Annotated in this window: 53 protein-coding genes and 5 pseudogenes (1 of these 58 cut by a window edge); 22 read left to right on the top strand and 36 right to left on the bottom strand. The window is 59.6% G+C overall.

The window, feature by feature from the left end:
* The 4 genes and pseudogenes from imuA to HWX91_RS39725 form a co-directional block, all read left to right on the top strand.
* Window positions 1-204 carry the 3' portion of a translesion DNA synthesis-associated protein ImuA gene (gene imuA, locus HWX91_RS39740; RefSeq protein ID WP_028199945.1) on the top strand. 513 nt of this gene lie to the left of the window's left edge, so 204 of the gene's 717 nt are visible here — the last part of the coding sequence; its start codon lies off the left edge, out of view; its stop codon occupies window positions 202-204.
* Window positions 125-1,594: a Y-family DNA polymerase gene (locus tag HWX91_RS39735; protein ID WP_028199946.1), complete on the top strand. Its 1,470-nt coding sequence runs from the start codon at window positions 125-127 to the stop codon at window positions 1,592-1,594. Before imuA ends, HWX91_RS39735 begins: the two co-directional genes overlap by 80 nt.
* Before the next feature lie 6 nt (window positions 1,595-1,600).
* Window positions 1,601-4,744 carry an error-prone DNA polymerase gene (locus HWX91_RS39730; RefSeq protein ID WP_028199947.1) on the top strand — a complete coding sequence of 1,048 codons (3,144 nt, stop codon included), beginning with the start codon at window positions 1,601-1,603 and terminating at the stop codon, window positions 4,742-4,744.
* 44 nt (window positions 4,745-4,788) lie between these two features.
* A pseudogene (locus HWX91_RS39725) lies at window positions 4,789-5,340 on the top strand (SOS response-associated peptidase family protein); the annotation flags it as partial.
* Window positions 5,341-5,537: 197 nt separating this feature from the next.
* On the opposite strand, the gene HWX91_RS39720 reads toward HWX91_RS39725, so the two are convergent.
* From HWX91_RS39720 to HWX91_RS39695, 6 genes are read right to left on the bottom strand one after another with little or no spacing between them, the layout of a single operon-like run.
* Complete coding sequence (locus tag HWX91_RS39720; RefSeq protein ID WP_127837873.1) at window positions 5,538-6,335, bottom strand: hypothetical protein; 798 nt, start codon at window positions 6,333-6,335, stop codon at window positions 5,538-5,540.
* 22 nt (window positions 6,336-6,357) lie between these two features.
* A complete protein-coding gene (locus HWX91_RS39715) occupies window positions 6,358-6,762 on the bottom strand; it encodes a hypothetical protein (RefSeq protein WP_028199948.1) in 405 nt (134 codons plus the stop codon).
* Window positions 6,759-8,633 (bottom strand): site-specific integrase, encoded by a 1,875-nt coding sequence (locus tag HWX91_RS39710; RefSeq protein ID WP_028199949.1) that lies wholly within the window; start codon window positions 8,631-8,633, stop codon window positions 6,759-6,761. Before HWX91_RS39710 ends, HWX91_RS39715 begins: the two co-directional genes overlap by 4 nt.
* Complete coding sequence (locus HWX91_RS39705) at window positions 8,630-10,303, bottom strand: hypothetical protein (RefSeq protein ID WP_028199950.1); 1,674 nt, start codon at window positions 10,301-10,303, stop codon at window positions 8,630-8,632. Before HWX91_RS39705 ends, HWX91_RS39710 begins: the two co-directional genes overlap by 4 nt.
* Window positions 10,272-11,453: a tyrosine-type recombinase/integrase gene (locus HWX91_RS39700; RefSeq protein WP_028199951.1), complete on the bottom strand. Its 1,182-nt coding sequence runs from the start codon at window positions 11,451-11,453 to the stop codon at window positions 10,272-10,274. The genes HWX91_RS39705 and HWX91_RS39700 overlap by 32 nt, the downstream gene beginning before the upstream one ends.
* Entirely contained in the window at window positions 11,453-11,758 is a 306-nt protein-coding gene (locus HWX91_RS39695) for a hypothetical protein (protein ID WP_028199952.1), read from the bottom strand. Before HWX91_RS39695 ends, HWX91_RS39700 begins: the two co-directional genes overlap by 1 nt.
* Window positions 11,759-11,838: 80 nt before the next feature.
* Here HWX91_RS39695 and HWX91_RS39690 point away from each other — a divergent pair.
* The 3 genes and pseudogenes from HWX91_RS39690 to HWX91_RS39680 all read left to right on the top strand — a co-directional run.
* Window positions 11,839-12,267, top strand: a pseudogene (locus HWX91_RS39690) (SOS response-associated peptidase family protein); the annotation flags it as partial.
* Between the two features lie 132 nt (window positions 12,268-12,399).
* The gene (locus tag HWX91_RS39685) at window positions 12,400-13,407 is read left to right on the top strand and encodes a hypothetical protein (RefSeq protein WP_028199954.1); all 1,008 of its coding nucleotides are present in this window, start codon (window positions 12,400-12,402) and stop codon (window positions 13,405-13,407) included.
* 73 nt (window positions 13,408-13,480) lie between these two features.
* The gene (locus tag HWX91_RS39680) at window positions 13,481-14,542 is read left to right on the top strand and encodes a hypothetical protein (protein WP_028199955.1); all 1,062 of its coding nucleotides are present in this window, start codon (window positions 13,481-13,483) and stop codon (window positions 14,540-14,542) included.
* Between the two features lie 232 nt (window positions 14,543-14,774).
* Here HWX91_RS39680 and HWX91_RS39675 read toward each other — a convergent pair whose 3' ends face one another.
* Complete coding sequence (locus HWX91_RS39675) at window positions 14,775-15,242, bottom strand: hypothetical protein (protein ID WP_096335743.1); 468 nt, start codon at window positions 15,240-15,242, stop codon at window positions 14,775-14,777.
* Between the two features lie 317 nt (window positions 15,243-15,559).
* On the opposite strand from HWX91_RS39675, the gene qatA reads away from it, so the two are divergent.
* From qatA to qatD, 4 genes are read left to right on the top strand one after another with little or no spacing between them, the layout of a single operon-like run.
* Window positions 15,560-17,530, top strand: coding sequence for a Qat anti-phage system ATPase QatA (gene qatA, locus HWX91_RS39670; protein ID WP_028199956.1), 1,971 nt, complete (start codon window positions 15,560-15,562; stop codon window positions 17,528-17,530).
* A gap of 6 nt (window positions 17,531-17,536) precedes the next feature.
* Window positions 17,537-18,385, top strand: a complete 849-nt coding sequence (gene qatB / locus HWX91_RS41265; protein WP_096335742.1) for a Qat anti-phage system associated protein QatB — start codon at window positions 17,537-17,539, stop codon at window positions 18,383-18,385.
* Window positions 18,382-19,752 (top strand): Qat anti-phage system QueC-like protein QatC, encoded by a 1,371-nt coding sequence (gene qatC / locus HWX91_RS39660; RefSeq protein WP_028199958.1) that lies wholly within the window; start codon window positions 18,382-18,384, stop codon window positions 19,750-19,752. The genes qatB and qatC overlap by 4 nt, the downstream gene beginning before the upstream one ends.
* Complete coding sequence (qatD, locus tag HWX91_RS39655) at window positions 19,749-20,513, top strand: Qat anti-phage system TatD family nuclease QatD (RefSeq protein ID WP_028199959.1); 765 nt, start codon at window positions 19,749-19,751, stop codon at window positions 20,511-20,513. Before qatC ends, qatD begins: the two co-directional genes overlap by 4 nt.
* 407 nt (window positions 20,514-20,920) lie before the next feature.
* Here qatD and HWX91_RS39650 read toward each other — a convergent pair whose 3' ends face one another.
* The 11 genes from HWX91_RS39650 to HWX91_RS39600 form a co-directional block, all read right to left on the bottom strand.
* Complete coding sequence (locus HWX91_RS39650) at window positions 20,921-21,772, bottom strand: hypothetical protein (RefSeq protein WP_028199960.1); 852 nt, start codon at window positions 21,770-21,772, stop codon at window positions 20,921-20,923.
* Window positions 21,773-21,778: 6 nt separating this feature from the next.
* A complete protein-coding gene (locus HWX91_RS39645) occupies window positions 21,779-22,093 on the bottom strand; it encodes a hypothetical protein (RefSeq protein WP_028199961.1) in 315 nt (104 codons plus the stop codon).
* Complete coding sequence (locus HWX91_RS39640; protein ID WP_028199962.1) at window positions 22,090-22,782, bottom strand: hypothetical protein; 693 nt, start codon at window positions 22,780-22,782, stop codon at window positions 22,090-22,092. The genes HWX91_RS39645 and HWX91_RS39640 overlap by 4 nt, the downstream gene beginning before the upstream one ends.
* Window positions 22,779-23,177, bottom strand: coding sequence for a hypothetical protein (locus HWX91_RS39635; protein ID WP_042276946.1), 399 nt, complete (start codon window positions 23,175-23,177; stop codon window positions 22,779-22,781). The genes HWX91_RS39640 and HWX91_RS39635 overlap by 4 nt, the downstream gene beginning before the upstream one ends.
* A complete protein-coding gene (locus HWX91_RS39630) occupies window positions 23,164-23,472 on the bottom strand; it encodes a hypothetical protein (RefSeq protein WP_042276950.1) in 309 nt (102 codons plus the stop codon). Before HWX91_RS39630 ends, HWX91_RS39635 begins: the two co-directional genes overlap by 14 nt.
* Window positions 23,473-23,625 (bottom strand): hypothetical protein, encoded by a 153-nt coding sequence (locus tag HWX91_RS39625; RefSeq protein ID WP_162181312.1) that lies wholly within the window; start codon window positions 23,623-23,625, stop codon window positions 23,473-23,475.
* A gap of 132 nt (window positions 23,626-23,757) precedes the next feature.
* Complete coding sequence (locus HWX91_RS39620; protein ID WP_127837872.1) at window positions 23,758-24,120, bottom strand: hypothetical protein; 363 nt, start codon at window positions 24,118-24,120, stop codon at window positions 23,758-23,760.
* Window positions 24,098-24,361, bottom strand: coding sequence for a hypothetical protein (locus tag HWX91_RS39615; protein ID WP_028199963.1), 264 nt, complete (start codon window positions 24,359-24,361; stop codon window positions 24,098-24,100). Before HWX91_RS39615 ends, HWX91_RS39620 begins: the two co-directional genes overlap by 23 nt.
* 9 nt (window positions 24,362-24,370) lie before the next feature.
* Window positions 24,371-25,558, bottom strand: coding sequence for a PIN domain-containing protein (locus HWX91_RS39610; protein WP_028199964.1), 1,188 nt, complete (start codon window positions 25,556-25,558; stop codon window positions 24,371-24,373).
* The gene (locus HWX91_RS39605; protein WP_052660831.1) at window positions 25,555-26,454 is read right to left on the bottom strand and encodes a hypothetical protein; all 900 of its coding nucleotides are present in this window, start codon (window positions 26,452-26,454) and stop codon (window positions 25,555-25,557) included. Before HWX91_RS39605 ends, HWX91_RS39610 begins: the two co-directional genes overlap by 4 nt.
* A 177-nt stretch (window positions 26,455-26,631) precedes the next feature.
* Window positions 26,632-28,332, bottom strand: coding sequence for a site-specific integrase (locus tag HWX91_RS39600; RefSeq protein ID WP_028199965.1), 1,701 nt, complete (start codon window positions 28,330-28,332; stop codon window positions 26,632-26,634).
* A gap of 683 nt (window positions 28,333-29,015) precedes the next feature.
* On the opposite strand from HWX91_RS39600, the gene HWX91_RS39595 reads away from it, so the two are divergent.
* The 3 genes from HWX91_RS39595 (at window position 29,016) to HWX91_RS39585 (ending at window position 31,193) form a co-directional block, all read left to right on the top strand.
* Window positions 29,016-29,468, top strand: coding sequence for a hypothetical protein (locus tag HWX91_RS39595; RefSeq protein ID WP_028199966.1), 453 nt, complete (start codon window positions 29,016-29,018; stop codon window positions 29,466-29,468).
* A 32-nt stretch (window positions 29,469-29,500) separates the two neighbouring features.
* Window positions 29,501-30,088 (top strand): ubiquinol-cytochrome c reductase iron-sulfur subunit, encoded by a 588-nt coding sequence (gene petA / locus HWX91_RS39590; RefSeq protein WP_081833239.1) that lies wholly within the window; start codon window positions 29,501-29,503, stop codon window positions 30,086-30,088.
* A 421-nt stretch (window positions 30,089-30,509) separates the two neighbouring features.
* A complete protein-coding gene (locus HWX91_RS39585; RefSeq protein WP_235429556.1) occupies window positions 30,510-31,193 on the top strand; it encodes a YfdX family protein in 684 nt (227 codons plus the stop codon).
* Window positions 31,194-31,706: 513 nt separating this feature from the next.
* Here HWX91_RS39585 and HWX91_RS39580 read toward each other — a convergent pair.
* Window positions 31,707-31,979, bottom strand: a complete 273-nt coding sequence (locus HWX91_RS39580) for a hypothetical protein (RefSeq protein WP_127837871.1) — start codon at window positions 31,977-31,979, stop codon at window positions 31,707-31,709.
* Between the two features lie 293 nt (window positions 31,980-32,272).
* Here HWX91_RS39580 and HWX91_RS41445 point away from each other — a divergent pair, with 293 nt between their 5' ends.
* The gene (locus HWX91_RS41445; RefSeq protein WP_370689650.1) at window positions 32,273-32,548 is read left to right on the top strand and encodes an NAD(P)H-dependent oxidoreductase; all 276 of its coding nucleotides are present in this window, start codon (window positions 32,273-32,275) and stop codon (window positions 32,546-32,548) included.
* 410 nt (window positions 32,549-32,958) lie between these two features.
* Here HWX91_RS41445 and HWX91_RS41440 read toward each other — a convergent pair whose 3' ends face one another.
* The 4 genes from HWX91_RS41440 to HWX91_RS39560 form a co-directional block, all read right to left on the bottom strand.
* Window positions 32,959-34,029, bottom strand: a complete 1,071-nt coding sequence (locus HWX91_RS41440) for an LssY C-terminal domain-containing protein (protein WP_370689651.1) — start codon at window positions 34,027-34,029, stop codon at window positions 32,959-32,961.
* Between the two features lie 99 nt (window positions 34,030-34,128).
* On the bottom strand, window positions 34,129-34,953 hold the full coding sequence (locus HWX91_RS41435; RefSeq protein ID WP_370689652.1) for a DedA family protein: 825 nt from the start codon (window positions 34,951-34,953) through the stop codon (window positions 34,129-34,131).
* Window positions 34,954-35,107: 154 nt separating this feature from the next.
* On the bottom strand, window positions 35,108-36,445 hold the full coding sequence (locus tag HWX91_RS39565) for an ATP-binding protein (RefSeq protein WP_025647866.1): 1,338 nt from the start codon (window positions 36,443-36,445) through the stop codon (window positions 35,108-35,110).
* Window positions 36,409-37,083: a response regulator gene (locus tag HWX91_RS39560; protein ID WP_025647868.1), complete on the bottom strand. Its 675-nt coding sequence runs from the start codon at window positions 37,081-37,083 to the stop codon at window positions 36,409-36,411. Before HWX91_RS39560 ends, HWX91_RS39565 begins: the two co-directional genes overlap by 37 nt.
* Before the next feature lie 89 nt (window positions 37,084-37,172).
* Between HWX91_RS39560 and HWX91_RS39555 the strand changes: the two genes are divergently transcribed.
* From HWX91_RS39555 to HWX91_RS39540, 4 genes are all read left to right on the top strand, one after another.
* The gene (locus HWX91_RS39555; RefSeq protein ID WP_025647869.1) at window positions 37,173-38,537 is read left to right on the top strand and encodes a TolC family protein; all 1,365 of its coding nucleotides are present in this window, start codon (window positions 37,173-37,175) and stop codon (window positions 38,535-38,537) included.
* Window positions 38,538-38,544: 7 nt separating this feature from the next.
* On the top strand, window positions 38,545-39,582 hold the full coding sequence (locus HWX91_RS39550) for an efflux RND transporter periplasmic adaptor subunit (RefSeq protein ID WP_025647870.1): 1,038 nt from the start codon (window positions 38,545-38,547) through the stop codon (window positions 39,580-39,582).
* Window positions 39,582-42,638 carry an efflux RND transporter permease subunit gene (locus HWX91_RS39545; RefSeq protein WP_235429553.1) on the top strand — a complete coding sequence of 1,019 codons (3,057 nt, stop codon included), beginning with the start codon at window positions 39,582-39,584 and terminating at the stop codon, window positions 42,636-42,638. The genes HWX91_RS39550 and HWX91_RS39545 overlap by 1 nt, the downstream gene beginning before the upstream one ends.
* Before the next feature lie 162 nt (window positions 42,639-42,800).
* Entirely contained in the window at window positions 42,801-43,952 is a 1,152-nt protein-coding gene (locus HWX91_RS39540) for an MFS transporter (protein ID WP_025496622.1), read from the top strand.
* A 157-nt stretch (window positions 43,953-44,109) separates the two neighbouring features.
* On the opposite strand, the gene phoU is transcribed toward HWX91_RS39540, so the two are convergent.
* The 6 genes from phoU to HWX91_RS39510 all read right to left on the bottom strand — a co-directional run bounded on the left by phoU (window position 44,110) and on the right by HWX91_RS39510 (window position 49,360).
* Window positions 44,110-44,817, bottom strand: a complete 708-nt coding sequence (gene phoU, locus HWX91_RS39535) for a phosphate signaling complex protein PhoU (RefSeq protein WP_025496623.1) — start codon at window positions 44,815-44,817, stop codon at window positions 44,110-44,112.
* 584 nt (window positions 44,818-45,401) lie between these two features.
* The gene (locus HWX91_RS39530; RefSeq protein ID WP_049813613.1) at window positions 45,402-45,701 is read right to left on the bottom strand and encodes a hypothetical protein; all 300 of its coding nucleotides are present in this window, start codon (window positions 45,699-45,701) and stop codon (window positions 45,402-45,404) included.
* A gap of 381 nt (window positions 45,702-46,082) precedes the next feature.
* A complete protein-coding gene (locus HWX91_RS39525) occupies window positions 46,083-47,486 on the bottom strand; it encodes an ATP-binding protein (protein WP_025496708.1) in 1,404 nt (467 codons plus the stop codon).
* On the bottom strand, window positions 47,483-48,145 hold the full coding sequence (locus HWX91_RS39520) for a response regulator (protein WP_025496707.1): 663 nt from the start codon (window positions 48,143-48,145) through the stop codon (window positions 47,483-47,485). Before HWX91_RS39520 ends, HWX91_RS39525 begins: the two co-directional genes overlap by 4 nt.
* Window positions 48,146-48,355: 210 nt before the next feature.
* Window positions 48,356-48,658 (bottom strand): PepSY domain-containing protein, encoded by a 303-nt coding sequence (locus HWX91_RS39515; RefSeq protein ID WP_027693569.1) that lies wholly within the window; start codon window positions 48,656-48,658, stop codon window positions 48,356-48,358.
* Between the two features lie 153 nt (window positions 48,659-48,811).
* Entirely contained in the window at window positions 48,812-49,360 is a 549-nt protein-coding gene (locus HWX91_RS39510; RefSeq protein WP_025496705.1) for a cytochrome b, read from the bottom strand.
* A gap of 578 nt (window positions 49,361-49,938) precedes the next feature.
* Here HWX91_RS39510 and HWX91_RS39505 point away from each other — a divergent pair.
* Window positions 49,939-50,235: a DUF4148 domain-containing protein gene (locus HWX91_RS39505; RefSeq protein ID WP_025527793.1), complete on the top strand. Its 297-nt coding sequence runs from the start codon at window positions 49,939-49,941 to the stop codon at window positions 50,233-50,235.
* A 1,142-nt stretch (window positions 50,236-51,377) separates the two neighbouring features.
* On the opposite strand, the gene HWX91_RS39500 is transcribed toward HWX91_RS39505, so the two are convergent.
* The 3 genes from HWX91_RS39500 to HWX91_RS39490 are packed head-to-tail and all read right to left on the bottom strand — an operon-like array spanning window position 51,378 to window position 52,578.
* Window positions 51,378-51,809, bottom strand: a complete 432-nt coding sequence (locus HWX91_RS39500; protein ID WP_025496615.1) for a DUF6691 family protein — start codon at window positions 51,807-51,809, stop codon at window positions 51,378-51,380.
* A gap of 1 nt (window position 51,810) precedes the next feature.
* A complete protein-coding gene (locus HWX91_RS39495; protein ID WP_025496614.1) occupies window positions 51,811-52,245 on the bottom strand; it encodes a YeeE/YedE family protein in 435 nt (144 codons plus the stop codon).
* Window positions 52,246-52,260: 15 nt separating this feature from the next.
* A complete protein-coding gene (locus HWX91_RS39490) occupies window positions 52,261-52,578 on the bottom strand; it encodes an ArsR/SmtB family transcription factor (RefSeq protein ID WP_025496613.1) in 318 nt (105 codons plus the stop codon).
* Window positions 52,579-52,664: 86 nt separating this feature from the next.
* Here HWX91_RS39490 and HWX91_RS39485 point away from each other — a divergent pair.
* A pseudogene (locus HWX91_RS39485) lies at window positions 52,665-53,526 on the top strand (MBL fold metallo-hydrolase).
* 231 nt (window positions 53,527-53,757) lie between these two features.
* Window positions 53,758-54,081 (top strand): DUF4148 domain-containing protein, encoded by a 324-nt coding sequence (locus tag HWX91_RS39480; RefSeq protein WP_025496612.1) that lies wholly within the window; start codon window positions 53,758-53,760, stop codon window positions 54,079-54,081.
* Between the two features lie 146 nt (window positions 54,082-54,227).
* On the opposite strand, the pseudogene HWX91_RS39475 reads toward HWX91_RS39480, so the two are convergent.
* The 4 genes and pseudogenes from HWX91_RS39475 to HWX91_RS39460 form a co-directional block, all read right to left on the bottom strand.
* Window positions 54,228-54,485, bottom strand: a pseudogene (locus tag HWX91_RS39475) (TolC family protein); the annotation flags it as partial.
* A 40-nt stretch (window positions 54,486-54,525) separates the two neighbouring features.
* Complete coding sequence (locus HWX91_RS39470) at window positions 54,526-54,861, bottom strand: DUF4148 domain-containing protein (protein ID WP_025496610.1); 336 nt, start codon at window positions 54,859-54,861, stop codon at window positions 54,526-54,528.
* Between the two features lie 334 nt (window positions 54,862-55,195).
* A complete protein-coding gene (locus HWX91_RS39465; protein WP_025496609.1) occupies window positions 55,196-56,137 on the bottom strand; it encodes a copper resistance D family protein in 942 nt (313 codons plus the stop codon).
* A pseudogene (locus HWX91_RS39460) lies at window positions 56,137-56,421 on the bottom strand (copper resistance CopC family protein); the annotation flags it as partial. The pseudogene HWX91_RS39460 and the gene HWX91_RS39465, both read right to left, overlap by 1 nt.
* Between the last annotated feature and the right edge of the window lie 94 nt (window positions 56,422-56,515).

Genomic DNA, 56,515 nt, shown 5'->3' with positions numbered 1-56,515 from the left:
CTGCGGCTCGCACTGCGCGCGGCCAGGGGCGGCCTTGAAGTGACGTTCGTCAAACGCCGCGGACCGCAGCGCGACGAGCCAGTTTTCGTTTCTCTTGTGCCTTCACCTGTCCTGTTGAGCCGATATGCAACTCTGGATCGGCGTACATCTGCCGCACCTCGCCCTCGAGTCGTTTCTCCCGCGCTGGTCGACGCCACGCAATGAGGCGGGGTTCGTCGTGCTGGAAAAGGACCGCGTTGTTGCACTCGACCGCGTGGCGCGTTCGGCCGGCATCGTGGCCGGCATGCGCCGCGGTGGCGTGTTGACACTCGCCCCCGACGCTGTCATCCGGGAGCGTGATCCCAGCCGTGAAGCGGAGCTTGTTCGGGGCGTCGCGTTCGCCCTGCTGCAGTTCACCCCTCACGTGGTGCTGGCCGAAGAATCGGTCGTGCTCGCCGACGTTTCGGCGAGCCTGCGGCTCTTCGGCGGCATTCGACTGCTACGCCGGCACGCGCGCAAGACGGCGATCGCGTTTGGCGTAACGGTGACACTTGCTGTCGCACCAACAGGCCAGGCCGCGTGGCTCTTTGCCCGGTCATCGGGTGGCATCGCGCTTTCACTGCAATCCGTCGATCGCGCGCTGCGTCGCGTGCCGTTACCAGCCTTGCCGCCAGCGCGCCCCTACGTCGAATGGTTCGACGGCCTGGGATGCGAAACGGTGGACGATGTCCGGCGACTCCCCCGTGCCGGCCTCAAGAAACGCTGCGGCACGGCGCTGCTGGATGCGCTCGATCGCGCAACCGGCGCGGCACCGGAAGCGTACGAATGGCTGGAGATGCCGCCCGCCTTCAGCGCGCGGCTCGAACTGCCCGACCGGATCGAGCACGCGGAGGCCGTGCTGTTCGCGGCGCGGCGGCTGACCCTGCAGATGACCGGCTGGCTGTCGGCGCGGCAGCTGGCGATCGCGCGGTTTGTGCTTGAGCTCGAGCATGAGCGCGGCCGTGCGGCGGTGCCGCCGACTGCGATCGAGATTGCCCTCGCGGAACCGACCTCGCGCGAAGCGCATCTCGTGCGTCTTCTGAAAGAACGGCTTGGCCGTGTCGAACTGGCCGCGCCGGTCATCGCCGTTCGGCTTGACGCGAAGGACGTTCGCGAAGCCGACGCACCCAGCGAGACGCTGTTTCCGGAACCGGGTGGTTCGCCGCAGGATCACGCGCGTCTGATGGAGCTGCTCGTCGCCCGGCTCGGCACGCAGAATGTGACCATGGCGGCACCGGTCGCCGACCACCGCCCCGAAGTCGCCGCACGCTGGATTCCCATCGGCGAAACCGTCAAGCCCTTGTTGCCGCCGCCAGACCTTCCGCGACCCACCTGGCTTCTGGACAATCCAGTACAGCTCATCATGCGCGGCCACCGTCCGTTCTACGGTACGCCGCTGCGCATGGTCTCGCCGGGCGAGCGGATTGAGTGCGGCTGGCAGGACGGCCACTTGGTAACACGGGACTACTTTGTCGCCGAGTCCGAGGGCGCCATCCACTATTGGGTCTTCAGGGAACGCACGGGCACGCGTGAGGAGCGCGAGCCGCGCTGGTTCCTGCATGGCCTGTTCGGGTGATCGCACATGGCGCCGACCTACGGCGCACTGCCCGACTATGCGGAGCTTCAGTGCGCGTCCAACTTTTCCTTTCTGCACGGCGCATCGCACGCCGAGGATCTCGCCGCTCGCGCCGCACAGCTCGGGTATGCCGCGCTGGCTGTCACGGACGAATGCTCGCTTGCCGGCGTCGTGCGCGCGCACGTCGAGGCGAAGAAAGCCGGGCTGCCGTTCATCGTCGGGTCGCACTTCCAGTTGACAAACGCCGACGGGACCCGTGCCCTGTCATTCACCGCGCTGGCGATGACACGCGAAGGCTACGGAAACCTGTCCGAGCTGATCACGCTCGGCCGCATGCGGGCGCACAAGGGCAGCTACCGGCTCGCGCCGTTGGATCTCGCGCACCCCGAGAAGCCCCTTGGGCACCTGCGGGGGTTGCCCGACTGCGTCGCGATCCTGTCACCGGACTATCCTGCCGACGAAGAGAAGCTGGATACGCAGATCGAGTGGTTCGCCCAGACCTTCGGCGATCGCGCCTGGGTCGCCCTGACATTGCACGCGCGCGCGATGGACGACATCCATCGCGGCGCCGTCGAGCACGTCGCGGCGCGCCACGGCATTCCCGTTGTAGCGACCGGCGCACCTGTCATGCACGTGCGTTCGCGCAAACCGCTGCAGGACGTCCTCACCGCGATCCGGCTCTGCAAACCGGTAGCCGAATGCGGCTATGATCTCGCGCCCAACGCCGAGCAGCATCTGCGATCGCGCCTGCGGCTCGCCAACCTGTACCCACATCGCATGCTTGAGGAAACGCTACGGATTGCGCGACTGTGCACGTTTTCGCTCGACGAGCTGCGTTATGAATATCCTGACGAGCTCGTGCCCGCAGGCCATACGCCGACGAGTTACCTGCGGCAGGAAACCTACATTGGCGCGCATCGTCGCTGGCCGGAAGGCGTCCCGCATCCCGTGCAGCAGCAGATCGAGCACGAACTCGCGCTGATCGAGGAGTTGCGTTACGAGCCGTACTTCCTCACGGTCTACGACATCGTCCGGTTCGCGCGCAGTGAAGGCATCCTGTGTCAGGGGCGCGGGTCGGCGGCGAACTCGGCTGTGTGCTTTGCTCTCGGCGTAACCGAAGTGGATCCTGCACGCTCCTCGATGCTGTTCGAGCGGTTCATCAGCAGGGAGCGCGGTGAACCGCCTGATATTGACGTGGACTTCGAGCACCAGCGCCGCGAGGAGGTCGTGCAGTACATCTACCGCAAGTACGGGCGCGATCGCGCAGCATTGACGGCTGCAGTCACCACCTACCGTCCGCGCAGCGCGCTGCGTGAATCGGGCAAGGCGCTCGGTGTGGATCCGGCGATCGTTGATCGCGTGGCGAAGGCCCATCAGTGGTTCGATTCGGGCGGCGAACTGCTGAACCGTTTCGCCGAGGCCGGGCTCGATCCCGGATCGCCGCTGATCGCGCAGTGGGCGACGTTCGCCGCACTACTGGTGGGCTTTCCACGGCATCTGTCGCAGCATAGCGGTGGCTTCGTGATCAGCCGCGGCAAGCTGTCGAGGCTGGTGCCGATCGAGAACGCCGCGATGGCCGACCGCTCCATCATCCAGTGGGACAAGGACGACATTGAGGCGCTTGGCCTGCTGAAAATCGATGTGCTCGCGCTCGGCATGCTGTCGGCCATCCGCCGCGCGCTCGACATCATTGCGGACAAGCGCGGCGAGCCGTTCGAGCTGCAGGACATCCCTGCCGAAGATCCCAAAACGTACGAGATGATCTGTCGTGCCGACACGGTCGGCGTATTCCAGATCGAATCACGTGCACAGATGAGCATGCTGCCCCGCCTGCAGCCGCGCTGCTTTTACGATCTCGTGATCGAAGTGGCGATCGTGCGTCCGGGCCCGGTGCAGGGCGGCATGGTGCACCCATACCTGCGCCGGCGGCAGCGGCTGGAACCCGTTACTTATCCGAGCCCGCAGATGGAGCAGGCGCTCTCGCGCACGCTCGGTGTCCCGATCTTCCAGGAGCAGGTGATGCAGGTCGCGATGCTCGCGGCCGGCTTCACTGCCGGCGAGGCCGACCAGTTGCGGCGCGCGATGGCTGCATGGCGCCGCAAGGGCGGGCTTGAACCCTACTACGACCGCATCGTGAACGGGATGCTCGAGCGCGGCTACGAGCGCGAGTTCGCCGAAGCCATCTTCGCGCAGATCCAGGGCTTCGGTGAGTACGGTTTTCCGGAGAGCCACGCCGCGAGTTTCGCGCTGCTGGTCTACGCAAGTGCATGGCTGAAGTGCCACGAGCCGGTCGCGTTTCTCGTGGCAATGCTCAACAGTCAGCCGATGGGTTTCTATTCGCCGTCGCAGCTCGTGCAGGATGCGAAGCGCCACGGCGTGAAGGTACTGCCAGTCGACGTGACGCTGAGCACCTGGGATTCGGCGGTTGAAGGCCAGACAACCTCTTCCCCTGTGCGCCTCGGCATGTCGCTGGTACGCGGGCTGAAGGAGGAAGCCGCCGCGCGGATCGAGCTCGCGCGCGCCGTGCGGCCCTTTACCGATGTCTCCGATCTTGCACGGCGCGCGCAGCTCGATCGCAAGGACCTGCAGGCGCTCGCGGCAGCCGACGTATTGCACTCACTTGCCGGCGACCGGCGTGCAGCTCTGTGGCATGCCGTTGCTGCGGTACCCGACCGGGATCTGCTGCGCGGCGCGACCGATGACGACGCGACGCCGGTCCTCGCGCCGATGACGGAAGGTCAGGAGATCGCCAGCGATTACCGGACGCTCGGTCTGACGCTGGGTCGGCACCCGCTGGAACTGCTGCGCCCTCGCCTGCTTGCCCAGCGACTGCTGCCGGCGTCGACGCTGGCGGGCTTCCGGAATGGGCAGCTCGCGCGCGCCTGCGGCATCGTGACGGTCCGGCAGCGGCCCGGCACTGCGAAGGGGGTGATGTTCGTCACGCTGGAGGATGAGACGGGGCAGGTCAACGTCATCATCTGGCCGTCCCTGCTGGAAAAGCAGCGACGCGAAGCGCTCGGCTCATCACTGCTTGCAGTGTATGGTGTCTGGCAGCGGGAGGGTGAGGTTCGTCATCTCGTCGCACACCGGCTGGTCGACGCGTCCCACCTGCTTGGCTCGCTCGTCACGTCGACGCGGAACTTCCATTAGGTACTGGCGTACCATATCGGCGTACCTTCCTCCAGGGAGCGACCATGTGTTATTCGGCTCAGATCGTGGCGGACTATCGCAAGTACGTCAGGATGTTTGGCGCGCATATGAGTATTCGGGAATTCGCGCAGCTGTACTGGGAACGCGCCGAGGGAAGCAACATCAAGATTCCGAAGGCGATGGACGCCGCGTTCCTGGTTCCCGCGACGGACGACGAACGCCGGATCAAGGAAGCGATCGACAGGTTCAACGGTGAGCAGGCAACCAGGTTGGAGCAGGAACTGTTCAAACAGCGCGCGCGGCTCGCCGACGCAGAACGCACCCTGCAGAGCAAGACGACGAAGGCGGCCTCCGAGAGCAAACGGATCTCAACCAACAAGATCGAGTCGGCGCTGCGCGGGCTCGACGATCTCCGGCGCACCGAACCGAAAGACCGCGATTCGCGAATTTTCCCCGGCACCTACGCACCGGTGATGGTCATGGAGGACGGCCAGCGGGTGATCAAGCCGATGCGGTATCAGTGCCGGCCGGCGGGCAAGCCAAAGATCTATGACACAAAGTATCCCGGAACGTACAACGGTTTGAGAACGTTACTAACAGTTAGGGCCGTAAATTTCCCTTCATATCAGGCACATAAGCCAGCTAAGTCTTTTTTGGCATTTCATCGTTGACTTGTCATCTTTCAGCATTGAAAGCATCCGTGATGCAACGGGCCGCCAGGTGTCGCAGTACGGCCAGGTGCAGCAAGGGACGTTCAACAGTGCCACCTAGATCGTTGACGATCTTCAATCGTTCAGCCACGTCGAACCCAATATCGCACAGCAAGTAACACTATCAGCGGCGTAACAAAGCAAGCCGTCAGCGTGATTTTGCGAATGAGTAGCGGACCATACCCTTCTCGACGACGATCTATCACCATAGGCTTGTTGCCAATGGCGTTTAACCTTTCGGCGATCAGCGCCAGATTCGATAGAAAGCGCTGGCCGCCGGTCGCGTCAGCATCTACGACGCCGGAGCTGACGCGCACCGATACTGCGTTTCCCGACCACTCGACGCTACAGCGGAAACTCGACAGCAATAGACTCAGCGCAACGCGTAGGCTGTCATCGGCACTTATGAACTCACTTGCTGATGTCGCACCCGGTCCGTAGGCGAACACTCCTTGAGCGATCTCAAAACGAGGTGCGGAACGGAACAGCAGCGCCAGCAATGATTGACGACGCGATGTGAAACCAATATCCACGGCTCGATCTACTTTGCAAGCCATCGAAATTGTCGATAGACCCCGGAACCGAACAATCTCGGCTCCGTAGTTTCTGGCAAGAACATCAAACGGTGGAATCGCAGTCATTTTATTCGTTAGATGAACGCTGACCGCACGACTATACGCCGGAGAGCCCACCGGCGAAAAATTTGCGCCCAACTCCACAGGAACGTCTGTGTCAGCGAGCGAGGCCGTGTCGGTACGTCCGCTTTTTGCGAGCACGACCGGCTCCAGTGGGTCGAAGAACAAACCTAAACGAAATGTGCCTGCCGAACGATCCAGCTTAGCGTGCCCATCTTTTGCAACGCGGCAGAGAACGTCCGACATCAATCAGAAAATGCTGAACCCTTCAGTTTCGTTCGTGTATCGGCACCACCTGAGGGTCGCCTAACCTAGCTCGCAGCACGGCGTTCTCAGCCAGCAAAACCTCATTGATCGACGCGAGTCGACTCACATCGGAGCGGAGGCTCGCGGTCTCCTGGCGAAGGTCGCGGGTCTTATCGCGCTCTGTCTTGAGTTCCAGTCGCTTTGCGTCACGCTGTGCGCGGCTGCCGCGCCCCTGGGCGAGGCGGATTGCCTCGGCGATGTCTGGATAATGGTTGTGGATCAAGGAAGCAGAGACCCCAGCCTCCCTGGCAACGGAGGAGATACTAAGCTTCTCCACGTCGGTGTGCGCCCGGCCTCGCTGGATTCGGAACATCGCCAGACGCAGGTCCTTCTCTCGTTTGTCGGCTGGTTTCCGTTGTTTGCTCATACTGTCGTGGGCTCGTCCGAAGCATTGTGGCCCAGCGTCACCAGGACATCGCGGCAACGCTGCATGTCTCGACGAACCAGGTTTCGCCCGCCTTCACCAATGTCATCGCAGGCTAACACCTCGTGCAGATGGTCATGAAGCCCCCGATAGAGTGGCGCGTGCTGCGGCCCGATGACTGCGTTGTCGCAGCCGCTGCAACGCGTGCGCTCAAGGTCGTTACCGATACAATTGTTGTCCTCGGCCGTGCACCACGCATGACCATTGCTACGAATGGATGTGCTCTCTGCCAGGGATCGCACCATCTGTCGATGATCCTTGAAGATCGTCACGGCATGGCTGCCGCGCCACTTCGCAATATTTTCGCCATAGCCGCCGGCTAAGGCGGCTCCGGGTTGTAGCCAGCCGTCTACCACCTCTTCTTTGATATCGTCGAGTTCTATCTGGATATCGGCGTAAAGCGCTACCTCCTGCGAGGCGTTCAGAGCGTAACCCAAGGTCATGTCCATCGACCAGTGTTTGAAGTGAGAGCGCAAGTACCGAAGATCTCCGAAGTGACTACGAGCGGCATAGTTCGCAAACTTCCGGCGAAAGTGATGGCTGGCAAGGTCCCACTGCAATCCGCAGTTCCGCGTAAATGTCTTCAACGCCTTGTTCCACATTTGACCCGACATCGTGCGCACTTGGTTGCCCTTGTTCGGCGTCATCGCCAGGAAAACCGCGTTTAGGTGAAGTTGCGCCTCGGTGATCTCCGGATCCGACGGGTTCTCGGCGACACGGGTTTCGATCTCGGCCTCGATCAGGGCTCGATAGGGGGACGACCACCGCTCCATGACCTTCAGCGCAACCGCCGCTGCTTCAGGGACCATCCACTCTGTATTCCCTTCGCCTGTCTTCGTAGACTGCGAACGCATCCACCAGTAGGTATTTGTCTGGTCATCGTTATCCACGGCTTCTTCCGTGCAATAGCAAGCCCCCCTTTGTACGAAACCAAGCTCATGGTTGCGGCACCCAGAAAGGGCCGCCGCGACGATGTAGCAAGCCGTTCGCAACTCAAGCACTGCCTTGTTGAACTCGAACATGTTTGCCCATCCTCGACTCCGTACGTAGACGGCTTCGGCAGAAGTCTTTCCACCGGCGGCACGGCGGAGTATGAGGATCTCCTCACGAACATCAAGGACATCATCTGCTGCTTCAACCAACGACCACGCGCGCTGAAAGAGAGTGGTGAGCACCTCGTCAGGCATAAGCGGAGTTTTGCCTCCCCGAAATCCAGTTCCGTGGCCCGTCAAGCCGGCCAAGTGAGTAGCTGACGTACCGGGCCAGGGAAGCACGAGCATTGGATCGTCCGTGTACTGACTGAGCTCGTGGAGCGCCTCGACAGCGCCGAACAGGTGTCCGAGCGACGCTGCTTGCAGCGGCTTGCCCGCTCTGGCGGAGCCCCGCTGCCGGTGTTGTCTGCAGAAGTCGACGAACAACGCACACACGAAGGGCGTGACATCGGCCAGTCTGGTGATGTTCAATCGTCCCAGGTGCTGCAGGAATGGTTTGGCGTCGCCAAGTAGCTTTACCACCGCGCGAGACGACGGCCGCTTCTTTCCCTCGCGTCCGCGGAGTATGTAGTGCCACAAGACGGCCTTCATCGTTGCCTGCCAGCAGGTCGGTATCGGATTGAAGTCCACGTAATGTTCGGATGCCCCTTTGTTCGTGGGCTGCCCGACGAGACGCCACTTCGGGTCGCCGTATCGACTAAGGATGACGATCTGACCATTGATCTTGCGCGTCGAGATGATGGTGGTCGCGAGATTCTTGTGGGCGAGGACAGGATGGTCATCAGGCTGCTGCGCTGGTGCACGCAAGGGTACGGACTTCATGCCAGTGAGTTCAGTTCGTCAATGATGGTGGAACTTGCCCAAAAGGGATGAGGATCGAGCCGCGCACGTTCCCTGGCTGCGTTCACCTGCTCAGGCTTGAAGAGCTTTCGGCGAAGGCCAGCCTGCACGACATCCCGCTCGATCAGGCGAGGAATGTGGGCGAGATGGCGATCCCACCGGCGCTTGTCCACGCGCGGCCGCTCGCGCAAGATGCGGAAGTAAAACGAGAACAGTCGCCACAGGTCGTCACCGGTCACCGCGTAACTTCGGCAGCGAAGACAGTTCAAAAAACTCTGGCAAATATCGCCATTTCGCTTGGGAGCATACTCGCCGGCTGTGGTGTCCGAGCATCGGCCAACCGGTGTTCGCTCAGAGGCCCCGAGCGTGTTCGTCAGCAACTCCTCTACGAACAAGATACCCATAAAACGCCAGTTTTTGCGGGTCTCCTCGCTGGATCGCAAGTAATTGCGCATAGTTACGACAGCGGAATTCCCGGCTGCCGTCGCAGTGGCGACAACGTCGCCGTCCAGGATCTCGTACACTCGGTTGACGAAGGTCTTGCGCAGCCGGCTAACGTTGACCCGCATCGGATCGCCGTTATCGCCGCGCAGATCGTAAGTTTTAACCAGCTTCTTAATCGCCTCCTCGAGGGTGCCATATGTCAGTGCACTGACCCGGCGCTCACTGTCTCTGCTTCGCCGATACAGCCATACCCGATCACGAATGTCGGCCGGCGCCTCACGGCGCAAGTCAGCCGTCAGATCGACAACACGACGTATCAGTTGTGCCACTGTGGCGCGCAGTGTTGGCATGGATTCCACGATACGATTCACGGAGCTGGAAGTGCGAAGAGCCACTTTGCTTGAGGTAAAGCCTCTGCGCTTGAACACCACAAGGAATTCGATTCCCTCCTTTGGATGAGCGCGAAGGCAGTCCGTACGCATCTCCAACAGCGGGGTGGTGTTCCGGCCAGTATGCAAGGCCACGACCAGTAGGGCGTATGCCGCTAGCGTCGCTGAGGGTTCCTCGTCCGTTCCAAACAGTGGTCGCACCGCCGCTCTCACGGCAAATGTGAAGGCCCTCTTCTCAGTGACAGAGAGTGGTCGCACCCCCTTGTCATGGCGGGGCGATCCTGGAAAGGGGTTCCGGGGGAAAGTGGCTTCACTGCCGCGCTCGATCACGTGAAGTAGACCCCTTCGTCCCAACGCTTGCAGGACAGACTTCGTGTAGCTGTAAGCCGTTCGCTGCGAGTCTGTGGCGATCCCTTGGTCGCGCAGGAAAAGCAGATAGCTGTCTATCGTTTCGCGAGTGACGTCGTTGAGATGCATCGGTCGGCCGATTGCAGCACTGAGCATGGTCATGTGCGTCAAGAATTTCGCGAGACCTAGCGTGCAGTACCCCACCACGGTCGTCGGCTGGACATCGGCGTCTTGCTTGTCGAGAAAGCGTTCAATCTGCCGCTGGCATGCGTATGTGAGCGGATCAATACCGAACCCATACCAAGGTGCGAAGTCGAAGGTTCGGTGTTTGGTGGTGTTCCGACCGAACTTTACTTCGGTGCAGACCGGCGGCATCACCGCAGCGATGACGATCTCTCCCTTGGCGTCGCGCTCGTAGTCCACCTGAGGCGTTGTCAGGTCAGTCTTGGTGAAGATCTTCCGTTTGCCCATTCAATTTGTCTGCCAGATCATTAAGCTCGTCGTCATATGTCAGCACGGCGTCATCCGCCAACTCGTTGACCAAGTGCAGGTACACCATTGTGGTCTGCACCGATGCATGCCCGAGTTGTCGCTGTAGGAACACCAGAGGTTCGATTCGGTAGCGATCTCGCGATCGCTGAAGCGCGACTAAGGTATGAGTCGCGTAGGTATGGCGCAACAGATGAGTCCACGCACGAACGCGAGCACTCTCGCCAGCCTCTCTAACGATACGGTCAACACTCTTCCCATCGGCCGCGAATCGGTCGCCGAACTGGTTAAGAAATAGTGCTTTCTCGGGAAACCGGCTAAGAGACGAACGCAGGCCGCGCTCATGGATCGCATACTGGTTCAGGTCCTTCATCAGCCGACGGCCGATGTAGATCGTGCGCGGTTTGTTGCCCTTGGTCCGGATACCGTGACCATCTTCCGGGTCGAGGTGGACGCGGATGTTGCGTTCGGTTCGTCCAGCCAGGTCCGGGTCAAAGACGTAAGCGCGTGGGAAGGTCGCGAGCTCCTCTCTGCGCAGGCCCGAACCCAGGGCAAGCCGAATCAGCATGCGGTGGTGCGGGTTTGTAGCTGAAGCCAGGAGAGCCTGCACCTCCGACGAGGTGAGGTAACCGGGCAAATCTTTGTGAGCCTTCGGCATCACATCACGCACTGCCTTCGCTCCGCCGGTTCCATCAACGTGGGCGAGGAAGCCTGCGCTACGAAACACTCTCCGAGTCTCGTAGCCGAAAGGGAGGTTTTTAAGCCAACCTTTCGCGTGTGCGAACGAGTAGAATTCGCACACGTACAAGAGACGGTTGCGGACGGTGCTGCGCTTGTGACCGGCCGTTTCAAAGCAGTAGTCGCGATAGGCCGCGAGCAGCGTCTTTTGCTCCCCGCGATCGACGTCGTCCCACTCCAAATCGTGCGCCTGAAGGAAGCTGAAGTAGTCGTATAGTGCCCGTCCTACGGGTTCCCAGGATTTGCGGGAGCCGATAGAGCCACGAAGCAAGTAGTGTCGAAGGAATTCGTTGGCCTCCGTGCAACTCTCCATGCTGTCCCAAAGCAGGATCGGGAAACCGGCGTATGCCTTCCCACCGATGACGAGGTCCTTAGTAGACACGAGAAGACGCATCAGAGTTGCTTTGCCTTCAGGACCGCCGCGGAGCTTCTGAAATCAAGCTGCATCAAATGCATAACCATGTCGACTGCACCTCCACCGCCCTGATTGGTGCGCGTATCGAGGAAGCGCGGCCCTGTGCATAGGATCTCATAGTCGCGACCACTGACATTGGCATGCCAACGGGTCGAGCCGTGGCCCTGTCTAGGCTGGAATTCCGTATCCTGCTTCAGATACTCGGACACCGCACGCAAGACGACCACCGCATCCAACTCGCGCCAACGCGCGAGCGTCGAGTTATCCACAGCCCTTCGACCCATTCGTCCCTCCCCCCGGCCCCCTCCGCTACTCGTGTTGAAAACACTAACAGATATTTCTAACGGAACATAGGTTCCAGAACAACGCCAGGCTCGACAACCTCGAAGGCTTCTGGAAGGGAGTTTTTGGGTATTCACACGGACTGATCGTCGCGAATGCGTTCTATGAGAACGTGAAACGACATCGTCTCGAAGGGCGCGAGCTCACTGAAGGCGAACTGGAGGAAAACGTGGTCCTGGAGTTCAGGCCGCAGCCCGCTCAGGACATGCTCATCGCCTGCCTGTGGTCGCACTGGCAAAGCCCTGGCGAGCCTGATCTGCTCTCCTTCGCGGCCATCACTGATGAGCCGCCCCCTGAAGTTGCCGCAGCCGGCCACGATCGCTGCATCATTCCCATCAAGCCGGAGAACATCGACGCGTGGCTCAATCCCGATCAACGCAATCTTGCGGCGCAGTACTCGATTCTCGATGATCGGGAGCGACCGTACTATGAGCATCGCATGGCGGCCTGAGCCGCCAATTCCAGACGCTCGAATGTCGACGATCGGCCGACGCGATTACGTGACCGTCCAAAGAAGGCTAACTTCGTGATAGCGTGACGGGCACTGCCGGTAGCCGTTGCCGGCCCGATGCGGAGGGCGCGCGTGATTCAATTCCTTGCCGATCAACTCGACCAGCTTGACCTGGCGCTCGACCAGCTCGCACTGAAGGACCGGAATTTCGACCGCTTCGCGCTGATGCTGATCGATAACGTGGTCGAACTCACGCTGCACCAGCATGCGCAGGACACCCGCCGCGACGCCGAACTGTACCCGCCGGACAACGGACCTCGGTATGACCCGAAGCTCGTGGCCGCTGCGCTCGGCTGGTACTTCGACGCGAAGGTGAAGCTCGCCCGGAGTACGCTCGTCACCGACGAGCTGGCAGATACGCTCCAGTACCTGCATGGGTTTCGCAATACCGCCTATCATCGCGGCGCGCGCCATGAGGGCATCCTGCACGCACTTGCGCTGTTCTACGCCCGCAATGCCTGCCGGCTGCTCAGCCAGTACCAGCCGCTGTTCTGGTCGAGTTCTAGTAAGGATCGCATCCCGCATCGCGCCGTGAAATACCTCGGCTCGGTGAATCCCGTTTCGCCAATGGAAGCCTTCAAACAGGCGTGGCAGCGACTGGGAGACGTCGCCGCGCATCACGGCGACACCCTGATCGGCGATCTGTATTCGGACATGGCAAGAACGATTGAGCTTGCCGACGAACAAGTGACCTTCCTCTCTCAACATCCCGAACCGGGGGGGACATCCCGCGATCAGGTGATTGTCGACTGCCAAGTGTGGCCAGTAGCGTTCTCGGAGCAAGGCGAGAAGTATGCCGCAGCAAACGGCGGCCCGGCCCCACTTACGCCCAATTACCTCACGTGGATCGAGCAGCACTTCCCATGGCCTCAGCGGGCGGACCCGATCCCGTCGTGGCGCAAGCGGGCCGCGTCGCTGGTTGCCGAAAAGAACCCGCACGCTGCGCTGAAGAAATACTGCGAATTCATGAAGCAGACGGACGCACTGCGCGCTGCGATCGACACTTTGGCCGGTCAGCTCGATGCCCACATCCAACACATGGTCGACTCCTACCTGGAGGAGCGGCATCGCGGTATGTGAACGCAAGCGGGCGACCGCGCGGTGGTAAACGGCCGATCTGCTTCATCCGGCCCACTCGGATAATTCTTGTTAAATGACTATGAAAAGTAGCGCGAACGCAGAAGATTTTGAAAATCTGGTGAGGAATGGACTCGACTTCCTCGAAAAGGCGATCTCCCAGTTGGCAGCGGAGCCGAAGCATTCGGTCATCAATTTTTACACCGCTGTCGAGATTTTCCTTAAAGCACCTCTCGTGCTCGATCATTGGTCACTTGTGATCGCGAACGGCGACCGGAATCGGGAAAAGTACGAAAGCGGAGACTTCGTATCTGTATCGTTCGAGGAGTCGTGCAGACTGCTTGCCAGCGCCCTTCAGAAGGGCCTGAAGCAGGAAGCGAAAGACGCATTCGACAAGGTTCGAAAACACCGGAATCGAATGGTTCATTTCTTTCACAACGCGAGCACGCCGAAAGAAAAAGAAGCGATTCGCCTGGAACAGGCAGAGGCATGGTTTGAGCTGAACAAGTTCGTTACTCAGGATTTTGCCAAGGCATTCGCGCCTTTTGTTGACCAGTTCCATCGAATGGAGCGTCGCTTGTCTGTGACAGAGCACTACGCGGGCGTCAAATTCGCGAGCCTGAAGCACAAGCTTAACGGTATGACAAAGGGCGGAACTATCTTCGAGGAGTGTTCTCGGTGTCATCAGCGATCATCGGAACTCCGCACGCTTGATCCGGACATGCCAGAGTTGACACATCGCTACTGCCACGTATGTTTGCAAGAAGGTACCCAACTAGCAATCGAATGCCCCCATTGCGGTGATTCAGACCAGATCCTGGAGCCGGCGAGCACATTTCAATGTGATGAGTGCGGTCACCGGGTGCCCGAAGGCGAAAAGATCTACGAATTGCTGGATCAGTCACAATACGGCCCCGACGATTACTTTGAAGCCGATACGCCTGCAAACTGCGATGAATGCCAAGGCTACCACACCATTTGCGAATATAAAGGCAAGTATCTGTGCACCAGTTGCTTCTCTCCCTTCGAGCAGCTTTACCGGTGTGGATACTGCAACGATCCATGCACGGACGAGCGCGAAGAGAGCTATTTTTCAGGTTGCGAACACTGTGATGGATACGTTCCTGCGGACGATTAGAAGGCCGTCGCTACACTCCGCACACACGTCATTTTGAAGACTGCCGCGACTCGGCGCGTTTGCTTTAATTGAAATGACGTCAACAGCGAGGGATCTACGTAGAGGTGCAGTCGGTGTCGCGCCCGCCGCCCGATGTGTTGCCACAGAATATGGAAGCCGCCTTCGCCTCGCCGGACTCTTTGCGAAAAACGCTACAAAGTGCGACCGACGTTTTCCTTGTCGGAACGTGGCGTCATGCTGGGCGTTCTTTGAGGACAAAATCCTCTTTGTAGATCCGCACGAGGGATGTGATGAAATCATTTGTCTTTGCGATGACATCTATGGCTTCCTGCTCATTACAAAATTCGCCTTGATGGGCAATGGCATTGCGCTTCTTGTTGATGATCGCTGCGATCGTACACAGCTGCTTCATCTGTGCATGCTTGTGCTTGTCGCCTGCGCTAAGCGGCATGAGCAAGCGATCCAATTTGCCGGCGAGTCCGTTGGCCCAACGTAGGAGGCTATCGACGAATGCAGCATCGAACTCGCTCCGGGCGCGAAACTCGATGCGAATCGCATAGTTGGCAGCGATTTCGGCCGCGGTAGCCGCACGAACGATTGCCGCTGACCATTCTTCTCTGGTGTGCAAACCCGAGAGCTTGTGCCATTGCGACTGAATTTTTTCGAGGTCGGTTCGTTCCTCATAGGGCTTTTTTGCCAAGGCAATTCCCCGGTTTGGCGTCGATACCGGATCATACCTTGGAGTCCGAAGAGGCTCGATGGGACTATCTCCTTCAAATCGTACCGGTTGGAAAAGCCTCAAGCGGGGCTGTGCCTTTCCTTGGCGGTATGGGAACCGATGTCAAACCATTGTTATTGGCCGGTGACGTCTAGTGTCGCGGAGGTCCACATGTTCAAGAAACGATTGTTTTTTGGGGTCCGTCTGGAATCGTTTCGTCCGTCGATCGCTGTGATTGTTCGGCTAGGTATTTCCGAGCCGCTTTATACTTGAAGGCCAGAGCATATATACACGCCGCCATGTTCCTAAACGATCAAGAGACTTCGACCGATCTTCTCTACTACGAGACCATTGCGCGAACAGTAGTCCGTTTTATCCGCGAAACGCCCAGCGCTCCAGTAACCATCGGCGTCCATGGGGATTGGGGTGCTGGCAAGTCAAGCGTGCTCAAGATGACGGAAGCAGCGTTCCAGGGCGAAGAACGTGTACTGTGCTTGTGGTTCAACGGTTGGACCTTCGAGGGCTTTGAGGACGCGAAGACCGTCGTAATCGAAACGCTGATTGATGAACTGCGGCGCGCGCGTCCGACGTCTGCGAAGGTAGCCGAAGCAGCGAAGAAGCTGCTCAAACGAGTTGACTGGCTAAAGGTTGCACGGAAGTCAGCCGGCTTCGCATTCACTGCAATAACTGGCGTTCCATCGTTCGACCAATTGCGCGATGTCGCGGACATAGTGACCGCGTTCGTGAAAAGGCCGCAAGACCAGATTTCGGTCGACGACCTGAAGTCCATGGCCGGGCACGCGCAGGACTACCTTAAAGCGGCCACTGAAGATGCCGAGCGTCTCCCCGAGCACATTCACGCTTTCCGGTCCGAATTCGAAGAACTTATTGATGCAGCAGAACTCGACCGGCTGGTAGTAATTGTCGACGACCTTGATCGCTGCCTGCCAAAGACGGCGATCGCTACGCTCGAGGCGATTCGGCTGTTCCTGATGGTGCCTCGCACCGCGTTTGTAATTGGTGCGGACGAGCTCATGATTGAGTATGCAGTCAAGGAGCACTTCCCGGATTTGCCGCCGAGCTCGGGGCCGGTAGGTTACGCCCGGAACTATCTCGAAAAGCTCATTCAGGTGCCTTTCCGGGTACCGGCTTTAGGCCTGGCGGAAACAAGGGTCTACATCACGCTCCTGCTCGCGGAACTGGCGTTGCCGGCGGGGGACCAGCGGTTTCAGAAACTGCTGGACGCCGCGCGAGAGGATATGAAGCGCCCATGGGAAAGCCGAGGTTTGGACGCGAAGACTGTGCAGCACGCCCTGGGCACCAACGCGATCCCCGAGGAGATCCGTGAGGCGCAGGTAATCAGTTCGGTCCTGACCAGGTTGTTGACCGAGGGGACACATGGCAACCCGCGTCAGATCAAACGTTTTCTGAATACCATGATGCTGCGCCGGGCCATTGCCGAGGAACGCGGGTTTGGGAGTGACATCAAGCTTCCCGTTCTGGGGAAGATCATGCTAGCCGAGCGGTTCTATCCGGATTTCTACAAACAGATTTCGCAGCTCGCGACGGCCGAAAAGGGAACGCCGGCGGCTCTGGCCCAGTTCGAACGCATGTTGAAACGAGAGGCCGGCGCGAGTGCCGAGGTCGGCAAAGCTAGCGTCGCCCAAGATGGAACGTCTTTGAAGGCCTCCGGAAAAGACGACGTCGCCGAAGCCATATCGCAGGAGGTCGCTGAATGGCTCAAGAACGAATGGGTTAAGGGCTGGGCCATCATCGACCCGCCTCTCACAGATGTCGATCTTCGACCCTATGTGTTCGTGACCCGAGATAAGCGCGGTTCACTTGGTGGTTTCACAGCTTCGGCACACCTGGAGGCACTGGTCGAACGGCTGACGGCTGGGAAGCTCGTAGCGCGCGGAGCAGTGCCTGAGGTCGCGAGACTGTCGCCGCAAGAGCTCGATGAAGTTTTCACGGCGGTCAGTGATCACGTGATGCAGGCGAAAGACATGAATTCAGAGCCGCCGGGCGTTCAGGGATTGATCGTGCTGTCCGAGCGGTCGTCTGAGATGGGTCGTCGCCTGCTTGAGTTCGCGAAAACACTAGATGTCAGCAAGGTGGGCGTGTGGCCGGCAGGAATGATCGCGAACATCAAGGCTCCAGAAGTTGTTGAAGAGGCGGCCGCGCTCCTCAAAGCATGGTCCGAGCAGACCGGAAACGCAAAACTGAAGAGCGCGGTAAAGCTCATGGGTTCTATCGGGAAGAAAAACTGAGGAAATATGGGGACATCGAAGGGTTACGGGGGGCCACCGAACAGCTTGATCCCATCCTGGCTAGCGTCGTCAGAGGACGGCGAGGCTGGAGAAAACGGTGGTGAGGGCGGCGACGATAGCGATTCGGCCGACGGTACGCCTGACGTAGCAGCTGGTGACGGCGGCGGATTCGCTGGCGCGAGAACGGCATTCACACGATTCTTCAAGACTGACAGTAGCAGCGCCTTGGGTTCCGCGCTGGCCAGCTACGTTAGTGGTGGCGGAAGAGCGGCCGGCGGTGGTAGTGGCGCACGCCGGGCTGCACGACGGATGGGCTCGTCCAGAGGCACCGGCGCCCGTCTTCTGGGTGTCGTCAGGGATTTCCAGCAGGTCGGGGCCGTAGAAACGCTACGTCGGCTTGACCTTGCCGGCATGGTCGATCGACCGGCAGCGGAAGTATTTCTGGCCATGCTGGAGTTTCTGTGCCCGCCAGGGGGCGCCATCGATGAAGCGATATCTCGCCAAGCGATGCTCGAGGCCATCGGTAACCTGGACGAGACTGAAACAGGGGAATTCAATGAACTCTCGGGCCATCAGCTGCAGGAATTTTTTCTCGATTTTGTAGTGTTGTCAATTGAAGGTAGGGTCATTGCTGACATTGGGGCCCGTGGCATCGCGATGTCGCCCGATATCGAAGCGGTGGAGAGCGCCCAGGCGCAGCTTCATGATTTTATCGAGGGGTGCTGTCGCGTGCACCTGTCGGGCCTTTTGAGCGGGCTGGAATCCCTCAACAATAGAGACGTCGACCAGCGCATGAACGAGATCTACGAGGTGGCGTTTTCGCTTATTGCTGAGGCAGGAGAGGACGCAAAATGACGGCACATACCGTGGTGAGCCGACTTGGGACGACCGACAAAGAATCCGTAGTACCTGCGATCCCGGGTAGCCAGATCACCGAGGTCAACTTCGTTGACGGGTACGACCGTCTTGACTTCGGGCTTGGGCAAGCTCTCGACCAGTTCAACGGACTAGGACTTACACCGTGTGAGCGTGCAATCGACCTCGCTCTCCTTGCTGCAACCGTCACGGCGGCTGATACGCGGATTTCGCGGGAGCTTGCCTCCCAGGACGCGTGGACGCGCGAGATCGAAGTCTGTGTGCCTGTTTCGGAGCCGCAACTCTGGAGCGACGCGGTCCCGCTATTGCGCACAACCTTGGAGTTCCTCACCGGAGACAAGTGGAGGCTGCAGTTTCGCGCGCGCCCTGTGGACAAGGCGCAGTTGTCGCCTGCGAAGGGAAACCTTCGAATTGCCAATCCAGATTGTGTATGCCTGTTCTCCGGTGGACTGGACAGCTTTATAGGCGCGATCGACCTGTTCGCGGCAGGATCTACCCCCCTTCTGGTAAGCCACTATTGGGACGGGATAACGAGTCAACATCAACGGATGTGTGCGGACGCACTGAAAGGGCGCTTTCCGACGACCGCCTTCCACCACGTCCGCGCGCATGTCGGTTTCCCGAAGGATACTGTCGATGATTCTGTCGAGGACACGCTTCGAGGCAGATCCTTCATGTTCTTTGCGCTTGCTGCGCTCGCCGCTGACGCAATCGGCGGGGATGTCACGATTCATGTGCCGGAGAATGGCCTGATTTCACTCAACGTTCCACTTGATCCGCTCCGGGTCGGAGCGTTGAGCACGCGGACAACGCATCCATTCTATATGGCGCGAGTAAACGAACTGTTTGCCACATTGGGACTTCGTTCGAGCCTGTTGAATCCATACAGATTCCAGACCAAGGGGGCGATGGCTAAAAGATGTGCTGACACGTCGTTCCTTGCGGTCCACGCGAAGAATACGATGTCCTGTTCGTCGCCGGGGAAGACTCGATTTGCAAAGGACGAATCGCAGCGACAGCCCAAACACTGCGGGTACTGCGTGCCATGTCTTATCAGGCGTGCTGCTCTGCTTGAAGGATGCGGCGAAGATTCGACGCCATATCAGCTGGCCGACCTGCACGCGCAGACGATCCGGACCGACAGGGCCGAAGGCAGCCATATCCGGTCGTTCCAGCTCGCGATATCGAGACTGCGCAGCCATCCGGCTCGAGCCCGTCTGGATATCCACCGACCCGGACCACTTAACGACTATCCCGGTGACCTCGATGCTTATCACGACGTGTACGTCGAAGGACTCGAGGAAGTGGCAAAGCTGCTCGAGGGCGTGCAGGCGGAGCCATCGTGACCGTCCCGACACGCGGCGCAGACAAGTGGGTGGACATGCACTGCCATCTGGACCTCTACCCCGACCACGCACAACTGATTGCGGAATGCGATCGCGAGCGCATTGCAACGCTGGCTGTAACGACGACCCCGAAGGCGTGGAGCCGCAATGCTGAAATGGCCCGTGAGTCAACGCACGTGCGGGTCGCTCTTGGACTCCATCCCCAACTCATCGCAACGCGGGAAGCGGAGATCGGACTCTTCGAACGGCTGTTGGCGGAGAGCCGTTATGTAGGGGAAGTAGGACTTGACGCGAGTCCTCGCTTCTATGGAAGCTTCGACGCGCAAGAAAGAGTGTTTGACAGAATTCTCCGAGCCTGCGCGGAGCAGGGGGGGAAAGTTCTGACAGTCCATAGCGTTCGTGCGGTGACGAGGGTGCTCAACCACGTGGAAAAGAAACTTCCGCCCGACCGGGGGCGTGTGGTTATGCACTGGTTCACCGGGTCGGCGTCTGAAGCGAGCAGGGCCGCGGATCTGGGATGCTTCTTTTCGGTGAATTCGGAGATGCTCAAATCACCAAGGCATCGCGCGCTCGTCGAACGGTTCCCGATCGACAGGATCGTCACAGAGACGGACGGACCCTTCGTTCAGGTGGGCGGAGAACCGGTTCGACCGCGCTCAGTAGTTACTACGACAGCGCAACTCGCAGCCACACTGGGTAGGAGTCAGATTGAGATGGCTGAGCAAATTATCCATAACCTGTCGAGTCTCGAAGGTTTGTGAACCGCTTGGGAAATTTCTAACGGGGGATCAACTGTCGCATGGCGAGGTAAGGTCGACCGCTCAATATGATTGAAACGGCTGTTCACGTAATTCCGATCTGGGTGTGCACGAGCACCTGAAATATGCGTATGTGGGCCGAGATTCTAGTCCGCACGCTCCTCAGCCCTTCTTGGGGTACAAAAGACTGCGGACTGCGGACTGCGGACTGCGGACTGCGGACTGCGGACTGCGGTTTTTCTGGCAACCTGGGCTGTTGTTGCGCGCATGGCCCTGTCCGGTGAACCTGAGGTTGGCGGAACATAATTACGCAACTAACAGTCTACGGTTTTAACTCACCTACTTCACACGCCATCGCATATCCGCCGCCCACAGCTGCCAGGAAAGGCCCCCTCCCTCAGACTGTCCGCTCATTCGGACGTGCCCTTGGAGCCCGAACGCGAAGTCAGCGCCCGACGGTATTGATCGTTATCCAGGATCAGGTGATCAATGTGCTCGCGCAACTGGCGATTCTGGACACGCAGCACGTCCGCCTCAGCGGCGGCCTGCTGTCTGACCGCGTCGTTCTGCGATTTGAGAAACCGCTCGGTTCCCTCCAGTCGCTTCGCGGTGGCTGCGAGTGCGTCCGCACCGCTCCCCGCTTCCGTAATCGCACGCTGGACACCCTCAAGCATGCCGGCCACGTGCCCCTCCGCGATCTCGGCGCGCGCTTCGGCCTTTCCCAGCTCGCGGCGAAGACGGCCGATCTCCGTCTCAAGCTGACGAAGGCGGGCATGGGCATCGGCCAGCGAAGTCTCTGCCAGTTGCAACCGCATCGGCTGTCCGGCCGTCTCTGGCGCCGCGTCGCCGAGCGCGCCTGACTCAGCCGAATGGAGTTGCGTGGCCAGCAGCGCGTGCAACGGGGCGATCGCGTCCCGCACCACGGGCTCCAGTGCGCGGCGTAACGCATGCACGTCGACCGGCGCTGCGTCCTGTACATCTTGCGTCACGGACGTCGGGGCCAATGCCTGCGCACGCCCGATGGCCTTCTGGATAGTTACCGAGCTGGGGCGGCGGTTCACGCCCACTTGTGGCGCAACGTCGCGCAGCAGACGTGAATACGCGGTTGCGCCATACAGGCGCCCCGTGACGGTACGGACTTCGTCAATCACACCGTCGAGGAAACAGCCGTTGTCCACCGGGAAATCGCGGTCGAGCTTTTCCATTGCGCTCATGATGAGGCGAATCTGTGCGTCCGACCATTCGATGCGGGGGCGTGCCACTTCGTGCTACTCCTGCGACTCGACGCCGGCCGCGTCGAAAAACGATGTGGCGTTGCCGAGATTGAGTACCTCGTCGGCCTGCAGCTTCGCCAGCATCGCCTGCGGTATTTCAATACCGAACGATCTCGCCTTCTTCACGAAATACGTCAGTTGCCCTGCAAGGCCCGCGTTGTCGTCCGACAGGTTGCTGTACAACGGCTCGTCGTCGTCGCTGTCGACGTAGTCGATCACCATGTACTGATACTGTAGACGGGCATCCCATCCCATCTGGACGGTTGCGGGGCGATCGCGGATCGTGGTTTTCAGGGTGCGGGACGTCATTGCGGCTGGTCCGGTTGCGCAGGGGTCACTTGCCCCGCGTGTGTCGATTCGTGATCGCCCATCAGCGCGCGCAGGTCGCGCTCGAGGGTCAGGATCGCGAGGGGCGCATCTCCTTCGATCTGCTGGGTAATCTGCATCCACATGTTGACGTCGCTGCCACTCGGCATGTCGTGCGCAATGTCGACGGTGTGAAGGAAAAGACGCGCGGCCTTCTCGCAAAGCCGTCGTATTGCGTCGACCTGAGCGGCAGTCTCGGCGCTTAGAAACACAGACTGCGCGTCGAGGACCTCGAGCAGTTGTGCCTGAGCCGTCTGCACTGCCTGACGATCAGCGTCCCTTGCGGTCCCACCCACCTCGCCGGTCACGTTCACGTAGACCTGCACAGCCCGATACAGGCGTCGCAACGGTGCAACAGTCGCGGCGATCGCATCAAAGCGGCGCTGGGTGAGTCCATTGGTCAACGCCTGCCGTCGGGCAGCCGTCTCGTCGAGTGCCGCCCGCAACCGCGCGAGTTCGACATCGGCATTTTTCTTCAGGTCCGCCCGCCATGCTTCCAGCCGTTTCGCGTGTGTCTGCTCAATGCGCCATTTGACGTACCACGCGATGAACGGGGTGACGACGGCACTCACACCCAGCGAAGGCCACACCTGCTGAAGCAGGTGCCACACACCTGTTGCCGTGTCCGTCATCGCGGCCCCCCTGCCCGATCGATCGCCTCCCGGGCACGCTGCGCAGCGAGCTCCGCCTGCAGTTCCGCCCACTTGCTCACCAGCGTTGGATCAGCTGTGAGGAAAAGTGGGCGCTCCGCCCAGTTGACTACGGCATTGCCCTTCCAGCCGGTTTCGAACACACGCATGTCCTCATCTTCGCTCACGCCCTTGTCGGTCAGGTCGCGGTACGAGTCGATGTTGTAGAGCGCGAGCTCGTCGGCCGGCTCACGCGCGATCGGCGCGAGCAGCTCGTGAAACAGCTTGCTTGCGCCCTCGCGCGTAAATGCCAGCGTGTAGGCAATGACGCTGAACCCTTCGCGGGTCTCCCAGACGACGCGATAGAGGTGCTGACGGCAATCGTCACTGAGCACCATCTTCAGCCTCCCCGGCAAAGCGTGAACTGGCGAGCAACCGCACGCGTACAGCGAGCTCCGCAGCGCGCATCCGGCCGGCTCCGTCCAGCTCCCACGCACCCTGCGTCGCCAGCCGTTCGAGGCCGAGCGCGGCGTCCTGCAGATCACGTTCCAGCGCGCCGCGACGAAACAGTGTGTCAAGCGTGATAGCGCCGGCAAGCAGCCGGGCGCGTTCCGGCTGGCGGCCACCCGCCTGCTCGTCGAGTGCGTACGCGGCATCGAGCAGGCCTTCATAAAGCGAAGTAGATCCAGACATTCAGATGACTCCCTTAGTGTTGCTGGCATCGCTGAAGAAGCGACACCGTCGCGGCGTCGCGCATGCCTCATCTTCGATACCGATTTCCGTTTGCTTTTCCCGACACAGGTGCACCTCGCCCACATCACTGTTGCCGAACGGCAGCGTGAGCACGAGCCGCTGCGTGCAGACCTAACACTGCCCCAGATGCGCCTTCATGAAACCGGCGTATCCGTCGGGCAGGACCGGACTCATCAGCTGGCGGACCGCGGCGTGGTAGCCGTTGCGCATGACAGGTTCCCCATCTCAAAAAAGGGTCTGCTGCCGCTCGTCGCGCTCCGGGGGCCCCGACGGCTTGACGACGCCGGCGACACGGCGCATTCGCGCCATCAGCGGCACCACGCAGCCGTCTATCACCAGCGAGTAGCCATACACCTCGATCCCGTCTTCGGCGACGACGTGCGCCAGCCGTTCCCAACTCGGACGCCAGCCGCGCTTGCGCGCGCGGGTGAGCAGCTGCCCCTTGGTCATCCCCGCCCAACAGGCCGCAATAAACTGCGCGCCGGGCTCAGGCACAGCCTCAGGCGGAAAGAGCGGAGGCAAACCAAAGGACACAAGCTCAAACACGTTAGCCATCGCGTTACCCTCACTCGTCAAATCCGTTGGCATTGGCCCATTCCCTGCCGGCCATGAAGTCCGGATGCGGATAGAGCGGAAAGAGCTTGCGGGCCTGTTCTGCCAGCGAGTGATGCGCCTCGCGGTACGCCTCTGCCATCTCGTCGTAATTGAGGGCGTCGAACAGCAGCCCCTGGGCGTGGCACTGGTCCGACAGGCTGTCCAGCACCTTCGCGCGCAGGTATGCTGCGCGCGCGAGAGCCGCCGACGGCGTTTTCGTGGTGACAGTGCTCACGTGGTGCTCCTACTCAAGAGATTCCAGATTGATCATCCAGTCCGGCTCGGCATCCAGTTCGAGATCAACAGTCTGCGGCAGGATCTCGACCCGTTTGATCATCATGTTGTCGGGAATCTGTCCGCCCAGCGTCACCAGCGCCTGAATCTCGACCTCTTCGTCCACGGCGATTTTCGCACTGCCCATGCTCATGGTTTCGCGGGTGATGCTGTCCCGTTTGGCGAAGCGCAGATAACAGGTCACCTCGGCGGACGCGTTGGCGGTGATCCGCACCACGGCCTCATCGTCCGACAGGCCGACGGGTTCAAACTCGCCCGCCCCCGCGTCAGGATCGGGAAACTCAACCTCCTTGAACTTAGGAAGCGCTTCACTGTTCGTGACCGCGGACTGGGAAGAGACCTCGATGTCGAAGTCGATCGCGTCCTGTGTGTTGAGTGCGTCGAGCAGCTTGTCCTCGAGGCCGAGCGGGTCGCCGTCGGACAGCGACTTGAACAACGCCCGGCTGGCGCTCGCGGCAGTTGGCGTCTGGAATGCGCTGAGCGCGGCCGCGAGGTCTGCCGTCACGACCACGTTATCCGTATCGGCACCATAGCGCTGCCAGTCGCCGTCGCTCGAGACAGCGAGCACTTTCGTGCAGTGCTCGTCCGCCCATCCGGAGAGCGACAGGAGTGCAATTGCGTCGGGGAATTCCTGCTTCTTGGGACCGCTCGAAGCAAACGGTGCCTCACCGTTGAAATAGCGTTCAGTCAGTTCACCTATCTGTACGTGGTCTTCAGCGTCCACCACTTCCACGCCCGCGTGCTTCAGCCAGTCCTGCAGGCGCCGGCTCGCTTGGTCGGCCGCTTTTGCGACCGCTCCTTCCGTGAGGTGCTCAATCTGCGTGAGTGTGGTGGTGGGCAGGAGCCGCCGACGGCGCGCCTCACGGATGGCGCCCTCAAGCCTGGCTGCCGTGTCGCGCGCGTTTCGTTGCAAATGCGCCTTCACCTCGTTGACGATCACGTCGGACAGCACGACGGTGACGCCGCACGACCTGATCCTGGCAACCTGCTCGAGCAGCCCGCTTTCCAGCACGAGGCCGTTTTCGTCGAAGATACAGGTATCGAGCGAGAGGGCATGGATCTCGCCATTGTCGATCTGCTGCCGGATGGCGTGATCCAACTCATGACGCGCCGTGCTGGAAGTTGCAGCGTCCGTCATGCGACCGCTCCTTTTCCCGTCGCGCGCGCCAGCGCCTCAAGCACCGCACCAACCACGTTCTGCGAAATCAGGGCGAGGCGCCCATCCGGGGTGCTGCGCTCGCGGATCTGCTTGTGCGGATGGATCAGGTTGCGCGACTCGCGCAAAGCCTGCGCATGCCGCGCGTGGCTCGCGTCGATAAAGTCGAGTTCCGTCGCAACGGTGATGAGCTCCGCGAGCGTCCACCGGTCAAGCGGCTTCACCTGCCCTGCCCGGTCGCGCGGCGTGCTGTTGGCTTGCGTGGCGCGCGCCGGGTCGCGCTGCAACCACCCCAGCAGGATGACTTCAAGGATCGAGCCATACAGCGCGCTCGCCGCGAGCCATGCACGCGCACCCACGCAACGTTCCGCCTCTTCCCAGCGAAACCGCAGGTTGTCGGCCAACGTCACCTCCAGCCCCAGGTCATCGAACGGCAAGCGTTCGGCCTCGACCTGGGCAAGGATCGTGGCCGGGGGACGCAGCCCGAGCCGGCCGACCACCTGCTGTGCATAGTGGCGGCGTCCGTCCGCCGTCAGAATCAGAGTGGGCACCAGGTCAAACATGTCCTGGTGGGCGCGGCGCACCAGTTCGCGCAGGATCAGTGTGCCGACTACCGACGCGCAACGTGCCTCGCCAAAGCGGAACAGGTAGACGCCCAGGGTCGACTCCTTCAGGCCACGGCCGGCCAGCGCGTCGTGCTCCTCCCCGCCGCTCGCGATCACCGCGAGCGCGAGGTCCTCGAGGTCCGCCGCCGGTGCGGACAGCGCCGGATGTCGGCGCCCGCGCTCTTGCCAACGCGCTTCGCGCGCGCGGCGACCGGCAGGCGTCGCGCTCCAGGTTTCGCCGTAGGTCCGCGCGACGAGTTCCTCTGCGGCCATGTCGGCGAGCGCCGCTTCGATCTCGGCCGGACGGAACGGCCAGGTGGCCTCGACCTCGCGAACGCTCTCGAGCGCGTACAGGGGGTATGAACAAGGTAAGCGCGAATTCCTATCATAAGCGTCCCGGTTATATAAACCGGGACGCTTATGCGGTTTCAGAGCGGTTTAGCTGGAACCCTATCTTTCCGCGAAGGCGTTCCGGATCTGCTGGGCACGCTTGACTTCGTCGCTGTGCAGGTAGATGGACGTCGTCGCGATCGAGGCATGGCGCAGGTTATCCCGTACCGTGGTCAGTTCGGCGCCGCGAGCCAGGGCGTGGGTTGCATGCGTGTGCCTGGTCCAGTGCGGGCTCGCGCGACGCAACTTTTCTGCGAGCACCGGGTTGTCCGCCTCGATGACTTCAGCCGCTTTCGCAAAAAACCGCCGTGTGACCTCCCATAGCCGTACACCGCTGATACCTGCCGCACTGTCCTGCTCGAGGCTTCCAATGAGTGGCGTATCGGGATGCCAGCGGGTCGGCGTGAACGGCAACCTTCGCTCCACCAGGTAGCGGTCCAGCGCAGTACGAGCCAGTGGTGGCAGCGCGACCTTGCCCGCCCTGCGCCCTTTCCCGATGATGTTCAGCCAATGATCGCCCCGGGCGTCGGTTTCGACGTTGCCGAGACAGGCGCCGACCAGTTCGCTGACGCGCAAGCCGGTCGCATACGCGAAATCCAGCACGAAACGCAGGCGTTGCCCAGCCGGTGCTTCCCAGCCATACGACCACTCGAGTCCGTCAGCAATGGTGCGCATGAGCATCCACTCGCCGTCGGTGAAGGCGTGGGACGTGTCGAGCACGGTTGAGCGGCTGGTGCCGCGCACCTTGACGCCGGCGAACGGGTTGGCCAGCAGATAGCGCTGCCCGATCAGCCAGCGGAACATCGCCCCGAGCACCGACAGCGCGTAAGCGGTTGAGCGCGCCGACAGCCCACCGGAAAATGGTCGCCACTCCAGCGAGGTGCGCGGGCGCGGGGGGCCCACCCAGCGCTCACGCGGCGTTGGCCCACGCAGAAAACTTCTGTACGCGATCGCATCCTCTGTCGTGAGCGACGACAGGGCTCGGTCACGGTCGACGATCGCCCACAGGATCAAGCGTTCGGCTTCCTTCCGGTAGGCCCGCTGCGTTGCGGGGGATTCGTGCAGCGACAGCCATGCCTGCACTGCTGCGTAATCGTTGTTGGCGTCGAGCGAGCAAGTGTGCCGCGGCGCGCGAAAGGCGCCTGACGAGCCATCGACCTCGTGCGGAAGCCGGAGCGACTCCCACGGAACGACTGCGCGAGGACCGCAGACTGCGATCAGGGCGCGCGCCCGCTCCGTCAGTGCAGGATGCGCGGCGAAGAACGCTTCGATCCGCCGCGCACTCGTCGGGCCGAGCCCGGAGACCGCTTTCCACCACTGACGTCGGCGCGGAATCCGCACGGTGAGGTCCGCCAGCGTCGCAATGTCGTGTGCGCGCAGCACAGAAACGGCGCGAGCCGGCAACCACAGTCCGATGTCGTCACTGATCTGCGGCGTCGGTGGGCATGCATGCCGCAGAACTTCGATCGCATCTGCGACCGCCTTCGCTTCCCGCAAACGCTCACCGTCAGCGTGCTCGAAAACAGCAGCGAGATCCGCCCGGCAGACCTGCCGCGCGAACTTCGCCAGCCTCCGGCGAAGCTTGCCGAGCAGGCCGCGCGCCGATTGCCCTGCGCCGATCCGATCAGGCAAATAACGCTCAACGGCTTTGCGAACCGGCATACCGGCGTACCAGGCGCGAAGCATCGCGAGCTCGTCGGCATCGGGAAAATCGACGCTGCGAGGTTCAGGCGAAGGTATCGAGGTGAGACGCGTTTTCATGACATCGAGTTTATTCCAAAAACCTTGCCACAGAGATAAGGATAGTTATCTTAATGATGACATCAGCTAACCTACTTGCAGAGGAGTCTCATCGCGAAATCTGATCGCCAGACTGGCGAGCGGTTACTGTGGGCTATGCGGAGCGTCCATCTCTCGCCTGAATCACCAGCCGGTCGATCCTGGCCGTGAAGCTGAACCATGATGCAGAGGGATCAATTATCGGGGTCGAAGTTGTGCCGCTGGGCAGAGCCGCGACCCACCCTTGCAAACGGCCTGCCTTGAGCGATTTTCCCAAACGGACCGGTGTTTTAAGAGTCGTTTAATCATCGCCGCCTAGATTGAAGGTGTGAAGAGAACAGGAGCAAGTTGCCTCCCGGCGATGGCGCTTTGCTATCGACAGGCCCTCTTCGGAAGGTCGAATCATGAGATCACTGAAGTCGAAACTCGGACGGTATCGCGCGGCACTCGCAGCTATACATTTCCCGGATGGCTCTCAAAATGTCCAGACTCGTGGCAACGCTCCGAGGCGACGTCGGCGGCACCATGCACATCCACGCCCAGCGCCTTTGAGCCCACGGGATCAAAAATATTCCCTGATGAGACGACGCCGAATACGCCCAATAAACGGCGTTCGTCGGAAACCACGGCATAGAATCGCGCACCCAACTTAAAGGAGCATAATCATGCTTTCTTTCAGGAAGGCGGCGTTGATCGCCGCTATCCTAGCCGCGGCACAGGCTTCGAACACGGTGCTCGCAGCGCCAGTGATGCTGCCCGCAGTCCATCAACGGGGTAGCGTCAAATACGTCTCCGGCGGCATCGGCAGTGACCAGTCTGCGGCACTCCAGAGCGCGATGCGTGACTACCCTCTCGCGCTCGAGTTCGCGGGCAAAACCGCCTATGGAAACGAGTATCTCTCCGACGTCCGTGTCAGAATTGTCGACATCCACGGTGCACGGAGACTGAAGGCGACTGCGCATGGCCCCTTCCTGCTGGCGTCACTGCCTGACGGGCGCTACAAGATTACCGCCATTTATCGCGGAAAAACCCTGCAACGCGTCGTGAAGGTTTCGTCCGGAGCCCATCTTCACCTGCTGTTCGTATGGCGCTCGCATGCTGACTGGAGTGTGACGTGAGCAGCCGCATCCTCACGCCTCCAACTGACGTGATGCGGCGGCGCTGGCTCATTGCAACCTCGGTCACCAGTGGCGTTGCCGGGATTGCGACCGCCATCCCCTTTGCGGAATCGCTCTGGCCGTCCGCGGCCGCACGGGCGGCGGGGGGGCCGGTTAATGTCGACACCAGCGGGCTCAGTGCCGGCACCATGATGACAGTCGCGTGGCACGGCAAACCTGTTTTTATCGTTAATCGCACTGATCCGATGCTTGCTGCCGTGCGAGCCGCAGATCCAATCGTCGCAGATCCTCGCACAGCGCATCCTTTTTCCATGCCGTTGCCTGAATATTGCAATAACGAATATCGATCACGCGCAGAGCATCGAAATCTGCTTGTCGTGGTGGGTGTCTGTACGCACCTCGGTTGTACACCACGACCGAGATTTCAGCCGGGTGCGCATCCGGGTCTCCCCGAGGACTGGCCGGGTGGCTTTCTATGTCCGTGCCACGGTTCGACTTATGATCTTGCCGGACGTGTCTTTAAGGACAAACCTGCTCCACAAAACCTCGACGTTCCGCCTTACCGTTTTGATTCGTCGTTCAGCGTCATTATTGGCGCGGATGAGCGTGGAGAAGCGTAGGAATTGCCTCGTCCATCGAACTCAGCCCTTCAAACCTTGCGCACCTGTTGATGCCACGAAAATGACGTCCGTCAGTTTTCACATCCCAGTCTCCCCGGACTGCCAGGTTTTCTCCCGGCCAACGCTGCGTCAAACTTCCAATTCATTCTTTCAGTCAGGTAGCTGTTGTTGCACCGCGCGCGTCTCTAATCTGACCGCAGACTATCTAAAAAACCCCGGTTGACGCAATGACTTTAAGTTATGCTTAAGAGTTAGGACCTAACGTTATTGCACAGGCGCCTGTTAATAAATTGAGCCATCAACGACGGTGGATTGCACGGCAAAATTCTTTATTGAACCGTGTGCGTCGACGCCTCTCGCCGTCATTTTTAGGAGAGACGAAATGCGCAACTCAAGTATCAAGGGAGCTGCAGTGTTTGCCATGGCAGCAGCGTCCTGTGTGCTCAGCCTGGAAAACGTGAACGCAGCGCAACCACCGGCAAATGCGGTAACCGACATGGGGAAACTTTCATCGAAAGGCACTCAGGCATTTGACGATGTCCGCCTCGCGAGGCTGGCAATTTTTAGCGGTCGTCCGGCGCAGGCCACGAAGCTTGTCAAGGAAGCGCAACAATCGATGAAAGTCGCCGAGAAAGACAACACAGCCTTCCTTAAGGCCGAGTCCGACCTGAAGCCGCCGCCTTCAATGAACGCGCAACCCGGCGCGGCAAAAAATACGACGCCGGTTTCGTGGCTGCCAGTAGGGGCCGACGTGACCGTAACCGATGACTTTTCCGCAAAGCCGGCACAGAGCAAAGCAGTTGCATCTGCAAACGAGCAGTTGAAGAAAGGAAAGCCACAGGCCGCAGTCAAGGTGCTCAGTCTGGCGGACGTCAATGTAGCCTACACGATGGCGGTCGTGCCGCTTAAGCAGACCGTGACGGATATCGACAAGGCTGCCGGCCTGCTCGCTGCGGACAAATACTACGAGGCGGATCAGGTCATGAAGAAGGTGCAGGACAGCGTCCGGTATGACTGGGTCGACGTGAAGGCGTTACCTGGCCAGAGTGCCGTTCCCGCGAAGAGCGCCAGTAGCGCTGCGGCTTCGAAGACCGTGGCGAAATGAAATTTCGAGGAAACGGCAGGTATTCCGGCGTCGACTTCGGCGCCGGTATCTGTCGAGCAGAGATCGAAGAATGTTTCGTCGCGTTCACCGGAATTTATCATGCTGCAAACCGTCCGCTTAAACTTTCTCGGCTAGCCCGCATTAGCGAAACCTCGATAAGATGTTATTCCGCCGTCAGCGGCTGGCATCACGCAAATTGCGCACTCAGTCGCATCTGATGCGAACCCGACAATAAAAGACGCAATATGATCTGGCTTTACCATGTGTTTATATGGGTCGAGACATAAAATGATCACAAAGATTCCTCTGTAATTAAACGCGTGGTTAAGACATCATCTCGTCCGGGAGAAAAGTGCTCAGGATGCCTTTAAAATTACTATGGTTGTCCGTGCGCTTCCGGGCAGTATCTCGCGCGCCATTTCAGAAGATTAAAGGCCGTTTCGACGAGTGCCGTATGTGGGAACGCCTGCGGAAATTTCTAACCAGAGGACGCGTTCTGGTGTCGTATTTTACTTATAGCAGTCCCAGGTCGTTGCGGATAGCGCGGAGGTTTTCGAACATGACGTCGGCTTCGTCAAGACGTCCCTGCAGGCTGATATTTTGGACAAGCCGAAATCTGCGCGCGAGACAACCTCCTTCAGCAGACTGCAATTTTTCATGCATAGTTTCGGTTCTGTAGCGGCCTACGAATCCCGTCCAGTCCAACTCCGCTGCAACCGAGCCTTCGATTCGTTCGTCCTCCGGCGGCAGAAATCCTACAATCGCTATCAGCAGAATGGCTGCCATCGAGGGCGCTACCGCAGTACTCCTGAAAGAAAGCATTGCGCTCTGCATTGAAGTCCCGCGCACCGACATCCAATGGTCTCCAGCTCGATGCGCCCGACCAGTAAAAAGCTCACGCCACGCGCAGTTTCGCTGCCCCCCGCGGATTCTTCTGTTCTACGGGTCACTGCGTGCCACCTCGTATAGCCGACAGCTGACGTTCGAAGCTGAACGAATCCTGCGCCGGTTCGGCGCACGTGGGTATTCGCTCCGCACGGCTGCCGGTTGTGGAGAGCGTATCTGCTGACTATCCCGAAATGGTAGATCTGCGTAAACTCTCGGAATGGTCGGAAGGGCAGGTCTGGTGCAGCCCGGAACGTCACGGCACACTCACTGTTGTCTTCAAGAATCAGATCGATTGGCTGCCGCAGGAAAGCGGTGTAGTCCGTCCTACCCATGGACGCACGCTGGCAGTCATGCAGGTGTGTGGCGGATCGCAATCGTTTAACGCGGTGTACGCACTATGCCTGCTTGGTCGATGGATGTGGATGGTGACAATCCCGAACCAGTCGTCAGTGACCGAGGCGTGGTAGGAGTTCGACGCTGCAGGGCGAATGAAGCCGTCTTCGTACCATGACCGCGTGGTCGACGTTGCGGAGGAACTGTACAAGTCCACGTTGATAGTGCGCGACCGATCGGGCATATCGCACTGACCGGTTCAGTGAGCGCAAGGAAGCCCATTCCGAAATTGCCGACCAGCTGGCCAGAGCCATTAACCATGAAGCCACGGCCGCCAATTCCGAAACCGACGAGAACCAAACCGAATAGGCTTGCGCTCTGAATCGTGGTCAATCTTTACGTTCCGAGTGATCGCTCCTGATTTGCGATCGACCCGCTGGCTGGATAGGCTGTGTCGGCAAGACAGAGCTAGCGCCCGGTTCAGTCCCGCAAGAAGCGGCTGCCTTGCTCGACACGCAGGACGTCTGGCGGCTCGCCGCCAGTCCTATTCGGTCGGAGCTGACGTCAGTAGGGTCAGTGAAAAGCCGTGACAATCTTTTGTCGCCAGCAAGGCTACCCTTGGAAGTGCGGGTAGCTCGTCATGAACGGCCAGAGGCGCTGTGGCCGGGTCAACGGCACGTAGCACATTGATTGGCCAGGACGCACGATACAGCCGCTCACGCACTAGCGAACCCAACCAAACGGGCGTAGCTGACGTGGCGCCCTGCTCCTCAATCGCATAGTCCGTGGGCCAGAAACGCAGCACATCGCGTTCGTCTCTCGTGCTGCCGGGATGCGTGAAGACCAGCAGTGACGGTACACCGTTATTCAGCTCCGGCAGCACCGGCAGTGCCATCGCTGAAACCTTGGGCGATGCGAGGGAAAGCAGGCTGCGCGCAGAAAGCCCGGCTCCGTCGATCCAACCTTGAGCTCGAAGGCGATTTCCTATCTCCTCAGCATTCGCCGACCACTGGATTGCCAGGGGCTCCTTGCGGTCACCTTCCATGTCTGACCGATAACAAGGCAAACTGCGCCACAGAGAATCGGTCCACTGCGACGTTGTTGCGATGACTGGTGCGTTACCCAGCGCGCTGTCAGCTTTCGGCGCGGGCGACCCGACGTGGAGTTGCGCCGCCACGCTGACGCACACAACCGTCAGCATGAGAACTGGGATGAACCCGCGCGATGGTTGCACTACCGGCCTCCGCCACACGGCGGTAAAGGCGACAACAGAGACCCAGACCGAAGCAAGCGCTGCGCCTCCAATAGCATCGGAAAACCAGAATCGACCGAAGTAAAGCCCAGACAGGCTGACGCCGACAACGACGACGGTAGTCGCTGTCACGACGAACACGCCAACCAACGTACCAACCCTTCGAGCGAGCAGAAACGCAAGAAAGCCATACACAACGACCACGGCGGCGACGTGATTGCTCGGGAACACATATGCACCGGACACAAGCGCATCCGGCGGAGCACGATGGATTACAGACTGGAGGGTAAATATCAGTAGCTGTGAAAAGACAACGGCAGCGAGCCAGTAACCAAGCGTGCGCCAATGACGTTCCCACACCATCCACAGCGCCGCTGTGGCGACCACCGCGGCCAGCGTGGCGACACTGCCGGGCGTGGCGAGGCCCGACAGGACGATGTCGCCCCAAGGGCTGCGCACAGATTAAAGGAAGTGGTAAACGGACACGTCAACCCGTACGAGTGGGTCACCACTGATGACGTCCTGCAGGACGCCGAAAAACAGCCAGCAGGAAAGAAGCACAATGACCGACGCCGCCCCTATTGCGCCGGAAGCGGGTCGGTCGGGATTCAGTAGCTGCAAGGCAAGACGACCCACCCGCCCTTCGTGGTGACTGGCCCAGGTCGTCAGAGTGCGACCCGCGGCACTTGCCCAGGCACCTGAGCGTGAGAGAACGAAGCGCGCGCCCCGAAAGCTGAGCCATACGATTGCGACCAGCAGCGCGATGATGATGACGAGGCGAAACGAAACAGCGCCGGCCACCTGGACGGAAGCCCCGAAAATAACGCCCGGCAGGATATGCGCGGGCGCCCAGAGTAGCGCGGACAGGATGTTCATGGTGTAAAACCGCACCGGCGTCATACCCGACGTTCCCGCAACCACTGGCACAATCGCCCGCAACGGCCCGATGAACCGGGCGAACACGACGCTCTTCGGACCGTGTTTTGCGAAAAAATTGTGGGCAGCCTCAAAGACTTGTGGGTGCGTCCGAAACGGCCACAACTGGCCAATCTGGGACTTATAGCGCCTGCCGAGCCAATAGCTCATACCGTCCCCGGCTACCGCGCCAGCAATCGCGCATGCGAACAGCGCCCCCAGGTTTAACGACCCGGTTCCGGCAAGCGCGCCGGCGAGGAACATCGCGGTGCTGCCCGGGATGAATGTTCCAATCACTGCGACGGCTTCGAGAAACGCAGCCAGGAACGCGACCGCGAGCGTCCATGCCGGGTGTCCGGCGAGCAGATGCAACAGGTGGTCGTATGCGTGTTCCATCGACATCTCCATGGTCCGCGCGTCAGTTGCCGCTTAGCGCCATCAGATTGCCGCAGGCCGTGTGTCGCATGGTACAGATACCGGCCGGCTGAACGGCAACCGGACATCTAAGGTCAGGCAGATGCCGAAGTCATGGGTTCGGAAATAACGGTTGAAAATACCGCGCGCGAAATCCGCCTTCGATGTTTTCGAGTACCAACCGGCCGCCCGTCCGTCGTGCAATCTCAGAGACGATGGAAAGACCTAGTCCACTTCCCGACGCAACGGAATGGTCCAGCCGATAGAACGGCTCCAGCACACGGTCGAGTTCGCCGTCCGGAATACCGGGACCCGAGTCGGTAACCTCAAACATCACTTCGCCCCTTGCATGAACAACTGACACATCCACCCTGCCGCCAGTTGGCGTATATCGCACCGCGTTGTCGACCAGGTTTCGCAGCACCACCATGACTGACGACGCGTCCACAACGGCATCGACATCATCAAAGTGCTCGAACCCCAGGTCGATATTCTTCTCGCGGGCGACGCCAATCGTGGCGTTTATGACCTCCGTTGCCATAGCTCGCAGCGATACAGTCGTCGGGTGCTCCAGCGCCGCCTGTTCCGACCTTGCCAGCGCTAGCAGTTGCTCCACCAGTCTGTGGGTACGGCGCAACCCTGCCTGAAGAGCCAGCAACCGCTCCCGGGCATCCGGAGACGTAATGGCGGCTCCCAGATTTCCGGCTTGCAAGGACAGGGCTGCCAACGGTGACCGCAACTCATGTGCAGCGCTGGCGACAAACCTGCGCTGCTGACCGATGGCGTCCCTCAGTCGTGCAATCAGGTTGTTTATCGACCGGACAAAGGGCAGTACTTCCGCAGCGATACCCTCCTCAGATAGCGTCTGGACCGTCGCATCGGTCTGGCGGTCCACGACGGCAGCAAGGCGTGTCAATGGTGCCAGTTTCGTCCTGACAATCACGACGACGACGATGAACAGCCCCGGCAACAGGAGGAGCATAGGTACCAGGGTTCTCATCGCGCCGTCCCGCGCTATTTCGTCGCGTAACGCAGACGGTTCCGCCACGGCGATGCGGGTCCCGCTTCGGAGCGTCCGTACATTGACGCGCCAGCTTTGTTCATTCCCGCTCAAATCATGAAAACCGTCAGCCAGCGTTTGCGGAATCACCAGCCCAGCGGCCTGCGCGACGCCTGACGGTGCCTCGCTTAACCAGTCAATGACCACCTTGACGTCCGGGTCCTGGGAGCTCTCAATTGATGGACGGGACTTCGTGAACATCAACGCGCCGCTATCAATGAGCGCAGCGATTTGCTTCAGTTGACCATCCTGAAGCTCTCTCGCCTCCTGATACGCGAACAGGAATGAAAACCCGCAGGCAAGCACGCCAACTGCCACAATCACGCTACCAATCCACGCCGACAGCTGCAGCGTCAGAGAGCGTGATTGTTTTCCTTGTCTACCAACCATCCCACACCTCGTACATTGCGGATAACCGACGCGCCCAGTTTTTTGCGGATGCCGTGAATCAGCACCTCCACGGCATTGCTCTCGACCTGCTCCTGCCAGGCGTATAGTTGTCGCTCCAGGTCGCTTCGCGACAGGACCGTCCCGGGCTTCATCAACAGCGCGCTCAAAAGCGCAAACTCACGACTCGTCAGCCGGCACTCATTGTTCTCATACACAGCCATGTGTGTGGCAGCGTCGAGTGCAAGACTCCCGCTTGTCATCCTGGTATCGCCGTGGTCGCCGAGCCGGCGGGTCACCGCCCGAAGTCGCGCGAGTAATTCGCTGATTTCGAATGGCTTGACAAGATAGTCATCGGCGCCGGCATCCAGCCCGACTATCCGGTCCTCCACACTGTCGCGCGCTGTAAGAATAATCACTGGAGTCTTGCTTCCCCCCGCTCTGAGCGACCGGAGTACGTCAATGCCGTCGCGCTTCGGCAGATTCAGGTCCAGCAGCACGACGTCGTGCTCACGTCCCAGCAACGCCCCGGTTGCCGACTCTGCGTCGCGCACCCAATCGGCCGCATACGCCGCGTCCTTCAATGCCTGGACGATTGCATCGCCAATCATTTCGTCGTCTTCTACGAGGAGAATTCTCATGCGTCCCACCGAATCGAAAGCAGCGTGCTAAGTCAAATCTAAGTCTTGCGGATTAGTATCCGAAGCGTTTTTTGCGTCGGATATCCATCGTGACCCAAGATGCTTACGATAGTAGGTTGCAAAGCGGACTTCCCGCAACCAGTCGCCAATATACCGGCGCCTTTGCACTCGCGCGAGTCGCGCTTGTCACGCTGGCGGTGGTGTTGACCGGATGTGCGAAATATGCACCAAAGCCGCTCCCGGAAACGCCCCAATGGCCTGATGACATCGCGTCAACAGGCGCCCCATTGACCGTGGACCAGGTGGTTGGACGCGCGCTCGAACATAGTCCGGATATCCGCCGTGCTGAACGCGAGCTCGACATCGCTGCTGCCCGCCAATATGCGGACGGCCTGCTGCCGGACCCAACACTCAGTTTCAGTACCGACCGCCCCGGTGCGGAGGGCTTTGTTCCTGCATTCATGGTCGGGCTTAGCTACGAAGTGTCCGCACTTGTCGAGCGTCCGGCAAAGAAGCGAGCTGCAGCTGCGGCTCTTGAGAAACAACAGCTTGCGCTTCAGTGGACCAAGTGGCAGGTCGCGAACCACGCCTATGCGCTCTACGTCGTCAATGCGAGCCTCGTCCGTCTCGAGAAACAGGTCGAGCAGTCAGTGGCCTATCAGAAAGGCACCACCGAACAAATGCAAAGGGTACTCGCTCGCGCCGACGTGACCCGAGAGGTCGCCGTGCAGGCACAAACCGCGTACCGCGACAGTGTGCAACAGTTGGGTACGTTGCGACAGGAACACCTGAAGGCAATGCAGGAACTCATTACGCTGCTCGAACTGCCCCCGGGGACACACATGACGCTTGCAGCGCCGCCCGAGCCGTACGAGGTCCCGCAGGACGCGGTCGACCATGCGCTCCTCGACCTCAGACAGCGTCGTCCCGATTTGCTCGCACTGCGCGCGGGATACACCGAACAGGACGAGCGATATCGCGGAGCGCTCATCGCGCAGTTTCCGCGACTGGAGATTGGCGCTACGCGAGGCCGGGACACGTCGGCCATCTACACCTCGGGGCTTACCGTTTCGGTGACGCTTCCTTTATTCAACGGCAACCGGGGAAACATCGCGGTCGAAAAGGCTACACGGGAGAGCCTCTATCAGGAATACACCCAACGGCTCGACGATACGTACACCGCGGTAGACGGTATCAGTTCGGAGCTGAGCCTGCTGGGTGACCAGCTTCGTAACGCGCGGTCAATGGAGACTGCACTCGAGGCGTCAGTGAAACAGGCGCGTGCCGCCTATGGCGCTGGCGACATGACGCTGCCGGTATTGGCCGACCTTGAATCCCGGCTGCTGACCCAACGCATCGCGACGGCGAAGCTCGCGAATTCCGTACTTCAACAGCAGGTCGAGCTCTGCACACTGATTGGCGTGAGCGCCATCGACCACCAACCGCTTCACTAGGTCCTCCATGAATTCCGCCCGCCTGTTCATCCTCACCGTCGTCACCATCGCGTCATCCGTCGCCGGTCATCGTGCGTTCGCCGAAGACGTCGTGACAATGCCTGCGGTACAGAAGCGTATTGTGGCCACGGTCTCCGCCCCCGCGCACGTGCAGGCAGCATCCAATACCGTGCTGAGCGCGCCAACGGCGGGCATCGTCTCCGGCCTGCGCGTCCTGCCCGGCGAAGCAGTGCGGTCCGGACAGACGATTGCGAGTCTGACCGGCCCCACGGTATCAGCTGACGGCGCGCGCCTTGCGGCCGACCTGAAATCGGCGCAGATACGGGTGTCCGCAGCCACGCAGGCTGCGGCCATCGAACAACAGAAGCTTGATGAGCAACTCAGCACGCGCGATGCCGTCGTTCGCGTGCGCGCCGAACTCGACACCGCGCGCCAGCAGCTCTCGGCTGCGCAGTCGGCGGCCCGAAGCTACACAAGTTCTATCCTGATTGGCGTACCCGAGCCAGGTGTTGTGACGACGGTCAATGCGGCCGATGGTCAATATGTGAGTGCTGGACAGGCACTGGTAACCGTGGCCCCGTCGCGTGGTCTTCATGTGGTCGCAAATCTCTATGGCAGCGACGCCTCATTGGTCACAAGCGCAATGAAGGGGGTTTTTCTGGCCGAAGGCGCGGACGTACCCTTCGACGTGGTTGTGCAACGCGCGTTGTGGAGTGTTACTGCGCCCGGACAACTGGAAGTCTGGCTCAACGCCGCGTCGGGGCACGCTCTGGTGACAGGTACGGTTGGCACCGTTTCCTTAACCACATCTGACGAAAAACGGCTGGCCATTCCGTCTTCAGCGCTCGTGCTCGATGGTGGCCAATGGTGGGTGCTGGTGCATGACAGGAGCGGGAACCACCGGCGACGTGTCGTTCCAGGACTATCCGACGGGGGCTGGACGTCAATTGTGCAGGGGCTCTCACAGGATGAGCGGGTTGTCGTGCAGGACGCGTATCTGCTCTTCCACCAGGATTTTGCAACGCGCTACCAGCAGGCCGACTGATGCGCCCTGCCGACAAGAACATGCTCAACGACATCGTCAAGCGCCCTCTCCTCTGGGTCATGCTGTATGGCGCACTGATTGCGTACGGCATCTACGCGCTCATCAACATTCACGCTGAAGTCCTGCCGCAGTTCAACATGCCACAGGTGAGCATCATCGCCCAGTTGCCCGGTGCGACGACGTTAGACCTGGAGGGGCTGATAGCCCGGCCAATCGAAGCCGAACTTCAGTCGCTACAGTCGCTAAGCGACGTACGAACCGTCATAGGCCAAGGCGCAGTCAGGATTGAAGCACGTTTCGCAGAGGGAACTGCCGCAACAGGCGCGCTGCAAGACGTCAACGGCGTCATCGGGCGCATCAACGGCTCGCTGCCAAATGGCGCGACCTTGACAACGGAAATCTCCGGCAACGCGATAAATGAGGTTGCCGACTACGCCGTCCAGATTCCTGATGGCGTAGACGCGTCAATGGTGCAACGTGTCGTCGAGTCGAATCTCGCACCTCGCATCCGGGCGGTTCCAGGCGTGCAACGCGTGTCGGTAGCGGGGCCAGGCCAGGACGCCATCTGGGTCCGCCCTGACCTTCTGAAGATGCAACGCTTTAACGTCTCTGCGTCCGCGCTCGCCGCGTCGCTCGGGGCTGCTACGGGCATGGTGCCCAGCGGATATGTCGACCTGGGCCACCAGGACATTTTTGTCGAAGGAAGAAGTCTGCCGACGCGACCGTCCGAATACGCGGGCGTATCCCTGCCGACGCCCGGTGGCACCATCCCGCTAGGCGCGATCGCCGACATAGTCCGTTCCTCCCCGCCATCTCACCACTCCGTCAAACTTGACAACAGGCCTGCCCTCGCGCTGGTTGTGTTCAAGCAGCCGGACGCCTCAACGCTCCCGGTTGTCAACGAGGTGGACAGGACACTGCATGAACTGGAGCCCCAGTTACCCGGCGGCGCCCGTTTCGTGCGCATCTACAGCCAGGGGCACATCGTCGGCGTGGTCGCTACTGATTTGAGCCGCAATCTCGCTATCGGCGCTGTACTCGCCGTTGCAGTCCTGTTCTGGATGCTGGGCGCGAGCCGTGGAATATGGGCGGTGGCCCTGAGTATTCCCCTCTCACTTCTGCTCGGTATTGCCGGGCTGTATCTGGCCGGACAAACACTGAATTTACTGACGTTCGGCGCCTTGTCGGTAGCCGTGGGGCTGCTTGCCGACGATGCCATCATTGTGCTGGAAAGCATCTACCACCGATGGGAGGCCGGCGACGCCAGATGGGAAGGCGTTGCGCGTGGCTTACGTGACATTGCCGGGCCTGACATTTCCGGGACGATGACGACCGTCGCGGTGTTTCTGCCGCTTGCGTTCGTGGGCGGCCTGGCGGGACTGTTCTTTGTTCCGTTTTCGCTGGCGATGACGGTCAGCCTGATCGCGTCACTCATCATTTCATTGAGCGTGATTCCGCTGGTGCTGGGATTTATAGGGCCTCACGCGGAAAAGCGCACATCATCAGGTGCGCACGCAGTCGCGTGGCTCAAGAACCGTAACCTCCGTCTGTTCGAATTTACCCTGCGTCGCCCCAAGCGCTCGCTCTGGGCATGCGTGGCCATTTTCGCGGTCTCCATCGCTGGACTGGCGTTGGTTCCGGTGGATTTTTTGCCGCTGCCGAACGAGGCCGTACTGCTCGAAAGCTTTACCCTGCCGCCAGGCACGTCGCTGCATGATGCTCAGGACGCCGCGGACCGCATTAGCGAGCGATTGCGCGGACTCGGGCCCGTCGCTCATGTGTTTTCACGCGTGGGCTCGGCGTCGGGAACCTCCTACACGGAACCCGCCTACGCTGGCGAGATTCAGATCGCTCTGAAGCCGAATGTGCATGCGAGCAGTCTCGACAAAATCGGTCAGCAGGTTCTCGACGCCTCGAAGCTGCCTGCCGTGCAGACAGCAATTGGCACACCGACGTTGGAGCGGGTGGGCGAAACGCTTTCGGGCTTACCGCAACCGTTCGTTATCGACGTGTACGGCGATTCCATTGCAACCTTGCAGTCACTCTCGTCGGAAGTCACGCGTCGACTTGCGGGCGTGCCCAACCTGTCCGGCGTGTTCAACAACGACGGCTATCCCATCACCGAATTGCAAATCACCCCCAGGCCGAACGGCTTGACGCTCCACGGCATCACGCCTGCACAGCTCTTCTCGCAGTTGCATATCCTGCTGGCCGGACAAACGGTTGCCACGGTCCCCGAAGGCAACGGTCACGTGGATGTGTTTGTCAGACTGGCCGACCCCACACACCTGTCCATCGAGCAGCTAAGGCAGCTTCCGGTGATGGCTAATGGGTGGACCGTCCTGAGCGATGTGGCCGATGTCCGCATGGCGACGGGACCCAATGTCATCAGGCATCTGAACGGACTCCGCGCGATTGAGATACTCGCGACGCCAACCGCCCCTCTCGGACAGGTGATTCGCGCCTCCAAACGGGCGCTTGCGACGCTTTCGCTGCCGGCTGGCTACGAGGTGAAGTTTGGCGGCCTGTATCCGCAACTCGAACGTGCGGCAATTCACGTAGGGATTGCAGCAGTGGTCGCGCTCGCGCTCATGCTGGGTATCCTGACACTGCAGTTTGACGGCTTGCTCGTGCCGGGCCTGCTGTTGCTGCAAATGCCGCTGGCGTTTTCCGGAGGCGCAATAGCGCTGGTGGTGAGCGGGGTCGGCCTGAATGCAATCGGCCTGATTGCCTTTCTCACCCTGATTGGGGTAAGTCTGAACCACGGCATCGTGCTGCTGCAACTGGTAAAGCGAAACGAAGCGCAGGGAATGTCTGTCGTCGACGCCGTGCGCGATGCGGTTGAGGTGCGCTTCAGACCGATTCTCCTGACGGTCCTGACTGCCTCACTGGGCCTGCTGCCGACCGCACTCGGCTTCGGCAAGGGCGCCGCTCCGGAACAGGGGTTGGCTATCGTTACGCTGGGCGGGTTAGTCTGGAGTGGCCTGCTCAGCACAAACCTACTGCCGGCTCTTTACGTGTACAGGCGTGAGAAGCAGCTCCAGAAAAAGCTTTAGGTCGCGCGGGGCATTGCTTCGTCTATGGCCTCGGCTAACATGGACGATAGACCGATGTGCAACAGTACGGCCATTGAATCCGACACCTCATGAATCGACAAACGATGCAAAGCGAACCTACAGCGCGCCGACACCCTCGGCCAGATTCCCCGTGGCGTCTGGATGTTGGGTTTCGTCAGCATGTTCATGGATATTTCGTCGGAAATCGTCCACAGCCTCTTGCCGATGTTCCTGGTGACGAGTCTCGGTGCGAGCGCCACGATGGTCGGCCTGATTGAAGGCATCGCAGAAGCCACCACACCCATCGTGAAGATGTTCTCCGGCGCACTGAGCGACTACCTCGGCAACCGGAAATGGCTTGCGGTCATCGGATATGGCATGGGGGCGTTGAGCAAGGCGCTGTTCGCTCTCGCGTCCACGGCGGGCATCGTGCTCGCCGTGCGTGTTGCAGACAGAATCGGGAAAGGCGTGAGAGGCGCGCCGCGCGATGCGCTCGTGGCTGACATCACACCTACGCATCTGCGTGGTGCCGCGTACGGACTACGTCAATCACTCGACACGGTTGGCGCTTTTCTTGGCCCGTTGCTGGCCGTGGGATTGATGCTGTTGTGGGCGGACAACTTCCGACGAGTGTTCTGGGTCGCCGTGATTCCGGGCCTCGTCGCCGTAGCATTACTGGTATTCGGTATCGGCGAACCTGCGCATCAGGCTGGCGTAAAGCGCGTCAACCCAATGACGTTTGAAAACCTGAGGAAGCTGAGTCGCCCCTACTGGGGAGTCGTGTTCATCGGCGCAGTGTTCGCGCTCGCAAGGTTCAGTGAGGCATTCCTCGTTCTGCGCGCCATGCAGGGCGGCATACCGGTGGCACTGGTGCCTCTCGTAATGGTCGCAATGAACGTCGTGTATGCGGTATCGGCCTATCCATCTGGAAAGCTTGCCGATTCGATGAGCCACACCAGGCTTCTGGCTGTCGGCCTCGTAGTGCTCTTTGCGTCGGATATCGTGCTTGCCCACGGAAGCCAGTGGCCGGTCGTGCTGCTGGGCGTCGCGCTTTGGGGCTTGCACATGGGGCTGACACAGGGTCTGCTGGCGACGATGGTCGCCCATGCGGCACCTTCGGACCTAAAAGGCACTGCTTTCGGGTTGTTCAACCTGATGACCGGTCTCGTGACCCTGGTCGCCAGTTTAGTCGCAGGCGAACTGTGGGACCGGTTTGGCGCAAGCGCGACGTTTTACGCGGGAGCAGGGTTTTGTTTGCTGACCCTGTGTGCTCTGGCTATAGGCGGAGGATTGCGCCGGAAGAGCGTTTTCTAGGGGAATATAGAGGCGGACGTTGCGCCGGACCAGGTACGATTGATGTCGTTACGAGCCTGCGCCCGACCTGAGATTTCGAATCGTGCAACGTTGTACGGCCGTATTCCAGGTACTTTGCCAATCACAAGGTGACGCACATCACCTCTGCTTGCCAGCCTCACCTGCCAGAGGTGTCGTGTCCAAGCTGGTTCCGGGGTACATGGCGAACATCGGTGCCGCTAACCACATAGACAACCGACTCAGCGATATTGGTCGCGTGGTCACCAATACGCTCGATGGCCTTCGCGATAAACAGGTAGTCCAGTCCAATCGAGATTGTCCGAGGGTCTTCCATCATGTATGTCACGAGTTTGCGCACGAAGGCTCGAAACTCGTTATCGATGGCTTCGTCATCCCGGATAATCTGTGCTGCTGCAACGGTATCCATCCGCGCAAATGCATCCAGCGCCCTGCGAAGAATGTGTAAGGCCATTTCACCGGAAACCTTGATTTCAGCGATGTTGATGCTACGTGCGTTGGCTTCCGTGGCAATGCGGCGCGTCCGCTTCGCAATCTTCCTGGCCTCGTCACCTGCACGCTCAAGGTTGGTGATGCACTTCGACGTGGCCATCAGGAGTCGCAGGTCACGCGCGGCAGGCTGTCGACGAGCGATGATGTTGCAGACTTCTTCGTCGATTTCTATTTCCATTGCATTGAGCCGACGTTCGCCCTCAAGAACCTGCTCGACAAGTGCCAAATCGAACGTGTTCATTGCGTCCATCGCGAGCGCAATCTGTGACTCCACAAGGCCGCCCATTTCGAGCAACCGGCTTGAGAGCAGGTTGAGGTCAATATCAAATTTTCTCAAAATATGCTTGTCCAACATGTTCTGTCCTCGGCCGAGGCGGCCAGCGACATAGTCCGCAGTTGCCTGCGGTATCCTATCGGGTTCGAAAAATCTGCCCGCTCGAACCAGACTCCACGAACGCACCGATGCTCACGCATGCCTCGTCATCGAGTTCGGCCAGTACGATAGCGCTCGCAACCGTATTAGCGTATGCCTGCGTTTCGACATAGGCAACAACGCCTACGCGCCTGACACGAAAAAGAAGGCCCGGAATCGCTTCCGGGCCCGAGAAAGGTGGTCATGGCATAGCTCCTTCGGCACAAAACGTGACTGCGCCGAACTTCGCCAGCGGTGGTAACCACCTGCGTGGTCGAACCAACGAAACAGCCCGCCATGCGGGCGTCTCGAACGTCAGAAACGGAATTCCGCTGCCGCCCTCTGTTCGAACGAAAATTAGCCGCCTCTCCTTAAGGGCACCTTGTGCTGTGACGAACCGCACTGAAGGCCTGCGCCTTTCGACATTGGCAAAAAAGGCGCGTCGCATGTAGTCCCCAGTTTTGAGCTTTGGCTATCCCGCGACATGTCATTGTCTGGAACTGCGAAATCCAGGCGCATCGCATCGGTCACGAGCACGCCACCCTCGGCGCGGTCAAAGGGTCGGGATACTTGTTCTTTTGGTTTGGAATTCTGCGCAACGGGGCGATGGCATCAATTTCCGCTTCATTTCTCTCCGCGGTTGTTAATGTGGGTAACGCGGCACCAGTCAACGTTTCGGGCCCATGTCCATTGACAATGCACGTTGCTGTCTTTCCATCACGTAGGTGCACCTGTTTGGTATAACTCATGGCGGGACTTGCGTTTGCATACGAAGCTGCAAGCAATAGCGCCGCCGTTGAAAAGACGTACAGGCGACCGGCTTTCATTTGAAATCTCCTTGTTGACTGTCCGACGAACGTTCGCGCCTTTCAAAACGGCACCGAACGCATGAGCTGAAAAATTCGGTATCGACGGGGACAGTCTGCGGTGAGAGACCTTAAGTCAGCATGAAGCGAAAGCCGATGCGGATGGCTTCGCACTTACAGGTAGAGGGGACAACTGGTAAATCGGGCCTTAGATTCCGGCCGACCATTCCGCCGTTGGCAATCGACACCATATTGATTGGCTGCATTCCATCGGCCTCAGAAGTATTGGATAGTGCAGAATGCTTCGACTCTAAGGGACGGGGTCCCTCTACACCGTTGTACAAAGTTGCCACCCAACTCAGACAAGCATCGGACGAGCCCTGCATCGGTCGTAGCAAGCGGTCATGTGTGCGTGTGCCAGCCCGGTTCGAGGCGCACAGTTGATGAGCTCGCGGCAGCCGGACTGTCTGCAGGAGCACGACGCAGTCCACTTACAGAAACCTTCAACCCTTGCGCATCCGTTCGATTGCACACAGAAAACCCGGCGTGATGCTTCGCCGCCACCTTTGCTGCGATGGCTAACCCCAGCCCGCTGCCCTGTCCAGTTGCATTTCCTGCGCGATAGAACCGGTCCAACACGCGTTCAAGGTCGGCCGCCGGTATACCAGGTCCGTTGTCGACAACCTCCAGCGTTACTTCGGCATCGCTCGCGCAAAGTCGAACATCGACCTGCCCGCCAGGCGAGGTGTATCGAATGGCATTGTCGACAAGATTCGTGACCATCGTTGTCAGCGAGGTCTCGTCCCCATTCACGACGACTGGTCTTTCCATCGCCGCGAGACCGGTACATTCCAGACCAAGGTCAATTCCCTTGTGTTCTGCGAGCACCGAGAGCTCACCGACTACCTGGGTAGCCACACGACGAAGGTCGGCATTTCCCGCGCGCGCGCTGGCCTCGGCATCTTCGCGCGCTAGGGTCAGCAACTGCTGGACGAGATGGATTGCGCGATTCACCCTATCTTCCAGTTTGCGCAGCAGGTCTTCATCGCTCAGTTTCGCGTGGTCCCGTAGTGCAACCTGAATCTGGAGCTTCAGGGCTGTCAGAGGAGTTCGAAGCTCATGTGCCGCGTCCGCAACGAAAACGCGCTGCGCATGCAACGCACTGTCGAGACGTACCAGCAGGTCATTCAGTGCCTCAACCAGTGGCTCGATTTCCGTTGGTATTGTATTGACCATATCGATGGGGGCCAAGGTTTCAATCGAACGGGCTGCCAAAGACCTGGAGATGATAGTAACGGGCCGCAACGCCCGCTTCACGACCAGCAGGACCAGCGCGATTTCAAGTGGAACAATCGCCAGCAGTGGCCAAAGCGTCCTTGATGCCTGTGTCAATGCCGACTCGTCACGGACGGACATGGGTTGTCCAACCTGCACAAATCGGGACGCCTGCTGCAGACCGAAAACCCGATAGTGACGTTCACCGACTTCGATGGACTGAAATCCCGCGTGCTGGCGCGGTAGCTTTGCGCCTGGGAGGGAATCGTAGGTCAGATGGTTCGACGCATCCCAAATCTGAATGATGACGCGGTCATCCTGTAATCCCTCGAAATCGCCTGACTCACTATTCGCCAATTCTGTTTCGGCGACCGATTGCGGCAAAGAGATGGCGACGGAACGCAGTTCATAGTCAAAAAGTTCATTCGCCTCTTCCAGCGCACTTCGGAAGATGCCGTATCCCGCAAGAGCGCTCATTGCGCCGAGCCCCAAAATCAGGCCAACCACGAGTTGCGTGCGCACGGACTTCACGCTATCCCCGCCAGTCGATAACCAATGCCTCGGATAGTCACAATCTGCTCAACACCCAGCTTCTTTCTGAGATTATGGACGTGTACCTCAATCGTATTGCTCTCTATCTCCTCGTTCCAACCATAAAGCTTTTCTTCCAGCTCTGATTTGCTGTATACCTTGCCCGGCTCTTCAATAAGCGCACGTAACAAACTGAATTCGCGAGCGACTAGTGAAATAGCCTCGCCGCGAAGCGTGACCTCGTGCGAGACCTCATTCAGTGTCAGCACACCGTGAGCGTACACAGGCCGGGATTGCCCAACGCGTCGCCGAAGCAGCGCTCGCACACGGGCAGCTAGCTCATTCAAATCAAAGGGTTTGATAAGATAGTCATCTGCGCCGGCGTCCAGCCCCGAGATTCGGTCGGTCACCGCATCCTGCGCAGTCATGATGATGACCGCGGCGCTTCCCCCGCTGGCGCGATAGCCTCTCAGAACGGTCAGGCCGTCCTGCTTCGGCAGTCCCAGGTCCAGTAGGACGAGGTCATACACGTCATTTCCAAGCGCCAACTCACCTGCTCGCCCATCTTCGGCCCAATCAACTGCGTGACCAAGACCTCTCAATGCTTCGAGAACGCTCTCGGCAATCATGGTGTCGTCTTCAACGATTAGTAGGCGCATACGTGGCCTCCTCATATACCAAGTGTGCGCCAGCCAAGCTTAAGGTTTTCTTATCCGGATGTGCGAGGAGAACGCACCGATGCTGCCCGCCAACGCCGTCTGCAACGGGGAAATCGTCATAAGAAGAGCTTCGCCGGCTTTGCTACAGGAAGGATCAACGGCTATCAGCCAATAGACAGACAACTTTCACCACAATCAACCGCCAACGCATCAGTCAGGGTTCGGACCTTCTACCTTGTTCTCCAGAACGGTCCCGTCCTGAGCGTCAACACCAACCTCCTGAGTTGCGTGTTCCGTGCGGATATCAAAGGAATACCGAAGTCCGCTTCCCCCCGCCTCCTTTTCCAGTTCTTCATCGACGATTTTTCCAGGGTGCGCCTTGAGAGCAATAGAGCGCGCCTCTGCGATTCCGACCTTGGCATCCTTTGTAAACTGCTGGCCGGTGAACGCCTGCGCACTCACACTTGCAACCAGCAATCCGCACGTCAATCCAATTCCAAAATATTTCTGCATCTCATCCTCCATGGTGGCTTTGACCTGGATTCGATGCTGCTCCGCTTGACCTTAACAGTTGCTTACGGCCGGTCTTCCCGACTAAATAAGTGTCGAAAGCAGCTCGAAAGACCGGAAGTTCTTCAGCCATTTTGACGCAAGTTACCGCGCCATCTACAGCATGCGTCGAAGTAAGCCGTCCTTGAATCCGAATTGATGCACAAAGACAGCGAAAACGTGCAATCCAATCAGGATGAGAAGAACCGTAGCGCTTGCACTGTGCCACTCGCCGATGGAGGCTCCAAGCGAATCCGGCGTAGCAAGCTGCGGCATGTCCCACAGTCCAGCCAACCTGACCACCCAACCTCGTCCACCTGCGTTAAGCCACCCGAGCACGGGCACGAACAGCAAAGCCGCGTACAACAAAACATGAACCGCTGTGGCTAGAAACCTCAGAACACCAGACTGCTCCGCTGCGCCTGGCGATGGACGCACTACCGCCCACACAAGCCTTGCTGTAAGCACCGCCAGAAGCGATGTGCCGACACCGACATGCCAGGCGGCCAGGCCGGCTGGCGTCGTCATGGAGTCAGCGTCCGGCATCAACCATCCAAGGCCGAATTGCACGATGAGAAGCATCAGGCTTAACCAATGAAGCAGGCGAGAGAGCGCATCGTAGCGAGTTGGCGTGCGCCCGAAGCGTATTGTGGTCGAATCATTCATATTTGATTGCACCGAATTCAGGAATGGCGACTCCGTGCGCGACGTTTGAGCGGACGTACTCGCCACGTTCGAGCACGAAGACGTGGGTACCGCATGTCCCGCAGAATGCTGCGGGCACTTCGCTTAAGGCAGCCTTAAAGGTTCCTGAAAAGACAATGACGCACTTGTTAGCCAATGGGTGCAGCGTGAGACGTTCAGTGTTTCCTGAACCAGCATGCGCATCCTTCCAGGTGGAACCTTGATAACGCCGACGAGTTCACGACTTCAGTGGAAATGCGAATTTTTTGCACTCGAAACGGCCATCTCGCCGTGGAATTATCGTAGCAACAGCGATAGCGTCTTCCACCGCGGAGTTACACGACGACTTCGCCGTTGAGGCATGCGTCGACTCTCTCGCATTCGCCAGAATGCGTACCGACACAGACGGTGCGTTAAGGATGAGTTAAGCCTGTCTGCCTAAGCTAACCATACACATCCCGCGGCGGATTACCCCCTTCCGCACACGCTCTTCGCATCTCACGCAGACAGTGATGTTCGACCGGGTTGTCGCCTAACCGATCCTTATGGAGAAATGTCCCATGAAAACCCTTGTGTCCGCAATCCTTGCTGCATCCGTCTTCATCATCCCGTCAATGTCCTTTGCGCAGCAAACAAACGAACCAGTTACGCGCGCGCAAGTACGTGCTCAACTCGGAGCCGCTGAGCAGGAGGGCCTTCTACATCAATCGAATTCGCAGTATCCCAAGACGGTTCCGGCGTCACCCAAAGCTGCGGGAGCATTTGACATCTCGGGGTATGGTCCGGCCGTCGGCGGCTCTTCGGAGGCAGCCACAACGACGGACGGCATGAGACATTTGCTCTATTCCCATCACTGACCACCTGTCTGCTGCGCGGTTGACGTGGGCAGCAATGGCCGCGTTCGCCCGACGCTTGGCGTTGCGTAGAGCAGTCTCACTGCAGGCAGCACACCACACGCAGCGGGCGGTGCCCGGGTACCCGATTGCGACTCGCCAGCAAGGGCATCTAAAGGGCACTGGGAAAAGACCTACCGATACCGTGCACGACCCGTTCCATTGTTTGACCCGCGTCGACGCCGACCACATGCACGACCTGTCGGGTAAACGGAATGCGACTACTCCTCCCGCGCGGAACTCGCCCCCCGTTTACGCCCATTCTCTGTTTAAGCCTGCCTGAGGCCTCGCCTCAAATATTGAACGAAGGAGACCACCATGAAAGCTATCCATAAAGGAGATGCGCCAAGCGTGAATCCGTACACGCTTCAAAACGTCGGCACCGTAATCGCCCATCTTGAACGCCTCTTATGCACAGAAGGCGCAGCTCTATACTGGTTCAGGAGTACTGGCAACGCCGCGCTCTTCAGGCGTTGCACGCAATCCCGTTAGAAGCGGCCACAAGATATCAATATGGCGCAGCATTCGGCGCGATGTCGCTAAACGGTCACGATTTGGGAAAGCCATCAATCGTTTCAACGCGAATAGCACGTACCTCGATTACTCGTGCGGCATCCATCCCACGACGATAAGCAGCATGACTTCAGCTATCGCGACTCCGGCGATGACATGGAACAGCGTGAGTCACAGCCGCAAGCGCGACTGCATCAGAAAAAGACCGGATAACGCGGTCAAAGTGTTACAGGGTCGGGGATTTCATATTGGCTGACAATACTTAAGCGGGACTCAAACCGCCTCCGCGCCGAACGGCGGGTCGTCCCTCGAACTGCTGAGCCCACCCGGACGAAAACGGCCATGCCCTGCCGCGTTGACCTCTATCAAGAGACTGGATTGCCCCTGAGCGGCACGGCGCAGCTTCGGTCACTGTCTGGCAAAAACCTAGCAACAAGAGTATCGCCACAATGGCGTTTCCAGCTGCCTGACGCCCCCTCCCCGAAACGACCCGACGACGTCTCGCCGGAGGCGCGCGCAAAGGCGTGACCCGTTTGCCAGTCTTATAAACTCGCTTCCATTTATGTCGGCATTATCCGGATGCACGCACCAAATCAGGCCTGTTTTCGGCTCAGTTTCGGGCGCTCGAGCAACTCGAAGACAGCCATGCCGGCAAGCATCGCGACCACAAATCCCAACGCCTTAGGAATGCCCGCACCCAATGCAACCAGCGCGGGCCCCGGGCAAAATCCTGCAAGCCCCCAGCCAACGCCGAACAGCGCGCTTCCCAGCACAAGTCTCAACGTCACGTCGGTGCCGGCCGGAATCTGCATGGGCAGACCCAGCAGGGATATTTTGCGGTGTTTTGCAAAGAGGAACGCGATAGAGCCGAGCGCTATCGCACCGGCCATCACAAATGCAAGAGACGGGTCCCATCGTCCCGCGATATCGAGAAAGCCGAGCACCTTCGCCGGATTAGCCATGCCGGACACCATCAGGCCGACACCAAACAGCAGCCCGGAAATTAAAGCAGCGAGCAATCCCATTTCAACCTCCGAGCAGATGTCTGGAAACGAATACGGTCAGAAAACCGCCGGCCATGAATGTCGCCGTCGCAACAAGCGACCGGACAGACCCTCGCGAGATGCCACAGACACCATGGCCGCTTGTGCAACCGCTCGCGTAACGCGTGCCGATGCCAACCAGAAAACCAGCGACGAGTATTTCGGCCCACCCGGCCTGGATGTCAGGCGCTATCGGGTTCCCGAGCAGACTTGCCAAGACAGGTGCCCCAATTAGCCCAGCTAGAAATGCGACACGCCACCCCGCGTCTTTCTGTGGCGTGCTTAGGAAGCCACCGACAATGCCACTGATGCCAGCTATACGTCCGTTGAACAAAACAAGCACGGCAGTCGCGGCTCCAATCACCAGGCCGCCAGTCAGTGACAGGCCCGGTGTGAAATTCGCGATATCGATCGACATGGTCCCTCCTCCTCTTCATTGGGCGCAAAACTGGTCGTAGAGCACGGTCATGACCGCAATCGCTTCCTTGCTCGCGATGGAATAAAAGATGCTCTTCCCCTCCCGGCGTGTTTGCACGAGCTCGTTGTCGCGAAGTACGCCGAGCTGCTGGGAGAGTGTGGGCTGACGTATGCCCAACTGTTCTTCCAGGTCGCTCACACACAACTCCCCCTGCGACAGCTGACACATCAGAAGCAACCGGTCGGGATTGGCCATCACCTTCAGCAACGCACAGGCCTTCTCTGCCGAAGCCTGCATCACCGAAAGGTCGATTGGGGTGGACTTCTTCCTCATCTCACCATCCTATTATTTACATTTATACATTATATTGAATAATACATTGTATACGAATAGAATGAACTGTATCTGAGGAGGTCAGGATGCAACCCATCGTTCAACCGTTCTTCGACGCAGTCACCGGCACGGTGACATACGTCGTCTTTCAGTCTGGCAATTGGGAATGCGCAGTCATTGACCCGGTTCTTGACTACGACCCCGAGGCGGGGTGCACTTCAACCACAAACGCCGACAAGGTCATCGAATTTGTTCATCGGCGCGAGTTGCGGGTGCAGTGGATTCTGGAAACCCACGCGCACGCGGACCACCTCTCCGCGGCGCACTATTTAAAACGTGAACTCGGACGGCAAGATTGCGATTGGAGAGCACATTCGCACTGTCCATGGCGTCTTCAGAAAGCTCTTCAATCTGGAATCTGAATTCCGGCTTGACGGCTTCCAGTTCGACCATCTGTTTCGCGAAGACGAGGTATTCTCCATCTGTGGCCTGACAGCAAAAGCACTGTATATGCCGGGCCATACCCCTGCCGACACGGCTTATCAGATTGGGGATGTGGTGTTCGTAGGAGACACGCTTTTCATGCCGGATGTCGGCACCGCGCGTTGCGACTTTCCCGGCGGAAATGCACACACGCTATACCGCTCGATTCGAAAGCTCCTGGACTTGCCAAGCGACACCCGGCTTTCCATGTGCCACGACTATCCCCCCGAGGGCCGGAAACCCGAATGGGAAACCACGGTGCTCGCGCAGCGTATGCATAACATCCATGTGCACGACGGCGTAACTGAAGAACAGTTCGTCAGCATGCGCGAAGCGCGTGACGCAACGCTTGCGATGCCCGTTCTCATTCTGCCAGCGGTGCAGGTCAACATACGGGCTGGCGAGTTCCCGCCCGCCGAGGAGAATGGCACGCGCTACCTGAAGATACCCCTGAACGCGCTCTGATTTGAGTACTATGCAGCACCGACTCGTCGACGAACCGAGTGCTCAGCCTGAGCTACGGAGACAACGCCGCAGCGCCGGCAAAAGCATGAGATTGGTCGCCCAAGTGAAAGTGTCGCGGCCAAAGGCTTTCTGAAATCGCATCATTTTCCCTTAAGCATCCGTACCTTACCCTGTAGTCACCGTTTGCGAACAGGGCTGTTCGCGAAGCGAGAAACTGAGGAGGTACGAATCATGAAATCACTTCAAGCCGTTGTTATAGCCGCCGTGCTGGCGACACCGGTCGCTTCTTTTGCTCAGCAGTCGAATGCACCGGTCACACGAGCAGAGGTGCGCGCCGAACTCGTGCAGTTGGAGAAGGCCGGATACAACCCGGCAAAACGCGATAATGCTACCTATCCGGCTGACATTCAGGCTGCCGAAGCACGCGTCGCGGCAGTAAATTCCTCAATGCAGGCCGCTACGCAAGGAGTAGGCGGAGTCACAAGCGGCGCCGCGCAGTGGGGCCAACGCACTTCCGCCTCTACCACTTCGGGCCTGCTGTACGGACACCACTGACGTGGTCCGGCTCGTCTGATTACTGCGTGCAGTTCACGCAGAATTAACGACGAGCCGTAGTCAATTGGCTGTCAACAGCTCTATGCACTGCGCGAAGTGATTTTCAGCACACGGCAGTGGCGCAGTTCAATATCGAAATTGCGACAGGCTTCGACCTGACGCTGCGCGTCCTCGTACATCAGTCGCGCCTTAATGCCCAGTTCCGCTTTCTCGGCCGCGTCCCGGTCCTTGTCGTTCTTGCGATGGATGGGCAGCGGGATGCTGACGCCAACTGACACCATGTTCGAGTACGCCCCGCCGCGCTGCTGGTAGGCGAGCTCCCGTGTCCAGTTGGGACTGCGGTTACTGTATGGCACGGCCGTATCGGCATCGACGACGGCGATGTCCCGGGATGCTGCGCCGAGCAAACCCGCACGCGACGCCGCCGTTACCGGATGGATTGCTCTACTGCTGATTGGCCCATGTCGGAGGGGTGGCCTTCATGCGCTCGCGATTCCGCGCAACCGTCGCCTGACTTGGCGGATAGTCGGCGTGACCAGCAGGGACCAGACCATCGCGCCTCGCCTGAATCAACTCCTGCACTACCTGCTCTCTGGTTTTTCCTTGCTGCTGTGGCTGGATGGTCGGAGCCATCGCATTGGATGTCGACTGACCGGCGTTGGTCGCGGACGGTAACGTAGTCGAAGCGGTAGATTCAGGGTAGTCGTGGCCGGCATCAGCAAATGCGGACGTGGCGAGCGTTGCAGAGATGAGCGCGGCAGCGATAGTTTCGAGTTTCATATACTCCTCCAGAGCGATGCAGAATCGATAAGAGTTGATTCCGAACGGTTTCTATTCTGGGGAGTGACGTCTGAACGAGCCGTGACGCAGAAATGACTTTTTAGCCATCCGTAGGACATGTTCAGAACCGTGTGTGCTGGATTCAGCTCGGGAGTCACAAACACGAACACGAACTACGCTAACGACTCACGGGAAATAAAAAAAGGACCCGACGTGCTGTCGGGTCCAGTAAAAGATGGCCTTTGCCTGAAGTCAACCGGGCAGGATGCGCCTTCATTGACCCTGCGGCGCTGACCATCTGCGTGGACGTGAGAAACAAATGCCACTGGACGGACTAGGACGTACCAGGTAGTGGACTCGATACAAGTACCGCAGCAGCGACCAGTACCCCTGCGAGTACTACCGATTCGATATGCAACACGGCGGCAAAGCGTTTTAGAGGCTTTACGGGCGACGTCGATGAGGCACTCTTCAACGACGCGAGCAGCTTGGGCATTTCGAAGAATCTGTTGTGTCCGCCGAGGGCCGCTGCTACAAACACCAGCGCGAGTTTCAATAACAGAATCTGCCCATAACCCGATTCCAGTAGGTCACCCGGCGACCTGACACCGCGCCAGCCGTTATAGGCGCCTGTAGCAAAAAGAATGACCAGCGCAAGCGTTGCGACATCCGACAAAGACTGGATATACGCCGCACTATTCACGTGCTCGCTGCCCGGCGCGTTGAAAAAACGTGGTGCAACAACGTAGGTCGTAACCAGAACAAGCCCGACCCACGCACTGATAGCGAGTAAATGTACCCAGTCCGCCCATACGGGCAGGCTGAACAGGCCGGCATCCACTGGATGTCCTCCGTTGCTGCGAGCCAGCGCGACACCAGCCAGCGCCAACCAGATGGCCAAAGTAAAACGGATTGATTTCCCGGCCTGGAAAAAAGAAAGAATGACCACGCATAGCATCAGCCCAGCACCAACAAGCCATGCATGACCAAAGCCGGTCTCGACCAGCATCGAACGGACAGCCGGCCCCGCCTCAGGAAGGGTGGACTCGCTCATCAACGCGCAGTGAATCCAGAAGGCGAACGTACTGAACAGCAGTGCGCAGACGGACGCGATACGTAGAGCACTAACCAGCCGTCGGCTCACGCTCACCTGCCACGAAGACGTTCGGCGCGCGAGCCATCGGTCACTGAGCAGCACGCCGACGACAACCGCAAAGCTGAGGTTTTGAAGGGCAACGAATGCCAGCCGCAGAATGCCAAGGAGACCGTCGTTCATCACTTCACCTGGAAGGCGTACGTGCCCTTGGTCTTATGGGCATCATGTGTCATGACGGCCCACTGCACGGAGTAGGAGCCGGACGGCAGTTTCGGGAGAGCAATCGTCAGCACGCGCGGATTCGACGCGTCGACCTTGGCCTTTTCCCTGGTTACTGCGGCGCCGTTGGCATCGGACACTTTCACGGTGCTGAACGTGGACTCCAGGTCTTCGTTGAAGGTGAGCCGCAGCGTGTCGGGTGCCACTTCCACGGTGCTGCCAGAGGCCGGGGCGGCACTCTCGAGTGCGGATTTCGGCGATGGTGATCAGTCGTTTCGGCGAACGTGATCGGTCTGGAAGGTGGTGTTGCGCGGTCAATGGATTATAGCGACGGTGATC

Source organism: Paraburkholderia fungorum (genome assembly GCF_902833645.1).
Classification (GTDB): domain Bacteria; phylum Pseudomonadota; class Gammaproteobacteria; order Burkholderiales; family Burkholderiaceae; genus Paraburkholderia; species Paraburkholderia fungorum.
This window is presented reverse-complemented; position numbering and strand designations above follow the sequence as displayed.

Excerpts from the sequence above, each read along its gene's own strand:
- HWX91_RS39735 (WP_028199946.1), top strand. The coding sequence starts at position 125 with ATGCAACTCTGGATCGGCGTACATCTGCCGCACCTCGCCCTCGAGTCG.
- HWX91_RS39730 (WP_028199947.1), top strand. The coding sequence starts at position 1,601 with ATGGCGCCGACCTACGGCGCACTGCCCGACTATGCGGAGCTTCAGTGC.
- HWX91_RS39720 (WP_127837873.1), bottom strand. The coding sequence starts at position 6,335 with ATGTCGGACGTTCTCTGCCGCGTTGCAAAAGATGGGCACGCTAAGCTG.
- HWX91_RS39715 (WP_028199948.1), bottom strand. The coding sequence starts at position 6,762 with ATGAGCAAACAACGGAAACCAGCCGACAAACGAGAGAAGGACCTGCGT.
- HWX91_RS39710 (WP_028199949.1), bottom strand. The coding sequence starts at position 8,633 with ATGAAGTCCGTACCCTTGCGTGCACCAGCGCAGCAGCCTGATGACCAT.
- HWX91_RS39705 (WP_028199950.1), bottom strand. The coding sequence starts at position 10,303 with ATGGGCAAACGGAAGATCTTCACCAAGACTGACCTGACAACGCCTCAG.
- HWX91_RS39700 (WP_028199951.1), bottom strand. The coding sequence starts at position 11,453 with ATGCGTCTTCTCGTGTCTACTAAGGACCTCGTCATCGGTGGGAAGGCA.
- HWX91_RS39695 (WP_028199952.1), bottom strand. The coding sequence starts at position 11,758 with ATGGGTCGAAGGGCTGTGGATAACTCGACGCTCGCGCGTTGGCGCGAG.
- HWX91_RS39680 (WP_028199955.1), top strand. The coding sequence starts at position 13,481 with ATGACTATGAAAAGTAGCGCGAACGCAGAAGATTTTGAAAATCTGGTG.
- qatA (WP_028199956.1), top strand. The coding sequence starts at position 15,560 with ATGTTCCTAAACGATCAAGAGACTTCGACCGATCTTCTCTACTACGAG.
- qatB (WP_096335742.1), top strand. The coding sequence starts at position 17,537 with ATGGGGACATCGAAGGGTTACGGGGGGCCACCGAACAGCTTGATCCCA.
- qatC (WP_028199958.1), top strand. The coding sequence starts at position 18,382 with ATGACGGCACATACCGTGGTGAGCCGACTTGGGACGACCGACAAAGAA.
- HWX91_RS39645 (WP_028199961.1), bottom strand. The coding sequence starts at position 22,093 with ATGACGTCCCGCACCCTGAAAACCACGATCCGCGATCGCCCCGCAACC.
- HWX91_RS39640 (WP_028199962.1), bottom strand. The coding sequence starts at position 22,782 with ATGACGGACACGGCAACAGGTGTGTGGCACCTGCTTCAGCAGGTGTGG.
- HWX91_RS39635 (WP_042276946.1), bottom strand. The coding sequence starts at position 23,177 with ATGGTGCTCAGTGACGATTGCCGTCAGCACCTCTATCGCGTCGTCTGG.
- HWX91_RS39630 (WP_042276950.1), bottom strand. The coding sequence starts at position 23,472 with ATGTCTGGATCTACTTCGCTTTATGAAGGCCTGCTCGATGCCGCGTAC.
- HWX91_RS39620 (WP_127837872.1), bottom strand. The coding sequence starts at position 24,120 with ATGCCAACGGATTTGACGAGTGAGGGTAACGCGATGGCTAACGTGTTT.
- HWX91_RS39610 (WP_028199964.1), bottom strand. The coding sequence starts at position 25,558 with ATGACGGACGCTGCAACTTCCAGCACGGCGCGTCATGAGTTGGATCAC.
- HWX91_RS39605 (WP_052660831.1), bottom strand. The coding sequence starts at position 26,454 with ATGGCCGCAGAGGAACTCGTCGCGCGGACCTACGGCGAAACCTGGAGC.
- HWX91_RS39600 (WP_028199965.1), bottom strand. The coding sequence starts at position 28,332 with ATGAAAACGCGTCTCACCTCGATACCTTCGCCTGAACCTCGCAGCGTC.
- HWX91_RS39595 (WP_028199966.1), top strand. The coding sequence starts at position 29,016 with ATGCTTTCTTTCAGGAAGGCGGCGTTGATCGCCGCTATCCTAGCCGCG.
- petA (WP_081833239.1), top strand. The coding sequence starts at position 29,501 with ATGCGGCGGCGCTGGCTCATTGCAACCTCGGTCACCAGTGGCGTTGCC.
- HWX91_RS39585 (WP_235429556.1), top strand. The coding sequence starts at position 30,510 with ATGGCAGCAGCGTCCTGTGTGCTCAGCCTGGAAAACGTGAACGCAGCG.
- HWX91_RS39580 (WP_127837871.1), bottom strand. The coding sequence starts at position 31,979 with ATGGCAGCCATTCTGCTGATAGCGATTGTAGGATTTCTGCCGCCGGAG.
- HWX91_RS41445 (WP_370689650.1), top strand. The coding sequence starts at position 32,273 with ATGGTAGATCTGCGTAAACTCTCGGAATGGTCGGAAGGGCAGGTCTGG.
- HWX91_RS41440 (WP_370689651.1), bottom strand. The coding sequence starts at position 34,029 with ATGGTGTGGGAACGTCATTGGCGCACGCTTGGTTACTGGCTCGCTGCC.
- HWX91_RS39565 (WP_025647866.1), bottom strand. The coding sequence starts at position 36,445 with ATGGTTGGTAGACAAGGAAAACAATCACGCTCTCTGACGCTGCAGCTG.
- HWX91_RS39560 (WP_025647868.1), bottom strand. The coding sequence starts at position 37,083 with ATGAGAATTCTCCTCGTAGAAGACGACGAAATGATTGGCGATGCAATC.
- HWX91_RS39550 (WP_025647870.1), top strand. The coding sequence starts at position 38,545 with ATGAATTCCGCCCGCCTGTTCATCCTCACCGTCGTCACCATCGCGTCA.
- HWX91_RS39545 (WP_235429553.1), top strand. The coding sequence starts at position 39,582 with ATGCGCCCTGCCGACAAGAACATGCTCAACGACATCGTCAAGCGCCCT.
- HWX91_RS39540 (WP_025496622.1), top strand. The coding sequence starts at position 42,801 with ATGTTGGGTTTCGTCAGCATGTTCATGGATATTTCGTCGGAAATCGTC.
- phoU (WP_025496623.1), bottom strand. The coding sequence starts at position 44,817 with ATGTTGGACAAGCATATTTTGAGAAAATTTGATATTGACCTCAACCTG.
- HWX91_RS39530 (WP_049813613.1), bottom strand. The coding sequence starts at position 45,701 with ATGAAAGCCGGTCGCCTGTACGTCTTTTCAACGGCGGCGCTATTGCTT.
- HWX91_RS39520 (WP_025496707.1), bottom strand. The coding sequence starts at position 48,145 with ATGCGCCTACTAATCGTTGAAGACGACACCATGATTGCCGAGAGCGTT.
- HWX91_RS39515 (WP_027693569.1), bottom strand. The coding sequence starts at position 48,658 with ATGCAGAAATATTTTGGAATTGGATTGACGTGCGGATTGCTGGTTGCA.
- HWX91_RS39510 (WP_025496705.1), bottom strand. The coding sequence starts at position 49,360 with ATGAATGATTCGACCACAATACGCTTCGGGCGCACGCCAACTCGCTAC.
- HWX91_RS39505 (WP_025527793.1), top strand. The coding sequence starts at position 49,939 with ATGAAAACCCTTGTGTCCGCAATCCTTGCTGCATCCGTCTTCATCATC.
- HWX91_RS39500 (WP_025496615.1), bottom strand. The coding sequence starts at position 51,809 with ATGGGATTGCTCGCTGCTTTAATTTCCGGGCTGCTGTTTGGTGTCGGC.
- HWX91_RS39495 (WP_025496614.1), bottom strand. The coding sequence starts at position 52,245 with ATGTCGATCGATATCGCGAATTTCACACCGGGCCTGTCACTGACTGGC.
- HWX91_RS39490 (WP_025496613.1), bottom strand. The coding sequence starts at position 52,578 with ATGAGGAAGAAGTCCACCCCAATCGACCTTTCGGTGATGCAGGCTTCG.
- HWX91_RS39480 (WP_025496612.1), top strand. The coding sequence starts at position 53,758 with ATGAAATCACTTCAAGCCGTTGTTATAGCCGCCGTGCTGGCGACACCG.
- HWX91_RS39470 (WP_025496610.1), bottom strand. The coding sequence starts at position 54,861 with ATGAAACTCGAAACTATCGCTGCCGCGCTCATCTCTGCAACGCTCGCC.
- HWX91_RS39465 (WP_025496609.1), bottom strand. The coding sequence starts at position 56,137 with ATGAACGACGGTCTCCTTGGCATTCTGCGGCTGGCATTCGTTGCCCTT.